Origin of the sequence: Pseudoxanthomonas fibrivorans (assembly GCF_041464125.1) — a bacterium.
In the GTDB taxonomy this organism is placed as follows: Bacteria; Pseudomonadota; Gammaproteobacteria; order Xanthomonadales; family Xanthomonadaceae; genus Pseudoxanthomonas.
The window spans coordinates 1,519,672-1,576,448 of sequence record NZ_JBGNUG010000001.1; the positions used below are offsets into that span (position 1 = coordinate 1,519,672).

Genomic DNA, 56,777 nt, shown 5'->3' on the forward strand with positions numbered 1-56,777 from the left:
CTGCCGGCATCGGCCTCGAGCTTCTCGACGCGGAGCGTTTCGCCCTGCGCCACGCGGTATTGCTTACCGCCGGTTACCAGAACTGCGTACATGACCAGGCATTCCTCTGTAGTTATTGTGGCCGCCGTACCGCCATCGAGGGCGGACAGGAGCGGGATTATAGGGATTTCAGTCGCTTAGGTGCAACCGCCCCGGGACCCGGCCCGGAGCGCGGCGTCGGCTCGTTCAGCTTTGATTCCCGGCCACGCCGCGCCCTGTGAACCGGCGGCCAGGGCCCCCGCAGGCGCATGAACGCATACAGCCAGGGTGAGGCCGGGCTGCCCCGCCTGGACTGGCAATCCGGCCGATTGCCCCCAAATCGGCAGGCCGGTAGGCTGACCGATTGGTCGTCCCCCGGCCCTCCCCCAGCCCCCAACGGACCCCCTGCCCGATGGCGATGGACACGATCCGCATCCGCGGCGCCCGTACCCACAACCTCAAGAACCTCGATCTCGACCTGCCGCGCGACAAGCTGATCGTGATCACCGGCCTGTCCGGCTCCGGCAAGTCATCGCTGGCCTTCGACACGATCTACGCCGAGGGCCAGCGCCGCTACGTGGAGTCGCTGTCGGCCTACGCCCGGCAGTTCCTGAGCGTGATGGAGAAGCCGGACGTCGACCACATCGAAGGCCTGTCGCCGGCGATCTCGATCGAGCAGAAGTCGACCTCGCACAACCCGCGCTCGACCGTCGGCACGATCACCGAGATCTACGACTACCTGCGCCTGCTCTACGCACGCGTGGGCACGCCGCGCTGCCCGGACCACGGCTATCCGCTCGAGGCGCAGACCGTCGGCCAGATGGTCGACCAGGTGCTGGCGCTGGACCCCGAGCAGCGCTGGATGCTGCTGGCGCCGGTGGTGCGCGACCGCAAGGGCGAGCATGCGCAGGTGTTCGAGCAGCTGCGCGCGCAGGGCTACGTGCGGGTGCGGGTCAACGGCGAACTGCACGAGATCGACGCGGTGCCGGCGCTGGCCCTGCGCCAGAAGCACACGATCGAGGCGGTGATCGACCGCTTCCGCCCGCGCGAGGACATCAAGCAGCGCCTGGCCGAGTCGTTCGAGACCGCGCTCAAGCTCGGCGACGGCATGGCCATGGTGATGTCGCTGGACGACCCGGCCGCGCCGCCGCAGCTGTTCTCCTCCAAGTACTCGTGCCCGGTCTGCGACTACTCGCTGCCCGAGCTCGAGCCCCGGCTGTTCTCGTTCAACGCGCCGATGGGCGCCTGCCCGTCCTGCGACGGCCTGGGCATGGCCGAGTTCTTCGACCCGGCGCGGGTGGTCGCGCACCCGGAGCTGTCGCTGGCCGCCGGCGCGGTGCGCGGCTGGGACCGGCGCAACGCCTACTACTTCCAGCTGATCAACTCGCTGGCCAAGCACTACCGCTTCGACACCGACACCGCCTGGCAGGACCTGCCCGAGGCCGTGCGCGAGGCGGTGCTGTACGGCAGCGGCGAGGAGGTCATCAGCTTCACCTACCTCACCGAAAGCGGTGGCCGGGCGCAGCGCAAGCACCGCTTCGAGGGCATCATCAACAACCTCGAGCGCCGCTACAAGGAAACCGAGTCGGCGGCGGTGCAGGAGGAGCTCGGCAAGTACATCAGCGAGCGCGCCTGCCCGGAATGCGGCGGCGCCCGCCTGAACCGCGCCGCGCGCAACGTCTTCGTCGCCGACAAGCCGCTGCCGTCGCTGGTGGTGCTGCCGATCGACGAGGCCCTGACCTTCTTCCGCTCGCTCAACCTCGCCGGCTGGCGTGGCGAGATCGCGACCAAGATCGTCAAGGAGATCAACGAGCGGCTCGGCTTCCTGGTCGATGTCGGCCTCGACTACCTGACCCTGGAGCGCAAGGCCGACACGCTGTCCGGCGGCGAGGCCCAGCGCATCCGGCTGGCCAGCCAGATCGGCGCCGGCCTGGTCGGGGTGATGTACGTGCTCGACGAGCCGTCGATCGGCCTGCACCAGCGGGACAACGAGCGCCTGCTCGGCACCCTCACCCGCCTGCGCGACCTGGGCAACACCGTGATCGTGGTCGAGCACGACGAGGACGCGATCCGCATGGCCGACCACATCCTCGACATCGGCCCGGGCGCCGGCGTGCACGGCGGCGAGATCGTCGGCGAGGGCACGCTCCAGGACATCCTCAAGTCGCCGCGTTCGATCACCGGCCAGTACCTGTCGGGCAAGCGCGAGATCGAGGTACCGGCCAAGCGGCACAAGCCGAACCCGAAGATGACCCTGCACCTGCGCGGGGCGACCGGCAACAACCTCAAGGACGTCGACCTCGACGTGCCGGCCGGGTTGATGACCTGCATCACCGGCGTATCCGGCTCGGGCAAGTCGACCCTGGTCAACGACACGCTGTACGCGCTGGCGGCCAACGAGATCAACGGCGCCTCGCACCAGCCGGCTCCGTACCGCGAGATCGAGGGCCTGGACCTGTTCGACAAGGTCGTGGACATCGACCAGTCGCCGATCGGCCGCACCCCGCGCTCCAACCCGGCGACCTACACCGGCCTGTTCACCCCGCTGCGCGAGCTCTACGCGCAGGTGCCGGAAGCGCGCGCGCGCGGCTATTCGCCGGGCCGCTTCAGCTTCAACGTGCGCGGCGGCCGCTGCGAGGCCTGCCAGGGCGATGGGCTGATCAAGGTCGAGATGCACTTCCTGCCGGACGTGTACGTCCCCTGCGACGTCTGCCACGGCAAGCGCTACAACCGCGAGACCCTGGACATCCTCTACAAGGGCCACAGCATCCACGACGTGCTGGAGATGACCGTCGAGGATGCGCTGAAGCTGTTCGAGCCGGTACCGGCGATCGCGCGCAAGCTCGAGACCCTGGTCGACGTGGGCCTGAGCTACGTCAAGCTCGGCCAGAGCGCGACCACGCTGTCCGGCGGCGAGGCGCAGCGCGTGAAGCTGTCCAAGGAGCTGTCGCGGCGCGATACCGGCCGCACCCTCTACATCCTGGACGAGCCGACCACCGGCCTGCATTTCCATGACATCGAGCACCTGCTCGGCGTGCTGCATCGCCTGCGCGACGAGGGCAACACGGTGGTGGTGATCGAGCACAACCTGGACGTGATCAAGACCGCCGACTGGGTGGTGGACCTGGGCCCGGAAGGCGGCCACCGCGGCGGCCAGATCATCGCCACCGGCACGCCGGAAGAGATCGCGGCCACGGGCGCTTCGCACACCGGCCGCTTCCTGGCCAAGCTGCTGCCCGCCGCCAAGGCGTCCAAGGGCAGCAAGCCGGCGGCGGTGGCCAAGCCCGCCGTGCTGCCGCCGCGCAAGTCCGCAACCAAGAAGAAGGCGACACGATGAGCGACACCCAGGCCGCCGCGGCCCCGAAACAGCTGGCGCGGATTCCGATGAGCGTGCGCTGGCGCGACATGGACGCGATGGGCCACGTCAACAACGCCAAGTACATCTCCTACCTGGAGGAGGCGCGCGTGCGCTGGATGCTGGGCGTCCCGGGCGTATCCATGACCGACCGCATCGCGCCGGTGGTGGCGGCGACCAACGTCAACTACCGCGCGCCGATCACCTGGCCGAACGACGTCGTGGTCGAGCTGTTCGTCGAGCGGCTGGGCAACAGCAGCGTGACCATCGGCCACCGGATCGTCGACCAGAAGGACGAGCGCGTGCTCTATTCGGACGGAAACGTCGTGGTGGTCTGGATGGACACCCAGACCGGCCGCAGCGCGCCGCTGCCGGAGGCGATCCGCGCCGCTTCGACCTGAGGCGGCGTACGGCCCGGCGCCAGCACGCGGCGGACGGCGGTGGCCTAGGGCGCGGTCTTGCGCACCGTCAGCACCGACGGCACTTCGCGGCCGTCGGCGAGCACGAGCACCAGCGGCACGCGTTCGCCTTCGGACAGCGCGGACGCCGGCTGCATCAGCATCAGGTGCAATCCGCCCGGCTGCAGCACCGCCTCGCCTTCCGCGGCCACCGGCAGGCGCTCGACCTCGCGCATCCGGCTGACGCCCTCGACCATCCGCGTCTCGTGCAGCGACACCCCGCCGAAGCGCGGACTGCGCACCGTGACGACCGCCTGTTCCGAGCCGCAGCGGTTGGTGATCCGGCCGAAGCCGGCCAGCATCGGGCGCGGCGCCGGTGGCATGCGGATCCAGCCCTCCTCCATGGACACGCAGGCCGCTGCGGGTGCGGCAGGTGCGGCCACGGCAGCCAGGGCGGGCGCGACCAGCAGCAGCGCGGCGGACAGGATCGGTCGGATATGCATGGCCCTATGATACCGGCACCGCCCAGGCGCTTTCCGGACCGCAGATGACTACCCACGTGCAGGCCTTCGACCACGGACGCATCCGCGAACTGCGCCTGGCGCGGCCGCCGGTGAACGCGCTCGACCCGGCGCTGTGCCGCGCCCTGATCGCCGCCCTCGATGCCGCCGTCGCGGGCGACGTCGATGCGGTGGTGCTGTCGGGTGCGCCGGGCATCTTCTCCGCCGGGCTGGACGTGCCGCACCTGTTGTCGCTGGGCGATGACCGCCACGCGCTGCGCGCGGCATGGGGCGCCTTCTTCGGCGCGGCGCGTGCGCTCGCGGGCCTGCGGGTGCCGGTGGTCGCGGCCATCGGCGGACACGCGCCCGCCGGCGGCTGCGTCCTGTCGCTGTGCTGCGACTACCGGGTGATGGCGCGCTCCAGCGATCCTTCCAGGCCGTACGCGATCGGCATGAACGAAACCCAGGTCGGCCTGGCCGTGCCCGATGGCGCCCAGCAGCTCATGCGCCGCGTGGTCGGCCGCCACCGCGCCGAACGCCTGCTGGTGGCCGGCGACATGGTGCCGGCCGAGGAGGCGCTGCGGATCGGCCTGGTCGACGAACTCGCGGAAGCCGAACACGTGGTGCCCCGCGCGATCGCCTGGCTGGAACCGCTGCTGCGCCTGCCGCGCGCGCCGATGCTGCACACCCGCGCCCTGGCCCGCGCCGACCTGGTGCAGGCGCTGGACCCGGACCACCTGCACCTGGACCGCTTCGTCGAGGGCTGGTACGAGCCGGACACCCAGGCAGGACTACGTGCGCTGATGGCCAGGCTGGGCAAGGGCTGACAGCCCGCGCGATCAGCGCGGCAGCGGCAGCAGGTGCGGCGACAGCAGCCGCGCCAGCCAGTCCATCACCTCGCGCACCCGCCGCGGCAGGTGCCGCTGTTGCGGGTACAGCAGCGTGACCGGCATCGGCTCGGCCGGCAGGTCGGCGAGCACCTCGACCAGGCGGCCATCGGCCAGCGCCTGCCCGACCCCCAGTCGCGGCACCTGGATCAGCCCCAGGCCTGCCAGGGCGGCGCCCACGTAGGCCTCGCCGCCGTCGACGGTCACCGCCCCGGCCATCGGCAGGTTCGCGTAGCCACCGCCGGGCAGCGGGTACTCCCAGCCGGTGGCGCGTTCGCCGAAACTGCCGGCGTAGTGCACCAGCCGGTGCGCGGACAGGTCATCCAGCGTGCGTGGCATGCCATGGCGACGCAGGTAGTCCGGGCTGGCGCAGTTGACCACCGCGGCCAGGCCCAGCGGGCGGGCGGCCAGGCTGTCGTCGACGACCACGCCGGTGCGGACCACGCAGTCGTAGCCTTCGCGGACCAGGTCGACCCGCCGCTCGCCGGCGCCCAGTTCGATCTCCAGCCCCGGGTGCCCCTGCAGGAACGCGCCGAGCTCCGGCAGCACCAGCCGCGCGGCCATGCTGCCCGACATGCCGATCCGCACGCGCCCCCGCAGCTGCTGTGGTGCCTCCCGGAACAGCGCCTCCAGCTCGTCGGCCTCGCCCAGCAGTCCCCGGCAGCGCTCGAGGAAGACCGCGCCCTCGCGGGTGAGCTGGACCCGGCGCGTGGTCCGGTGCAGCAGCTGCGCGCCCAGCGCCGCTTCCAGCCGCTGCACCGCGGCCGACACCGAGGCCTTCGGCAGGCCGAGGTCAGCGGCCGCGCGGGTGAACCCGCCGAGTTCGGCTACGCGCAGGAAGATCCGGTAGCGGTCCAGCTGGTCCATGCGCGGATTGTTCGCCATGTGCGAACGATGTTATCGGGGAAGGCAAGTTTATCCGCCTCATGGCGTCCAATACCCTGCTCGCACCCCGATACCGGAGCCCGTCATGTCTTCCCAGCCTCCCTCGTCCGCGGCCGCCCCGGCCGCCCCCATCGCCCTGGTCACCGGCGGCAGCCGTGGCCTGGGCCGCAACGCCGCGCTGCACCTGGCCCGACAGGGCAGCGAGCTGATCCTCACCTATCGCAGCGCGGTGACCGAGGCCGAGGCCGTGGCCACGGACATCCGCGGCCTGGGTCGCCGGGTCGCGGTCCTGCCACTGGACGTGGCCGACAGTGCGTCGTTTGCCGGCTTCGCGGACCGGGTGCGCGAGGTGCTGGCCGACTGGGGCCGCGACCGCTTCGACCACCTGGTCAACAACGCCGGCACCGGCGTGCACGCCCCGTTCGCCGCGACCACCGAAGCGCAGTTCGACGAACTGGCGAGGATCCACCTCAAGGGCCCGTTCTTCCTCACCCAGGCCTTGCTCCCGCTGATCGCCGACGGTGGCCGCATCCTCAACATATCCAGCGGCCTGGCCCGCTTCGCGCTGCCGGGCTACGCGGCCTACGCGACGATGAAGGGCGGCATCGAGGTCCTCACCCGCTACCTGGCCAGGGAACTGGGCGAGCGCGGGATCAGCGTCAACACGCTCGCCCCCGGCGCGATCGAAACCGATTTCGGCGGCGGCACGGTGCGCGACAACGCCGAGGTCAACGCGTTCGTCGCCTCGCAGACGGCACTGGGCCGGGTCGGGTTGCCCGACGACATCGGCGCGGTCGTCGCCGCGCTGCTGGCGCCGGGCACCGGCTGGATCAACGCGCAGCGGATCGAGGCGTCGGGGGGGATGATGCTGTGATCCCGGGACAGCCACGCGGTCCGGGCGCGGAGTCGCGTCCTAGGCGGGGCCCGTGGCGACCGGACGCGAGGGATCGGCGATCCAGCCGCTCCAGGAGCCGGCGTACACCTTCGCCCCCGGCAATCCGGCATGTTCCATCGCCAGCAGCAGGTGGCAGGCGGTGACGCCCGAGCCGCACATCAGCACCACGTCCGAAGGCGGGCGACCGTGCAGCACGGGTTCCAGCCCGGCGCGCAGCGTGGAGGCCTCGCGGAAGCGGCCCTCGAGCAGGTTCTGGGCGAACGGCCGGTTGAGCGCCCCGGGCACGTGCCCGGCGACCGGATCGATCGGCTCGACCTCGCCGCGGAAGCGTTCGCCGCCGCGTGCGTCGAGCAGCCAGCCAGGCGCGTCGTGCAGTCGCGCCAGCACTTCATCGGCGGTGGCGATGCGCGCGCGGTCGAAACCCGGCGACGGATACGGCGGCAGCGCCGGCGGCGCGCCGGCGGCGGCGGTCTCGGGCAGGCCGGCGGCGCGCCACGCGGCCAGCCCGCCATCGAGCACGGCCACGCGTTCGTGGCCCAGCAGCCTGAGCAGCCACCACGCGCGCGCCGCGGCCATGCTGCCGTCGCCGGCGTCGTAGACCACCACCTGGTGCCGCGGCCCGATGCCCCAGTCGCCGACCCGGCGCGCGAACGCGGCCGCGTCCGGCAACGGATGCCGCCCCTCGCCCGCGCGCGCGTGGTCGGACAGGTCGCGATCGAGGTCCGCGTGCACCGCACCGGGCAGGTGCGAGACGGCGAAGGCGGCGGCCCCCGCCTCCGGATCGGCCAGCACGGCCCGCGCATCGAGCAGGCGCAGGCCATCGTCGCCCAGCGCCGCTGCCAGTGCAGGCGCGGCCACCAGGGTGGCCCAGGGGCCGGCGGATCCGTTCATGCGCCCTCCTCCAGGCGTCGCCGCAGGTTGTACAGGATGGCCGCCGTCGCACCCCAGATGCGCTGGCCCGGCCAGTCGTATTCGAGCACGCTGCGGCGGCGGCCGGCGAACTCCATCTCGACCTGGTGCAGGTTCGCGGCCGACATCAGGAACTGGAAGGGTACCTCGAACACCTCCGCCACCTCGTCCGGATGCGGACGCGGCACGTAGTCCGGATCGATCGCCGCCACCACCGGGGTCACCCGGAAGCCGCTCACGGTCAGGAACGGATCGAGGTAGCCGAGCGGGGCCACCTGGCGATCCTCGAGCGCGATCTCCTCGTGGCTTTCCCGCAGCGCCGCCCCGAGCACGCCCGCGTCGTCGCGTTCCACCCGGCCACCGGGAAAGCTGACCTGGCCGCCGTGGTGGCGCAGCGCGTCGGTGCGGCGCGTCAGCAGCACCTGGGTGCCGGCATCGCGGCGCGGCACCAGGCCGACCAGCACCGCCGCTTCGGCGATGCCCGCCTGCGCGGGCAGCAGTCCTTCCAGCTCGGCGCGGTTCCAGCCCTCGCCCTGCGGCGGATGGCGCAACGGATGCAGCACGCGGCCGATCCGCTCGCGCTCGGCCAGCCCGTCGAGGAAGCGATAGCGTGCGCGTGCGCGACCGGCGAGCTCGGTATCCATCAGCCGCCGCCGCTCGTGTTCGTCCAGCCGCCCCCAGCGCGCGATCTCGTCGCCCGTGCGCAGGCAGCCGCGGCACAGCCCGTCGCCGTCGATGCGGCACACGCGCACGCAGGGCGTGGACGGCGAGGCGACGGCGCCTTCGGGCGCGCATGTCGGCGGGAAACGGATCGACAGCACCGGAACTCATGCATGTTGGGGAAAGCGTAGCGCGGATCGCGCCCCGCCAGAAACGACTGCGCCGGCATCGAGCCGGCGCAGAAGGACGACGCTGTGCGGGCCTGTTACTTGACCGCGACCAGCTTGATCTCGAACACCACCGCCACGTTCGGCGGGAAGCCGGTGCGCGGGTCGGCGCCGTAGGCCTTGTCCGGCGGCAGCGCCACTTCCCACTTGGAGCCGGCCGGCATCTGCAGCAGCACTTCGCGCATGGCGGCCATCTCGACTTCGCTCAGCTTGATGCCCGGGATCTGCTGCGGCGCGCGCGCCTGCTCCGGACGCTGGCCGAACGGGAACGGGCCGGCGACTTCCAGCTGCACGGTGCTGGCCTGGGTCGGCTTGGCACCGGTGCCGGTCTCGATCACGCGGTACTGCACGCCGCTGGGCAGGGTCTGGACGCCGGCCTTGGCCTTGTTCTGGGCCAGGAACTGGTCCGACTTGGTCTTGTTCTCGCCAGCGACCTTGTCGTACTGGGCCTTGGCCTGCTGGGCACGGGCCTGTTCGCGCTTCTGGAACGCCTCCAGCGCCGGCTTCAGCTGCTCGGCGGTGATCGCCGGCTGCTTCTTGGCCAGGGCATCCTGCACGCCCTTGACCACCGAGTTGACGTCGAGCTGCTCGCCGCGGCCCTGCAGTTCGGCGAGGTTGTTGCCGAAGTCATAGCCGAAGTAGTAGCTCAGCTTGCCCTTCTCGGACGTGGTGTCCTGGGCGAAAGCGCTGCCGGCCAGGGCCAGGGCCGCGATGGCGACAGCGATCGGACGCAACTTCATCAAAATCTTCTCCGGGAAGGGTGGCGCCGGGATGGGGTGCCGGCTGTAGCGGACGCGCTAGGATAGCCGCCGCACTGGCGGCCCGCCAGCACGGGTCGGGGCTTGGGACCGCCGCCCGGGCGGGAAGTTCCGCGCCCCAGCCTTCACATTCCCGACCAGGAGCCATCCCATGACGGACATGCCCGTCCTCCGCCGCGACGCCGACGGCGTCCGCATCCTCACCGTGGACCGCCCCGACAAGCTGAACGCGCTCGACCGGCAGACCCTGGCGGCGCTGGATGCGGCCTTCGCCGCGGCGGCCGAAGACGCCGCGGTACGGGCGATCGTGCTCACCGGCAGCGGCACGAAGGCCTTCGTGGCCGGCGCCGACATCGCCGAGATGAACGCGCTGACGGCGATCGAAGGCCGTGAATTCTCGCTGCTCGGGCAGCGCCTGATGCGGCGGATCGAGCGGATGCCCAAGCCGGTGCTGGCGATGGTGAACGGCTACGCACTGGGCGGCGGCCTGGAGCTGGCGATGGCCTGCCACCTGCGCATCGCCGCCGACAGCGCGCGCCTGGGACAACCGGAGGTCAACCTGGGCCTGGTCCCGGGATTCGGCGGCACCCAGCGCCTGCTGCGGCTGGCCGGGCGCGCGGCGGCGCTGGAGCTGTGCCTGCTGGGCACGCCCGTGGACGCCACCCGCGCGCAGCAGCTGGGCCTGGTCAACCGGGTGGTGCCGGCCGCGGACCTGGAAGCCGAGACCATGAAGCTTGCGGCCCAGCTGGCCGCGTCCGCGCCACTGGCGCTGCGCGGCGTGCTGGATGCAGTCGTCGTCGGCGGGGAATGCGGGCTGGAGGAAGGCCTGCAGTTCGAGACCGCGCAGTTCGCCCTGCTGTTCGCCAGCGAGGACATGCGCGAAGGCACCTCGGCGTTCGTCGAGAAGCGCAAGCCGCTGTTCCGCAACCGCTGAATCGCGGCCATGACCGGCTTCGTCGATGACACCCTCCGGCGCGCGATGCGGCGCGCACGCCTGCTCGCGCTGCTGCAGGCCGGGGACGTCGATGCCGCGCTGCAGGCCGGGCTGATGGACGACGACGCCGGTGGCGACGACGGCGTGATCGGCATGGCGCAGGCACAGCTGCGCGCGGCGTGGCAGGCGCGCGAACGCTTCCGGGCACGCGAGGCGCGGCTCGCGCACCGCGCCGCCGAGCGCGCCGGGCGCCGGCAGCAGGCCCAGGCCCCGGCCGCATCGCGCGCGGCCACCACCCCCCAGCCCACGGAGCCGGCTCCCGGCCTGCCCCCCGCCGCAGCCGCCGCGCTCGCCCGGGCGCGGGCCCGGGCCGCCGGACGCGACCCCGCATGAAGGCGCCGCCCGCGCGCGCCAAGGCCGGCAGCCCCGCCGGGAAGGCCCCGGCCGGAACGCCGTCCCCGCCCGCGCGGAAGGCTGCGCCGCGCCGGCCGCGCACGATGGCGCCGGGCGAGGTCCAGGAGATGTTCGAGCGACTGCGCGAGCTGAACCCGCATCCGACCACCGAGCTGGAATATTCGACGCCGTTCGAGCTGCTGGTGGCGGTGATCCTGTCGGCGCAGGCCACCGACGTCGGCGTCAACAAGGCCACCCGCCGGCTCTATCCGGTGGCGAACACGCCCGCCGCGATCCTCGCCCTCGGCGAGGAGGGCCTGAAGCGGCACATCTCGACGATCGGCCTGTTCAACGCCAAGGCGAAGAACGTGATCGCGACCTGCCGGCTCCTGCTCGAGCGTCACGACGGCGAGGTGCCGCGCGACCGCGCGGCCCTGGAAGCGCTGCCCGGGGTGGGCCGCAAGACCGCCAACGTGGTGCTCAACACCGCCTTCGGCGAGCCGGCCATGGCGGTGGACACGCACATCTTCCGCGTGTCGAACCGCACCGGCCTGGCGCCGGGCAAGGACGTGCGCGCGGTGGAAGATGCGCTGATGCGGCGCGTGCCGCCCGGATTCCTGCAGGACGCGCACCACTGGCTGATCCTCCACGGCCGCTACGTGTGCAAGGCGCGCAAGCCGGATTGCCCGCAGTGCGTGGTCCGCGACCTGTGCCACTACCCCGACAAGACGCCGGCCTGATCCGCGCGCGCTGTCATCGCCGCGTCATGCCGGCGAAATTAAGTCAGCGCTGTCACATTTACGCAAACTTCACGCCCTAGCCTGCGCGGCGTCTTCCCCGTCCGCCTCAGGCATCCACATGAAACTCTCCCGCTCCAAGCTCGGCCTCGCCCTGCTCGCCGCGCTGGCCGCCCCGGCCGCGCACGCCGAGATCGCCATCGACGTGATCGGTGGTTCCGAAGTGTCGTTCGAAGGCCTGGTCCAGGCCGACGGCAACTGGTTCGACAACGACGTCCAAGACCTCAACGCCGGCACCACCACCGCCAACGGCGGCGACGGCAAGGACAGCGAGTTCGACCTGCGCCGCGCCGAACTGATCCTCAAGGGCAAGGGCCCGGGCAACGTCGAATGGGTCGTCGGCTACGACGCCAAGGCCAACAAGTACCTGGACGTCAACGCCAGGTACAAGCTGGGCGGCAACAGCAACACCTACTTCCAGCTCGGCCAGTACAAGCAGCCCAACAGCCTGGAAGAGCTGTCCAGCACCAAGAACAACGACTTCATCTCCAAGGCGGCGGTCACCAACACCTTCGCCGTCGCCCGCCGCCTCGGCGGCGCGGTGGGCTGGGGCGACAGCGACTGGAGCGTGACCGGCAGCATCTTCGGCCGCGAGCTGACCCGCAACCTCGCCCACGGCAGCGGCTACGGCGTGCGCGGCACCTGGGCGCCGATCAACGAGAGCGGCAACGTGCTGCACCTGGGCCTGAGCTACGCCGACTACGACACCGACGCCGACACCCTGCGCCTGCGCGCGCGGCCGAACGCCGACCTCGCCACCGTGCGCCTGGTCGACACCGGCAACATGACCGACACCGACCGCGTCAGCACGCTGGGGCTGGAAAGCTTCTGGGTGACCGGCCCGTTCAAGGTCCAGGGCGAGTACTACAAGACCGACGTGAGCCGCTACCGCGCCGGCAGCAAGGACTTCACCGGCGACGGCTGGTATGTCAGCGGCGTGTGGAACATCACCGGCGAGAGCTGGGGCTACAAGTCGGGCGTGCCGACCACCGGCCTGCCGGACGAGCCGGCCAGCGGCCTGTGGCAGCTCGGCCTGCGCTTCGACAACATCGACCTGGACGACGGCAGCCTGCTGGCCCCGGCGGCCCCGGGCGGCGCGCCGCGCGTGGACGGCGTGCTCGGCGGCAAGCAGGACATCTGGACCGTCGGCGTGAACTGGTACTGGCGCTCCAACTTCAAGTTCGCGCTCAACTACGTGATGGTCGACAGCAGCCGCTACAGCAGCGCCGCGCGCGCGGTCGTCGACGACGATCCGAACATCCTCGAAGCCCGCGCCCAGTTCTACTGGTGAGGCACCCGCGGAGGGCGCGCCGGGCGCGCCCTCCGCCCCGTCATCCCGCTGTCACCGCGCCGACATCCCGGCGTCATCGCCCGGTTATGCAATGCAGGCCGGCGAACTTCCCGCACCCCTTCCCAGGAGTCCTTCCGTGATCCAGAAGCTCAAGACCCGCGTCGCGGCCGGCGTGCTCGCCGCCTCGTTCGCCTTCGTCGCCCAGGCCGCCGACGTGACCGGCGCCGGCGCGTCCTTCATCTACCCGGTGATGTCCAAGTGGTCGGCCGACTACAGCACCGCCACCGGCAAGAAGATCAACTACCAGTCGATCGGCTCGGGCGGCGGCATCGCCCAGATCAAGGCGGCCACGGTCGACTTCGGCTCGTCCGATGCCCCGCTCAAGCCGGAAGAGCTGGCCAAGCACGGCCTGGCCCAGTTCCCGTCGGTGATCGGCGGCGTGGTGCCGATCGTCAACCTGCAGGGCGTGGCCCCGGGCGCGCTCAAGCTGGACGGCCCGACCCTGGCCAACATCTTCCAGGGCAAGGTCGCCAAGTGGAACGACCCGGCGATCGCCGCGCTCAACCCGGGCCTGAAGCTGCCCGACCAGAAGATCACCGTCGTGCACCGCTCGGACGGCTCGGGCACCACCTTCAACTTCGTCAACTACCTGTCCAAGGTCAGCCCGGAGTGGAAGCAGAAGGTGGGCGAAGGCACCTCGGTGCAGTGGCCGGCCGGCATCGGCGGCAAGGGCAACGAAGGCGTGGCCGCCTACGTCAAGCAGATCAAGGGCGGCATCGGCTACGTCGAACTGTCGTACGCGCTGCAGAACAAGCTCGCCCACGCCTCGCTGAAGAACGCCGCCGGCAAGTTCGTGCAGCCCAGCGACGAGACCTTCGCCGCCGCCGCCGCCAGCGCCGACTGGGCCAGCGCCAAGGACTTCTACCTGGTGATGACCAACGCGCCCGGCGACAACGCCTGGCCGATCACCGCGACCAACTTCATCCTGATGTACAAGCAGCCGAAGAACGCGGCGGGCGCGAAGAACGCCAAGGCCTTCTTCCAGTGGGTCTACGCCAACGGCGACGAGCAGGCCCGCAAGCTGGACTACGTGCCGCTGCCGGACGCGCTGGTCAAGCAGATCGAGGCCTACTGGGCCCAGAACATGAAGTACTGAGCACGCGGGCGGCGAGCCTCTCTCCCCTTGTCGCCCCACCCCGGAGCGCGGACCCCACGGTCCGCGCTCTTTCTTTTTGGATCAACGGCTTGCCTCTTCCGCGAACCACGCCGACCGCCGTCATACGCCTGTCACAAAAACATCATTTCATATGCCCACCGCCGGCCCGACCGGCACGACGCCCGCCACGAGCCCATGAAGCCCTCCCCGGTCCGCCTCCTCGCCCTGTCCCTCGCCGCCGCCGTGGCGCTCGCCGCCTGCAAGCCCGCGGGCGATGCCAACAGCCCGGCCACGACCGGCGCGCCGCAGGCCGGTGGCGCCGCCTCTGCCGCCGACCCGGTGGCCGCGCAGATTTCCGGCGCCGGCGCGTCCTTCATCTACCCGCTGGTCTCGAAGTGGTCCGCCGACTACAACGCGGCCACCGGCAACAAGGTCAACTACCAGTCGATCGGCTCCGGCGGCGGCATCGCCCAGATCAAGGCCGGCACGGTCGACTTCGGCTCCTCCGACAAGCCGCTGCCCAGCGACGAGCTGGCCGCGGCCGGCCTGGGCCAGTTCCCCTCGGCCATCGGCGGCGTGGTCCCGGTGTTCAACCTCGAAGGCATCCAGCCCGGCCAGCTGCGCCTGACCGGGCCGCTGCTGGCGGACATCTTCCTGGGCAAGGTCGCGATGTGGAACGACCCGGCCATCGCCGCCGCCAACCCGGGCGTGTCGCTGCCGGCGGAGAAGATCACCCTGGTCCACCGCTCCGACGGTTCGGGCACCACCTTCAACTTCAGCAACTACCTGTCCAAGGTCAGCCCGGAGTGGAAGCAGAAGGTGGGCGAAGGCACCTCGCTGCAGTGGCCGGCCGGCGTCGGCGGCAAGGGCAACGAGGGCGTGGCCGCCTACGTCAAGCAGATCAAGGGCGGCATCGGCTACGTGGAGCTGGCCTACGCGCTGCAGAACGGCATGCCGTACGCCGCGCTGCGGAACGCGGCCGGGCAGTTCGTCCAGCCCAGCGCCGAGTCGTTCGCGGCGGCCGCGGCCAGCGCCGACTGGACCGGCAGCCAGGACTTCAACCTGGTGATCACCAACGCGCCCGGCGCCCAGGCGTGGCCGATCACCGCGACCAACTTCATGCTGATGCCCAAGCAGGCCAAGGACCCGGCGCGCAGCCAGGCCACCCTGGCGTTCTTCAAGTGGGCCTTCGAGCAGGGCCAGCCGCAGGCGCAGGCGCTGCACTACGTGCCGCTACCGCCGGAGCTGGTGCAGCAGATCGAGGCCTACTGGGCCGCCGAGTTCAAGTAAGCGCAAGGCTCACGGGCGCCGCCACGCGACGCCTCCCCGCGCCGCGGAGCCGGCGGTCCGACTCCCTCCCCCGGACCGCCGCGCTCCGCTGCCTTACACGGCCTGCCAAGGACCATGAACGCCATTCCCCTCGACGTACCCGCCGCCGGCGGCCACGACCTGCGCGACGCACGCAACGACCGCCTGTTCCGCTACGCGCTGGTGGCCTGCGTGGCGTTCGTGCTGGTGGCCCTGGCCAGCGCCGCGCTTTCGATGCTGTGGGGCGGCCGCCACGCCCTGGAAACCCAGGGCCTGAGCTTCTTCTATTCGGCCGAATGGAACCCGGTGGAGAACAAGTTCGGCGCGCTGGCGCCGATCTACGGCACCCTGGTCACCGCCTTGATCGCGATGCTGATCGCGGTCCCGGTCAGCTTCGGCATCGCCTTCTTCCTGACCGAGGTCGCGCCGCGCTGGCTGCGCGGCCCGGTCGGCACGGCGATCGAGCTGCTCGCCGGCATCCCCTCGATCATCTACGGCATGTGGGGCCTGTTCGTGCTGGTGCCGGTGATGACCGAGCACGTCACGCCGTGGCTCAACGACCACCTCGGGACCCTGCCGCTGGTCGGGCCGCTGTTCCAGGGCCCGCCGCTGGGCATCGGCATGCTCACCGCCGGCTTCGTGCTGGCGATCATGGTGATCCCGTTCATCTCCTCGGTGATGCGCGAAGTGTTCCTGACGGTGCCCACGCGGCTGAAGGAGTCGGCCTACGCGCTCGGCTCGACCCGCTGGGAAGTGAGCTGGGACATCGTCCTGCCCTACACCCGCTCGGCGGTGATCGGCGGAATCTTCCTCGGCCTGGGCCGGGCCCTGGGCGAAACCATGGCGGTGGCGTTCGTGATTGGCAACAGCGTGCGCCTGTCGCCGTCGCTGCTCGAGCCCGGCACCACCATCGCCGCGCTCATCGCCAACGACTTCGGCGAGGCGACCGAGACCTACCGCTCGGCGCTGCTGCTGCTCGGCTTCGTCCTGTTCATCGTCACCTTCGTCGTGCTGGCGATCGCCCGCCTGATGCTGCAGCGCCTGTCGCGCCGGGAGGGCAACTGATGTCCGCCACCGCTTCCACCGCGTCGTCCGGGCTGTACGCGCGGCGCCGCCTGGTCAACGTCGTCGCCCTGGTGCTGTCCTGCGCCACCGCGCTGTTCGGCCTGTTCTTCCTGGGCTGGATCCTGTGGACGCTGCTGGCCAAGGGCATCGCCGGCATCGACTGGAACCTGTTCACCCGGATGACCCCGCCGCCGATGGAAGAAGGCGGCCTGGCCAACGCGTTCTTCGGCAGCGCGGTGATGTGCGCGCTGGCGATCGCCATCGGCACCCCGCTCGGCATCGCCGCCGGCACCTGGCTGGCCGAGTACGGCAACGCGCGCAAGGCGGGCACCGTGGTCCGCTTCGTCAACGACATCCTGCTGTCGGCGCCTTCGATCGTGCTGGGCCTGTTCGTCTACACCCTCTACGTGATGCAGACCGGCGGCAACTTCTCCGCCTTCGCCGGCGCGCTGGCGCTGGCCTTCATCGTGCTGCCGGTGGTGGTGCGCACCACCGACGAGATGCTGCGGCTGGTGCCGGTGCAGATGCGGGAGGCGGCGCTTTCGCTGGGCATCCCGCAGTGGAAGGTGATCGTGCAGGTGCTCTACCGCAGCGCCAGCGCGGGCATCGTCACCGGCATCCTGCTCGCCCTGGCCCGCATCTCCGGCGAAACCGCGCCGCTGCTGTTCACCGCCTTCGGCAACCAGTACTGGAACAGCAACGTGTTCCAGCCGATGGCCTCGGTGCCGGTGGTGATGAACCAGTTCGCCGCCAGCCCCTACGAGTCCTGGCAGGTGCTGGCCTGGGCCGGCGCGCTGGTGCTGACCGTGTTCGTGCTGCTGGTGAGCCTGGCCGCCCGCGGCCTGCTCCTGCGCAACAAGATCTCCCATGACTGACCTTTCCCGGAACCCGGCCATGAACGACCTCCATTCCGCCGCGCCGCTGCAACGCATCCCGGTGTCCGCGCACGCCGCCGCCGTCGCCGCGCCCGCACCGGTCAAGCTCGCCGCGCGCGGGCTGGACTTCTACTACGACCGCTTCCACGCGCTGAAGGGCATCGACCTGGAGATCCCGGAGAAGCGGGTCACCGCGCTGATCGGACCCTCCGGCTGCGGCAAGTCCACCCTGCTGCGGATCTTCAACCGCATCTACGCGCTGTATCCCAAGCTGGAAGCGCGCGGCGAGGTGCTGCTGGACGGCGAGAACATCCTGTCACCGAAGTACCCGATGAACCGGCTGCGCAGCAAGGTCGGCATGGTGTTCCAGAAGCCGGTGCCGTTCCCGATGACGATCTTCGAGAACGTCGCCTACGGCATCCGCCACCACGAGAAGCTGTCCAGGGCCGAGATGGTGGTCCGGGTCGAGCAGGCCCTGCGCCAGGCGGCGCTGTGGGACGAGGTCAAGGACAAGCTCGGCCAGAGCGCGCTCGGGCTTTCCGGCGGCCAGCAGCAGCGGCTGTGCATCGCCCGCGCCGTGGCCCTGCGCCCGGACGTGCTGCTGCTCGACGAGCCGACCTCGGCCCTGGACCCGATCTCGACCAGCCGCATCGAGCAGCTGGTGGAGGAGCTCAAGCGGGACTACACGATCGTGATCGTGACCCACAACATGCAGCAGGCCGCGCGCGTGTCCGACTACACCGCCTTCATGTACCTGGGCGACCTGATCGAGCACGACCGTACCCAGACCATCTTCTCCAGCCCCTCGAAGCAGCAGACCGAGGACTACATCACCGGCCGGTTCGGGTGAGGCAGGCCGCTGCGCGGCCCTGCCGCGCGGCCTGCCACGCGGCCCGCGCCCGGTGGCCGGGCCGGGCGATCCGGAGCCGGCACGGTGACGCCAGTGTCGGCAACCACACACTTCAATGATGCGGGAACCACGATGACCACCCAGCCCCACGAACACATCGTCAAGAGCTACGACGAGGAGCAGCGCCACCTGGTCGAGGAGATCGTGCGCATGGGCCTGACCGCGGTGGCGCAGCTGGAGGCGGCGCTGGACGTGGTCGACCGCCGCGACGACAGCGCCGCGCGCCGGATCATCGCCAACGACGAATCCATCGACGCGGCCGAGCGCCGGATCAGCCACGACGTGATGCTGCTCGCGCTGCGCGGGCCGATGGCGCGCGACCTGCGCGAGATCCTCGCCGGCCTGCGCATCCCGGCCGACATCGAGCGCATCGGCGACTACGCCGCCAACGTCGCCAAGCGCTCGATCGCGCTCAACGCCGCGCCGCCGATGCCGCACATCTCCGGGCTGCGGGCGCTGGGCCTGCTGGCGGCCGGGCAGGTGCGCCAGGCGATGCGCGCCTACAAGGACGGCGACGGCGAGCTGGCCCTGCAGGTCCGCGAGAACGACGCGCAGCTGGACCGGCAGTACACGGCGCTGTTCCGCGAACTGCTGACCTACATGATGGAAGACCCGCGCAACATCACCCCGTGCACGCACCTGCTGTTCATGGCCAAGAACCTGGAGCGGATCGGCGACCACGCCACCAACATCGCCGAGAACGTCTGGTTCCTGCTGCACGGAGAACAGCCGCTGCCGCCGCGCGACAAGCGCGACGACACCAGCACCACCGGGGTGGCCTGAACAGGGCAGCCGGGGCAGCCGGGGCAGCCGGCCTGGGCACACCGGGATAACAGGCCGGGGGTAGACTGGCGTCCCCCCGGCGGCCGGCGCGCCGCTATCCGCGCCTCCCCTATCCCGGAGCATCCGTCATGTCCAAGCAGAAACCCGTCGCCATCGCGCTCGGCACCGCCCTCGCCGGACTGGGCCTGGCCGGCGCCGCCTTCGCCATGCAGCCGCTGGCCCAGGGCTACATGCTCGCCGCCGGCGAGTCCGCCAAGGCCGGGGAAGGCAAGTGCGGCGAAGGCAAGTGCGGCATCGAGAAGGTCGACGCGGACAAGGACGGCCGGGTGTCGCAGGCCGAATTCGTCGCCGCGCATCCCGACAAGGCCGACCAGTTCGGCAAGATCGACGCCAACCAGGACGGCTTCCTCGACGAGGCCGAGCGCAAGGCGCACCACGCCGCCAAGGATGCCGAAGGCGGCAAGAAGGCCGGCGAAGGCAAGTGCGGCGAGGGCAAGTGCGGTGAAGGCAAGTGCGGCGGGATGGCCTGACGGCGAGCCCGGCGGGGGCGCCCGCGCCATCGGCGCGGGCGTGCGGGATCGGCTCCCGCTAGCCCCCGTCCCCTCTCCATGACCCTGCCTCCCGCCAGCGCCGGCCTCGGCCTGCGGCGCGCGATGCTCGACGAGCTGCGCGCCGCACCCGGGGGTGCCTTCGATTTCCTCGAATGCGCCCCGGACAACTGGATCGGCGTCGGTGGCCGGTTCGGCGAGGCGCTGGACGAGCTCGCGGCCCGCCACCCCCTCAGCTGCCACGGCCTGTCGCTGTCGCTGGGCGGGACGCGGCCGCTGGACGAGGTGTTCCTGGCGCGCACCCGGCGCTTCCTCGACCGCCACCGCGTGGCCCTGTACAGCGAGCACCTGAGCAGCTGCACCGACGACGGCCACCTGTACGACCTGATGCCGATCCCGTTCACCGCCGAAGCGGTGCGCCACGTCGCCGCGCGCATCCGCCGGGTGCAGGACGTGCTCGGGCGGCGGATCGCGGTGGAGAACGTCTCCTACTACGCCGCGCACCCGCCGCTGGCGGGAACGGCGCCGATGGCGGAAGCCGAGTTCGTCGCGGCGGTGGTCGAGGAGGCGGACTGCGACCTCCTGCTGGACGTCAACAACGTCTACGTGAACGCGATCAACCACGGCTACGACCCGGCGGCCTTCCTCGCGCGGATGCCGACCCGGCGCATCGCCTCCTACCATGTCGCCGGCCATTACGACGAGGCCGCGGACCTGAAGGTCGACACCCACGGCGCGCCGGTGAAGGGCGACGTCTGGGCGCTGCTCGCCGACGCCTACCGCCTGCACGGCGTGCGCCCCACCCTGCTCGAGCGCGATTTCAACCTGCCGCCGCTGGCCGAGCTGCTCGGCGAGGTGGCGCGGATCCGCGAGCTGCAGGCGCAGGCCACCGGCCCCGTGGCCGCCACGGGCCGCGCGCATGAGTGACCTCCACGCGCAGCAGGCCGCCTTCGCCGCGCACCTGCGCGACCCGGCCGCGCACCCCGCGCCCGGGGGCATCGAGCCGCGGCGCATGGCCGTCTACCGCGACCTGTTCTTCAACAACATCGCCGGGCTGCTGGCCGGCAATTTCCCGGTGATCCGCCGCACCCTCGGCGAGGTGGCGTGGATCGCGCTGGTGCGCCGGTTCTATGCCGGCCACCGCTGCCAGACCCCGCTGTTCCCGGAGCTGGCGCGCGAGTTCATCCGCTTCCTGGAAGCGCGGCCCGACGACGGCGACCCGCCGTGGCTGGCCGAACTGGCCCACTACGAGTGGATCGAACTTGCGGTGCAGATCGACGACAGCCCGCTGCCGGCGCACGACCCGGCGGGCGACCTGCTCGACGGCATCCCGGTGGTCTCGCCCTGGATCCGTGCGCTGGCCTACCGCTGGCCGGTGCACACCATCGGGCCCGACCACCGCCCCGACGCCGCGCCAGAGGCGCCGACCCTGCTGCTGGTGCGGCGCGATGCCGCCGGCGCGGCGCGCTTCGCCGCGATCTCGCCGCTGGTGTACCGGCTGCTGGAGGGCCTCGGCGAGGGCGGCGCCAGCGGCGGTGCGCGCCTGCGGGCGCTGGCGGCCGAGGCGGGCGTGGCCGCCGATCCGGCGTTCCTGGCCGAAGGCGCGGCGATGCTCGGGCGCATGCGCGGGGAAGGCACCCTGCTGGGCGTGCAGCCGGCATAGGCAGCGCGCCGTGGAGGGGGCGCCACACCCGCTCTGCTAACCTGTGCGCATGAGCGAGAGCGAACTGGAAATCCCGTCCGAAGCCGAATTGCCGGCGGCCCCGCCCGGCGCGATGGCGCGCCGTTTCCGCGGGTTCCTGCCGGTGGTCGTGGACGTGGAGACCGGCGGCTTCGACTGGAACCGGCACGCGCTGCTGGAGATGGCCGCGGTGCCGATCGAGCTCGACGCGCAGGGCCTGTTCGTGCCGGGGCAGACCGCCAGCGCGCATTTCATCCCCGCGCCCGGCACCGAGATCGACCCCAAGTCGCTGGAGATCACCGGCATCGACCTGGACCATCCGTTCCGCCTGGCCAAGCCCGAGCGCGACGCACTCGGCCACGTGTTCAACCAGGTGCGCGCGGCGGTGCGCCGGCATGGCTGCCAGCGCGCGATCCTGGTCGGCCACAACGCCCACTTCGACCTCAACTTCGTCAACGCCGCGGTCGCGCGCAGCGGCCACAAGCGCAACCCGTTCCATCCCTTCAGCGTGTTCGACACCGTGACCCTGGCCGGGATCGCCTACGGCCAGACGGTGCTGGCCCGGGCGATGAACGCCGCCGGCTTCGACTGGAACGCCGAGGACGCGCACTCGGCCGTGTACGACGCCGAGCAGACGGCGAAGCTGTTCTGCCGCATCGCCAACGCCTGGCCCTCGCCGCTGCCCGGCTGAGCGGGGGCGCTCAGCCCGTTTCCAGGCGGTCGCGTCCGCCGTCCTTGGCCCGGTAGAGGGCCGCGTCGGCGCGCTCGAGCAGCGACTCGGGCGTGTCGCCGGGCCGCCAGGCCACCACGCCGCCGCTGAAGGTCACCTGCAGGTCGTCGATGGCCGCCCAGCCGCGGTGGTCGCGGAAATGCGCGTGCATCCGCTCGCACACCAGCTGCGCCTCTTCCAGCAGCGTGCCCGGCAACAGCAGCGCGAACTCCTCGCCGCCCAGGCGCGCGAGCAGGTCGGACGCGCGGCATTGCGATGCGAGCAGCTCGGCCGCCTCGCGCAGGACGGCATCGCCCACGCCGTGCGACCAGGTGTCGTTGATCCGCTTGAAGTGGTCGATGTCCAGCAGCGCCAGGCACAGCGGGTGGCCGCCGCGGCGCGCCAGGGCGACGTCGCGCGCCAGCACCTCGTCGAAATGGCGGCGGTTGGGCAGCCCGGTGAGCGCGTCCTCGCGCGCCTGCCGGCCGTACGCCTCGGCCTGCTCGCGCAACCGCTCGAGCAGCTGCGCGCGCTCGCGGTCGATCGCCACCAGCCGCTCGGCGTGGGCCTGCAGGTCGGCGGTGCGCTCGCGCACCAGGCGTTCCAGCCGGCGCTGGCGGGCGTGGTACCGGCGCGTGCGCCAGCGGTAGAAGGCGAACAGCCCGAGCAGCGCGACCAGGGCCGCCGCGATCCGCACGTCCAGGCGCTGCCACCACAGCGGGCGCACGCCGAAGCTCCAGCGCGCCGGCGCCCCCCACGCACCGTCGGGATGGGCCGCGGCCACCTCCAGCGTGTATTCGCCCGGCGGCAGGCCGATGAACTCGACGTTGCGCTGGGTGCCGCGTTCCACCCACGCCGCGTCCAGCCCCAGCAGGCGCGTGCGGTAGCGGATGCGCTCGGGCAGCAGGTAGCTCAGGCCGGCGTAGGCGACGGTGATCCGCCCGCCGCCGGCCAGCGACCCGGTGGCCGCCCAGTCGATCGGCTGGCCGTCGCGATGGACCGACTCGATCACCGCCGGTGGCGGTGCCCGGTCGACATAGCGCTGCAGCCGCGCCGGATCCGCGGCGGCGACGCCGCCGGCCGTGGCCAGCCAGACCGTCCCGTCGCGGCGCAGGATCGCCGGCGGCGAGGAACTGCCGTTGCCCTGCGCGCTGGGCATGCCGTCGATCTCGTCGTGGCGGCGGACCTGGACCAGGCGCGGCATGCGGCCATCGGCCACCGCCTCCAGTTCCGCGACCGGCACCCGCACCACGCCGCGGTTGCTGCTGATCCAGGCATCGCCATGGCGGTCGGGCACGAGCTGGAACACCGCATCGACCGGCAGGCCCTGCTCCAGGCCCACCCGCGACACCGCACCCCCGCGGTGGCGGTAGAGGCCGCGGTCGGTCGAAATCCACACCGCGTCGCCGAGCGCGCGGAAGCCGAAGACCGACCGGGCCCCGCCCCCCGGTGAATCCAGGTCGATCCGTTCGACGCGGTCGCCGCGCAGGACGCTGGCGCCCTCGACCGAGCCGATCCACAGGTCGCCGCCGATGCTGGCCAGCGCGGTGACCAGGCCCTGCGGCAGGCCGGGCACCTCCGGCGCGTGCACCCCGGCGTCGTCGATGCGGACCACGCCGCGCCGGCTGCCGACCCACACCGCTCCGTCGCCGGCCGCCGCGATCGCGCGGACGTGCCCGCTGGGCAGCCCTTCGGCCGGCCCGTAGCGACGCTGCAGCACGCCATCGCGCAGCCGGTACACGCCATCGGCGAAGGTCCCCACCCACAGGTCGCCGTCCACGCCCTGGTCGATGCTGAGCACGGAGGGCGCCTCGTCGCCGCCGCCGGGCAGCGCCACCGGATGGAACCGCCCGTCTTCGCCCTGCCGGTCCAGGCCGCCGCCGTCGCCGGCCCAGAGCACGCCGTCGCGGTCCTCGAACACGGCGCGGACGTAGTCGCTGGCCAGGCCGTCGCGCCGGGTGTAACCGGTGAACAGCGTTTCGCGCAGGCGGAACAGGCCACCGTTGGCACCGATCCAGATGCTGCCCTCGGCGTCTTCCAGCAGGCTGGCGATGCGGCCGCGCGGCAGCACGTCGCCGGGGGCCAGCCATTCGGTGCCGCGGGGCCCGATCCGGGCCACGCCACGGTTCTCGGTGCCGACCCACAGCGCGCCATGCCGGTCGACGAGCATGGTGGTGATGTGGCCGGCCCCGGGCAGCGCGTGCGCCGCCACGACCCGCTCGCCCTCGACCCGGAACAGGCGGCCGTCCGCGGCCAGCCAGACCGTCCCGTCGGGGGCGCGATACGGCCAGACCAGGCCCGGCGGAAGCCCGGCCTCGCCGCCGAAGCGGCGCCAGCGGCCCTGCGGGTCGCGCATCAGCAGGCCTTCCATCGTGCCCACCCAGATCCGACCGGCCGCGTCGACGGCCATGTGCGGGAAGCTGGCGCGCAGCGGGATCCCCTCGGGCGGCGGGAGGTATTCGAAGCGGCCGTCCGGGTGCATGCAGCCCAGGCCGTGGCCCTCGAACAGCAGCCACAGCCGGCCCCGTGCATCCATCGCCATGTCGTGGACCAGCGCCTGCGGCCATTGCGGGGTGCGCCCGGCGAACGTCCACCGGCCACCGGGGTCCAGCCAGCCGAGGTTGCCGCGCGAGTCGCTCAGCCACAGGCGTCCGCGCGGATCGGTGTACAGCGCGCCGATGCCGTTGTCGCGCAGGCCGGGCTCGCTGCCGCGGTCGAACACGGTGAAGGCCACGCCGTTGTAGCGGACCACGCCTTCCCAGGTGGCCAGCCACAGGTAGCCTTCGCGGGTCTGCGCGATGTCGCGCAGCGAGTTGTGCGGCAGCCCGTTGCGGGTGGTCCACGCATCGATGGCGTAGTCGCGCAGCGGCGGCGCATGCACGCCCTGCCCGCCGGCCGGGACCGCGCCGGCCAGGCCGGCCAGGCCGGCCAGCGACAGCAGCAGCGCGCCTGCGATCCGCCGGCCCGCCCTCCTCCATGACCGCAGCGCCGTCCGCGACCGCGACTGCGCCTCCACGTTCGACATCACCCCGCCCCCTGTTGCGTGCCCGTCGCGCCGGCGCGGCCTCAGGCCCGCTGGCGCACCGCCTCGAACAGGCACACGCCCGCGGCCACCGAGACGTTCAGGCTCTCGATGTCGCCCGGCATCGGGATGCGCACCAGCCCGTCGCAGTGTTCGCGGGTGAGCCGGCGCAGGCCCTCGGCCTCGCCGCCCAGCACCAGCGCGACATTGCCCTTCAGGTCCAGCGAATACAGCGACGGCCCGGCCTCGCCGGCCAGGCCGTAGATCCACACGCCCAGCTTCTGCAGCTCGCGCAGGGTGCGCGACAGGTTGGTCACCGACACCACCGGCAGCCGGTCGGCCGCGCCGGCCGAGGTCTTGCGCACCGTGGCGTTCACCGGCGCCGACTTGTCCTTGGGGATCACCACCGCGGTGGCGCCGGCGGCGGCGGCGCTGCGCAGGCAGGCGCCGAGGTTGTGCGGGTCCTGCACGCCGTCCAGCACCAGCACCAGCGCCTTGCCTCCGGCGGCTTCGACCAGGCCGGCCAGCTCGTGCTCGTCCCAGGTCCGGGCCGCGGCGTAGCGCGCGGCCACGCCCTGGTGGCGGACGCTGCCGCCGATGCCGTCCAGCGCCTGGGTGGCGACCTTGCGCACCTCGATGCCGCGCCGGCGCGCCTGTTCCTCGATCTCGACCAGGCGCGGGTTGCGCGCGCCGGACTCCACCAGCACCTCGCGCACGTGCTCGGCGTCGTTCTCGACGGCCGAGGCCACCGCGTTGACGCCGACGATCCACTGGGTCTGCTTGCTGCTCATGCACGGTGCCGCGGAGGGGAAGCGGCCATTATCGCATCGGTCGCCGTGGACGTCGGGTGGCGCGCATGACGGCGTGCCACGCAGGGCCACGCGGCCGCGCGCCGCGCGTGCGGCGGAGCGCGGCGAACCGTACGGATGGCCGGCACGCGCGGCCCCGCATCGGCAGGACCCGAGGGGCCCGCCAGACCCGGGACACCGGTCGCGCGGCTGCCGCACTCCGGCGGCGAAGGAGATGTGCGGGCTACGCGCCAGGCCCAGGCCGCCGGCCAAGCTTCCATGACTGGCTGCAGGGGCGTCCTGGCGCGCAGGCGGAGCTTCCGGGCATCGGCGCCGGGGCTTCCTGACTCGCGGGCGGGGCTCCGGAGCATCGGCGTCGGGGCTTTTCGCCTCGCGGGCGGGGCTCCGGGGCATCGGCGTCGGGGCTTTTTGCCTCGCGGACGGGGCTCCGGGGCATCGGCGTCGGGACTTTTCGCCTCGCGGGCGGGGCTCGGGGGCATCGACGCCGGGGCTTTCTGCCGCGCGGGCGGGGCTGCGGGGCATCGGCGTCGGGGCTTTCTGCCTCGCGGGCGGGGCTCCGGGGCATCGGCGCCGGGGCTTTTCGCCTCGCGCGTGGGGCTCCGGGGCATCGGCGTCGGGGCTTTTCGCCTCGCGCTCGGGGCTCCGGAGCATCGGCGTCGGGGCTTTTCGCCTCGCGCGCAAGGCCTGGACGCTTGCGCGCAAGGCTCCCAGGCTTGCGCGCAGGGCTCCGGCGCTTGCGCACGGGGGCGGCGGCCTCGGGGGGGCGACCGGCGACCGGCGCCCGCCCGGTCAGGCGGGGGGCGGCGCGTCGGGGGTGTCGTGGTCCGGGTGCTGGAAGGAGACGATCCGCGCCAGGAACTCGGACGATTCGCTGTCCACGGTGGTCCGCGCCGGCAGCGCGGACAGGCCGTCGACGTAGGGCAGCCGGCCCTCGATGCCGTACTGGATCACCGGGACCAGGGTGGACGGGTCGTCGAACGCGCCGGCCGCGACCGACACGCCGTTGGGCGATTCGTAGGTCAGCGGCGTGCCGCACGCTTCGCAGAAGCCCCGACGGACCAGGTTGGAGGACTGGAAGTGGCGCGGCGCGCCGCGGATCCACTCCAGGTGCCCGTCCGGCACGGTGACCAGGGGCGCGTAGTAGGCGCCGAAGGCCTTCTGGCACATCCGGCAGTGGCAGATCGACACGTCATCGAGCGTGCCGGTGGCGCGGAAGCGCACCGCCCCGCACTGGCACCCTCCCGTATGCACCGCCGGTCCGCTGGCCATGGCGACTCAGTACTTCTGCTTGGTCCGCTTCGCCGGCTGCCCGCGCGGCGGCAGCGGCGGCAGGCCGGTGTCGCGCTCCTTGTCCTCGACCAGGCGGAAGTCGATCTTGCGCTCCTCCAGGCTGGCCTTGAGCACGATGATCCGGACCCGGTCGCCGAGCCGGAACTGCAGCCCGCGGCGTTCGCCCGACAGTGTCTTCCGCACCGGATCGAAGTGGTAGTAGTCGTGCGGCAGCTGGGTGACGTGGACCAGGCCGTTGACCTTGGACTGGTCCAGCTCGACGAACAGGCCGAAGCTGGTCACGCCGCTGATCACGCCGTCGAACTGGCCGCCGACGTGCTGCTCCATCCACGCGGCGCGGTAGCGCTCGTCGACCTCGCGCTCGGCCTCGTCGGCGCGGCGCTCGCGCTCGGAGCACTGCAGCGCCAGCGCGGCCATGTCGCGCGGCGAGTAGGTGAACGCCTCGGGCTTCTGCCTGGACAGCGCGTGCTTGATCGCGCGGTGCACCAGCAGGTCGGGGTAGCGGCGGATCGGCGAGGTGAAGTGCGCGTACGCCTCCAGCGCCAGGCCGAAGTGGCCGGCGTTGTCCGGCGAGTACACCGCCAGGCTCTGGCTGCGCAGCAGCACCGACTCCAGCAGCGCCGCGTCGGGCCGCTCGCGCACCTTCTTCAGCAGGCGGGTGTAGTCGCCCGGCTGGACCTTGGCCCACGCCGGCAGGCTCAGCTTGAACTCCTTGAGGAACTCGAGCAGGTCGGCGTACTTGCCCTCCGGCGGCTTCTCGTGGATCCGGTACGGCGCCGGCACGTGCGACTTCAGCAGGTAGCGCGCCGCCTCGACGTTGGCGGCGATCATGCATTCCTCGATCAGCTTGTGCGCGTCGTTGCGCACCAGCATCCCGGCCTGGGTGACCTCGCCGCGGTTGTCCAGGACGAAGCGGACCTCGGAGGTCTCGAATTCGATCGCGCCGCGCTTCTCGCGCGCCTTGGCCAGCACCTGGTAGAGCTGGTGCAGGCGCTCGACGTGCGGCAGCACCGGCGCGATCTCGGCGCGGGCGTCGGCGTCGTCCTCGCCCACCGCCTTCCACACCTGGGTGTAGGTCAGTCGCGCGTGCGAGTTCATCACCGCCTCGTAGAACTTCGAGCGCGTGACCTGGCCGTCGTGGTCGACCTGCATGTCGCAGACGAAGCACATCCGGTCGACCTTCGGGTTCAGCGAGCAGATGCCGTTGGACAGCGTCTCCGGCAGCATCGGCACGACGAAGCCGGGGAAGTACACCGAGGTGGCGCGCTTCTGCGCCTCGTCGTCCAGCGGCGTGCCGGGCCGCACGTAGTGCGACACGTCGGCGATGGCCACGACCAGGCGGAAGCCGGCCTTGTTGACCTCGCAGTAGACCGCGTCGTCGAAGTCCTTGGCGTCCTCGCCGTCGATGGTCACCAGCGGGGTGGCGCGCAGGTCGACGCGGTCGCCGACCATCGACGGCTCGACCGTCAGCGGTACCGCGGTCGCCTCGTCGAGCACCGCGGCCGGGAATTCGTGCGGCAGGTCGTGGCCGTGGATCGCGGCCTCGACCACCAGCGACGGGGTCAGGCTGTCGCCGAGCACGGCGATCACCTTGCCGATCGGCGGACGCCGCGCATCCGGCGCCTGGACCAGTTCGCAGACCACGAGCTGCCCTTCGCGCGCGCCGCCGGTGCCGTCCGGCGGCACCTGCACGTTGCGCTGGATGCGCTTGTCGTCGGGCACGACGAAGCTGATCCCGGCCTCGGTGCCGAAGCGGCCGATCAGGCGCGTGACCCCGCGCTCGAGCACGCGGGCGATGCTGCCCTCGCGCCGGCCGCTGCGGTCGATGCCGGTGACGTTGGCCAGCACGCGGTCGCCGTGCATGGCCTTGCGCATCTCGTAGGGCGGCAGGAACAGGTCGTCCCCGCCACCCGCATCCGGGCGCAGGAAGCCGAAGCCGTTGGGATTGGCGATCACCGTGCCGGAGATCAGGTTGGTGTGCTCGACCGGCGCGAAGCCGCCGCGGCGGTTCTGCACCAGCTGGCCGTCGCGGACCATCGCGCCCAGCCGCTTGCCCAGCGCGTCGAAGCGGTCCTCGGCGGTCAGGCCGAGGGCCTGCGCCAGTTCCTCGGCGGTGCGGGGACCGCCGGCCTCTTCCAGCGTGGCCAGGATCGCCTCGCGGCTGGCGATCGGATTGGCGTAGCGGTCGGCCTCGCGCGCGGCATGGGGATCATGGAATGCGCCGCGCGGCGCGGCGGCCGGGCGCGGAGCGCGCGCCGGCGGCCGGGATCCGCGACCGCCGGCGGGCGGCGGCGGCGGTTCCGGCATCCAGGGTGGCCGCTTCGGCGCCGCCTGGCGCTTGCCGCCGCTCTTCTCCGTCCGTGTCGTGCCCTGCCCCGCCTTGTCGCCGGAGCCCTTGCGGCCTGCGCCGCCCGCGGCCTTCCCGCCGCGATTGCCTGAGTTTTTCATGCGCGGATCGTACACCCCGGCCCGTTCACGGCCGCGTGCAGGCGAACGGGCGCAACGGGGCGTTGACAAGATTTCGGACACCCCCCAAAATGCGCGGCCTCACCTGCCCAGGTGGCGGAATTGGTAGACGCACTAGTTTCAGGTACTAGCGGGTAAAACCGTGGAGGTTCGAGTCCTCTCCTGGGCACCATGACGAAGGCCGCAAGGCCGACGAAGATCCCCGCTCCGGCGGGGTTTTTTGTTTTCCGGGCCTGGAAAACGCCGCCGCGGCGCGCGGGTCGGCGCGGGCCGCGCGGGTAGAATCGCAGTCCTCCGCACCATCAGGCTGCCTCCGCGCCCCATGACCGAAACCATCCGCCCGACCTTCCACGGCTTCGAACAGATCCCGCTGCGCGAATACGCAGAACGCGCCTACCTGGACTATTCGATGTACGTGGTCCTGGACCGCGCCCTGCCCTTCGTCGGCGACGGGCTCAAGCCGGTGCAGCGCCGCATCGTCTATTCGATGAGCGAGCTGGGGCTCAACGCCGCGTCCAAGCCGAAGAAGTCCGCGCGCACCGTCGGCGACGTGATCGGCAAGTACCACCCGCATGGCGACAGCGCCTGCTACGAGGCGCTGGTGCTGATGGCCCAGCCGTTCTCCTACCGCTATCCGCTGATCGAGGGCCAGGGCAACTTCGGCTCCACCGACGACCCGAAGTCGTTCGCGGCGATGCGCTACACCGAGTCCAAGCTGACCCCGATCGCCGAGGTCCTGCTGGGCGAACTGGGCCAGGGCACGGTCGATTGGGTGCCCAACTTCGACGGCACCCTGGAGGAGCCGAGCTGGATGCCGGCGCGGCTGCCGCACCTGCTGCTCAACGGCACCACCGGCATTGCCGTGGGCATGGCCACCGACGTCCCGCCGCACAACCTCAACGAGGTGGTCAGCGCCTGCGTGCGCCTGCTGGACGATCCGGACGCCACCGTCGCCGACCTGTGCGAGCACGTGCGCGGCCCCGACTACCCGACCACCGCCGAGATCATCACCGGTGCGGCCGACCTGCGCACGATGTACGAGACCGGCAACGGCAGCGTGCGCGCCCGCGCGACCTGGACCAGGGAAGCGACCGGCAACTTCGTGGTCACCGCCCTGCCCTACCAGGTCTCCCCGTCCAAGGTGATCGAGCAGATCGCCGCGCAGATGCGCGCCAAGAAGCTGCCGTGGCTGGAGGACATCCGCGACGAGTCCGACCACGCCAACCCGGTGCGGGTGGTGCTGGTACCGCGCTCCAACCGGGTCGACGCCGAGCAGCTGATGGGCCACCTGTTCGCCACCACCGACCTGGAGCGCAGCTACCGGGTCAACCTCAACGTCATCGGCCTGGACGGCAAGCCGCAGGTCAAGAACCTCAAGACCCTGCTCGACGAGTGGCTGGCCTTCCGCACCGACACGGTGGCGCGGCGCCTGAAGCACCGCCAGGAGAAGGTCGAGCGCCGCCTGCACCTGCTCGAGGGCCTGCTGGTCGCCTTCCTCAACCTGGACGAGGTGATCCGCATCATCCGCACCGAGGACGAGCCCAAGGCCGCGCTGATCGCGCGCTTCGGCCTGTCCGAGGACCAGGCCGAATACATCCTCGAAACCCGGCTGAGGCAGCTGGCGCGCCTGGAGGAGATGAAGATCCGCGGCGAGCAGGACGAGCTGGCGACGGAACTCGAGCGCATCGTCGCCATCCTCGGCAGCAGGACCAAGCTGAAGAAGCTGGTCAAGGACGAGCTGCTGGCCGACGCGAAGAAGTTCGGCGACGAACGCCGCTCGCCGCTGGTCCAGCGCGGCGCCGCCCAGGCGATCGACGAGACCGAACTGGTCCCGAGCGAGCCGATGACCGTGGTGCTGTCGGAGAAGGGCTGGATCCGCGCGGCCAAGGGCCACGACGTCGATGCCGCCGGCCTGTCCTACCGCGAAGGCGACGGCCTGCTGGGCGCGGTGCGAAGCCGCAGCACCCAGCAGGTGGCGTTCCTCGATTCGACCGGGCGCAGCTATTCGACCGCGGTCCACACCCTGCCGTCGGCGCGCGGCAACGGCGAGCCGCTGACCGGACGCTTCTCGCCGGCCGCAGGCGCGTCGTTCCAGGCGCTGGCCAGCGGCGACAACGATGCGCGCTTCGTCCTCGCCTCCTCGCACGGCTACGGCTTCGTCACCCGCTTCGAGAACCTCACCGGCCGCAACAAGGCCGGCAAGGCCATGCTCAACCTGACCCCGAACGCGCGCGTGCTGCAGCCGGCCGCGGTCGCCAATGTGGCGAGCGACCGGATCGTGGCGGTCACCAGCGCCGGCCACCTGCTCGCGATCCCGGCGAGCGAGCTGCCCGAGCTGGACAAGGGCAAGGGCAACAAGCTGATCGACATCCCCAAGGCCAAGCTCGGCACCGAGCGCGTCGTGGCCGTGGCCGCGCTCGCGCCGGGGCAGAAGCTGCAGGTGCTCAGCGGCCAGCGGACGATGACGCTGTCGTTCAAGGAACTGGACGAGTACCTGGGCGCGCGTGCCACGCGTGGCGGCCTGCTGCCGCGTGGCTGGCAGAAGGTCGACGGACTGGCGGTCGAATAACAGCACCATGCCCGGCGGGCGGCGCGATCGACGCGGCCGCACGCCTGCGTGCACGCGCGCGGCAGTTCCGGGCCGCGGCGGCGAACCGGTCGCCGCCGCGATCGCCTCGATCGAGCAGGCCTGGCCGGCAATGCCGCCGGCGGGCCGGGACCGGCACCGGGCAGCCCCCCTGCCCACTGGAGACGACATGGACGCGGAATTCTGGTTGCAGCGCTGGCACGAGGGCCAGATCGGATTCCATCGCGGCGAGGTGATGCCGCTGCTGGAGCAGTACTGGCCGACCCTGGACGTGGCGGCCGGCGGCCGGGTGTTCGTGCCGCTGGCCGGCAAGACCCTGGACATGCACTGGCTGGCCGCGCAGGGGCTGCAGGTGCTGGGCTGCGAACTGGCGCCACTGGCGGTGGACGCGTTCTTCGCCGAAGCCGGCATCGAGCCGGAGACCGGGCGCGATGCCGATGGCGTGCACCACCGTGCCGGCGCCATCGACCTGGTCCAGGGTGACGTCTTCGCCCTGACCGCCGGCACGCTGGCCACCATGGATGCGGTCTACGACCGCGCGGCGCTGATCGCGCTGCCGCCGGCGATGCGCCGGCGCTACGTGGACGAGGTGTATGGCCGCCTGCCGCAGGGCTGCCGCGGCTTGCTGATCACGCTGGAGTATCCGCAGGCGGAAAAAGCCGGGCCGCCGTTCCCGGTCCCGGAAGACGAGGTGCAGGCGCTGTTCTCGCCGCGGTGGGACATCGAGCGGCTGGTCCGTCGCGACATCCTCGCCGGGGAGCCGCGCTTCATCGCCGAAGGCGTCACCGCGCTGTCGACCGCGGTCTACCGGCTCACGCGGCGCTGAGCGGCTCCGGTCGCGGTCGCGACCGCCGTCGAGGAACGTGCCCCGCCCGCGCCGCGCGGCGCGTCCACGGACGGGCGCGCGGCATGCGGCGCCCGGTCAGCCGTGCGACGGAGCGCCGTCGCCACCGAGCTTGGACAGCTGGTAGTTCTCGAGCCCGATGCGCCTGATCAGGCCCAGCTGCTGCTCCAGCCACCAGGCATGGTCTTCCTCGGTGTCCTTGAGCTGGGCCAGCAGCATGTCGCGGCTGACGTAGTCCTGCTTCTGTTCGCACAGCTTCATCGCCGCGGCCAGGTTGGCGCGCACCTGGTACTCGACCTGCAGGTCCGCTTCGAGCATTTCGACCACGGTGCGTCCGGGCGTGAAGGCATGCGGCCGCATGTCCGGGTCGCCCTCCAGGAACAGGATCCGGCGCAGGATCGCGTCCGCGTGCTCGGTCTCCTCCTGCATCTCGTGGCTGATCCGCTCGTACAGCGCCTTCAGCCCCTGGTCCTCGTAGCGACGCGAATGCAGGAAATACTGGTCGCGCGCCGCCAGCTCGCCGCGCAGCAGCTCTTTCAGGCAGTCGATGACTTCGGGATGGCCTTTCATGGTCGGTGCTCCGGCGAACTGGCGGGCGCAGTGTGCCGCAACCGGCGTCATGGTGTTCCAATCGGAATCAGTCGCATCGGGGTGTCCCCACGGCCGGTCCGGCCGCGTTCCCTGGCCGTGGAATAATCCGCCGCAGCGGCCGACATCCGGCCGCCCACGCAAGGGGAACGCATGCTCCGCTGGATCCGACGCCTGCTGGCGCTGACGCTGCTGCTCGCCCTGTGCCTGCTCGGACTCGCCTGGTGGCTGATGCGGGGCAGCCTGCCGGCGCTCGAGGGCGAGGCCACCCCGGCGCTGGCCGGCCTGGCCGCGCCGGTGACGATCCAGCGCGACGCGCTGGGGGTGGTGACGATCGACGCGGGCAGCGAGGCCGATGCCGTGCGGGCCCTGGGATTCGTGCACGCCCAGGAGCGCTTTTTCGAGATGGACCTCATGCGCCGGAGTTCGGCCGGCGAGCTGGCCGCGCTGTTCGGGCCGGTCGCGGTCGAGGTCGACCGGGAGCGGCGCGTGCACCGCATCCGCGCGCGCGTGACCGCGCACCTCGACGCGTTCGCCGGCGATCGCATGCCGCAGCTGCAGGCCTATGCCGATGGGGTGAACGCGGGACTGGGCGCGCTGCGGGTGCGGCCATGGCCGTACCTGCTGCTGCGCCAGCAGCCCCGGCGCTGGGACGTGGTCGATTCCGCGCTGACCGGCTACGCGATGTACTTCGACCTGCAGGATGCGGGGAACGCACGCGAGCTCGACATGTGGCGCCTGCACCGGCACCTGCCGCCGGCGCTGTTCGCGCTGCTGGCGCACGACGGCAGCGAGTGGGACGCGCCGCTGTCCGGCGCGGCGCGCGGCAACGCCGTGCTGCCGGGCGCGGGCGAGGTCGACCTGCGCACGCTGCCCATGCCCGACTCGGCGCGGCCGCGGCGCCTGGCCGACAAGGGCACGCCCGGCAGCAACAACTGGGCGGTGGCCGGCGCGCTGACCGCCGACGGCCGCGCGATCGTCGCCGACGACATGCACCTGGGCCTGCGCGCCCCCAACATCTGGTTCCGGGTACGGCTGCGCTACCCGGACCCGCGCGCAGCGGGCGGCCGGGTCGACATCGCCGGCTTCAGCCTGCCAGGCCTGCCGGCGGTGATCGTCGGCAGCAACGGCCACGTGGCCTGGGGCTTCACCAACAGCTACATCGACACGGCCGACTGGTCGCTGCTGCCCGCGGGTGATCCGGCGTGGAAACAGGTCCGCGACGTGCGCGAACGGATCGAGGTCGCGGGTGCGGACCCGGTGGTGCTGGCGGTGGCGGAAAGCGCGTGGGGCCCGCTGGTCCACCGCCTGCCCGATGGCGGTGCGCTGGCGCTGCGCTGGGTCGCGCACCTGCCCGGTGCCGTCTCGATCGGCTTCGCCGACATGGCGCGCGCCGGCGATGTCGGCGCGGCCTTCGCGGTGGCGGACCGCTCGGGCATTCCGGCGCAGAACCTGGTCGTGGCCGACCGCAGCGGAACGATCGCCTGGCGCCTGATCGGCCAGCGTCCGGACCGCCGTGACTGCGCCCCGGCGGAAGCGGCGGCCGATGGCGTGCTGACCGGCCCGCCCGCGATGGACGCGCCGCAACCGGGGCATGTCGGCCCGGCCGGCGCATGCCCCTGGGACATACGCGCCGACGCGGCGCCGCAGCAGGTCGCCCCTGCGACGCACCGGCTCTGGACCGCGAACGCGCGCACGCTCGATGGCGAGGCGCTGGCCGTCGCCGGCGACGGCGGCTACGCGCTCGGAGCGCGTGCCGCGCAGATCCGCGACGCGCTGATGGCCCAGGATCGCTTCGGGGAAGCGGACCTGCTCGCCCTGCAGCTCGACGACCGCGCCCTGTTCCTGCAGCGCTGGTGGCGCCTGCTCCAGGATGAAGCGAAGGACGCGCCGGCCGGATCGGCACGGCGTGCGCTGGCCGATGCCGGCAGCACCTGGGACGGCCACGCCTCGGCCGGGTCGGTCGCGTACCGGGTCGTCCGCGCCTGGCGGCTGGCCGTGCACGCGCGCATCGCCGACGGACTCACCGCCCCGGCGCAGGCCGCGCTCGGCGACGACTTCCGGATGCCGGATCTTCCGCAGCTGGAAGGCGTGGCATGGCCACTGCTGGAGCAGCGCCCCGCACACCTGCTGCCGCGGCGCTACGACAGCTGGGCCGCGCTGCTGGAAGACGCAGCGCGCGAGGTACGCGACGAACTGGCGGAGAAGGGGCCGCTCGGCGAACGCACCTGGGGCGAACGCAACACCGCCAGGATCTGCCACCCGCTGGCCAACGCCGTCCCGGGCTTCCTCAAGCCCCGCCTGTGCATGCCGGCCGACCCGCTGCCGGGCGACGGGTCGATGCCGCGCGTGCAGGGGCCGGCGTTCGGCGCCTCCGAACGCATGGTCGTGTCCCCCGGCCACGAGGCCGACGGCATCGTGCACATGCCCGGCGGCCAGAGCGGGCATCCGCTGTCGCCGTTCTGGGGCGCCGGCCACGACGACTGGGTCGAGGGACGCGCCACGCCATTCCTGCCCGGCTCCGCCCGGCACACGCTGGTCCTGCGGCCTGCCGGCCCGCGGTGACGTGGGACCATCGGCCAGCGCACGAGCGCCCGCGCGTGGCGCACAATCGACCCAGCCCAACGGAGAACCGCCGCGATGCACGCACGCCACGCCGTCCTTCCCGCCGTCCTGGCCACGATCCTGCTGGCAGCCTGCGCCTCGGTGCAGCCCGACGCCGGCGCGCCCGGCCAGTTCGGCAGCGCCGCCGGTGCCTGCCGGGCCGAGCCGGTCGCCTGGGCCGTCGGCAAGCAGGCCGAACAGGACGTCATGCGCCGGGTCTGGCACGAAAGCGGCGCCGGCCTGATCCGCCCGATCGGTCCGGACACCGCGGTGACCCGCGACCACCGCCCGGACCGGGTCAACGTCGAGATCGACCGCAACAACACGATCACCCGCGTCACCTGCGGCTGACCGGGCGGCGCGGCGCGGCCACGCCGCGCCGGCTCCGACCGGCTACGGGGCCAGCGCCTGTTCGTGCACGCCGGCCACGGCGCGCCCGGACGGGTCGGCCATCTTCGCGAAGCTCGCGTCCCAGGCAATCGCCGCCGGCGACGAGCAGGCGATGGACTTGCCGCCCGGCACGGTCTCGGCCGCGGCCGGCGTCGGGTAGAAGCGTTCGAACACCGAACGGTAGAAGTACGCTTCCTTGGTCTGCGGCGGATTGACCGGGAAGCGCTTGTCGGCCGCGGCCAGCTCGCGGTCGCTGACCTGCGCCTCGGCGTGCGCCTTCAGCCCGTCGATCCAGCCGTAACCGACGCCGTCGCTGAACTGCTCCTTCTGCCGCCACAGGATCTGTTCGGGCAGGTAGCCGTCGAAGGCCTGGCGCAGCACCCCCTTCTCCATCCGCTGCGGCCCGGCCTCGCCCTTGCGCACCATCTTGTGGCTCGCATCCATGCGCATGGCCACGTCGAGGAACTCGCGGTCCAGGAACGGCACGCGCGGCTCCACGCCCCAGGCCATCATCGACTTGTTCGCGCGCAGGCAGTCGAAGTTGTTGAGCGCGTCGAGCTTGCGCACCAGTTCCTCGTGGAACTCGCGCGCGTTGGGCGCCTTGTGGAAATACAGGTAGCCGCCGAACACCTCGTCGCTGCCCTCGCCCGACAGCACCATCTTGACGCCCATCGCCTTGATCCGGCGCGCCAGCAGGAACATCGGCGTCGAGGCGCGGATGGTGGTGACGTCGTAGGTCTCGATGTGGCGGATCACCTCCGGCAGCGCGTCCAGGCCTTCCTCGAAGGTGTACTCGAAGCCGTGGTGCACGGTGCCCAGCGCCTCGGCGGCGATCTTGGCCGCGGCCAGGTCGGGCGAACCCTTCAGGCCGATGGCGAACGAATGCAGGCGCGGCCACCAGGCCTCGGTCCTGTCGCCGTCCTCGATGCGGTGGCGGGCATAGCGCGCCGCGACCGCGGCGACCAGCGAGGAGTCCAGTCCGCCGGACAGCAGCACGCCGTAGGGCACGTCGGTCATCAGCTGGCGGTGCACGGCCGCTTCGAACGCTTCGCGCAGCTCGGCCGGCGACACCTCGACGCCTTCGACCGCGGCGTAGTCGCGCCACGGACGCCCGTAGTACTTCGCCAGCGTGCCGGTCGCCGTGTCGTACCAGTGGCCGGGCGGGAACTGGGCGACGTCGGCGCAGTCCTCGACCAGCGACTTCATTTCCGAGGCCACGCGCAGGCGGCCTTCGCGGTCATGCCCCCAGTACAGTGGCACCACGCCGATCGGGTCCCGGGCGATGATCGCCCGGCCCCTGGCCTTGTCCCACAGGGCGAAGGCGAAGATGCCGTTGAGCCGGTTGAGGAACGAGGCGGGTTCGCCCTCGAGTCCCTCGCCTTCCAGGTACAGCGCATTGATCACTTCGCAGTCCGACGCGGTCTGGAAGGCGTACGCCTGCTTCAGCTCGCCCTTCAGCGGTACGTGGTTGTAGATCTCGCCGTTGACCGCCAGCGCCAGGCGACCGTCCTCCGACAGCAGCGGCTGGGAGCCGCCGGCCGGGTCGACGATGGCCAGGCGCTCATGGACCAGGATCGCGCCGTCGTCGACGTAGACCCCGCTCCAGTCCGGGCCACGGTGGCGTTGCCGTTGCGACAGGTCCAGGGACTGCCGGCGCAGCGCCTGCAGGTCGTCGCCCGGTTGCAGGCCGAAGATGCCGAAGATCGAACACATGGGAAAGCTCCTGGGTCTGGTGGGGTGTTACGGATTCGGACCTGCGGGGCGGCCATCGGCGGGAACGCCCGGGCACAAAAAAACCCGCATCGGCCGATGCGGGTTTCGTGGTGACCGGGCTGTCCTGCTCTATGCCTGGTCGCGATCCCGCATCGGCCGCGCACGGTTATTCGCCGCGTTGTTGCTGCGGTTGCGATTGACCGGGTTGGCGCGGAGGGCGGAACGCATGGGCCGACACTAACCCGCCCTTCCGCGGCCCCGCAACCGTTGCTTGGGCAACTGACAAACCGCTCACGCACGCCGGCCAATACTCGCGTCGCCCCGCGCGGCCCGCCGCGCACCCGACGTCACCGGGAGACCGCCTTGCCCGATACCACCCAACGCCTCACCCGCACCGCGCAGGTCGTGGCCCGCCTGGCCCGTCACCGGCGGGTGCTGACCGGCCTGGACTGGAGCCATGCGCCGCCCGCCGAGTCGACCATCGCCGACGGGTCGGGGATCGCCGAGGCGCAGGCCTTCGCCGCCGAACTGGAATCGCTGGGCCCGGCCTTCATCAAGCTCGGGCAGTCGCTGTCCACGCGCCCCGACCTGGTTCCGCCGGCCTACATCGACGCCCTGGACCGGATCCAGGACGAGGTGGCGCCGGTGGAGACGCCGGTGATCGAGAAGATCATCGAGGACGAACTCGGCGCCCGCATCAGCCGGTTGTTCGAATCGTTCGACCCGGTGCCGCTGGCGGCCGCATCGCTGGCGCAGGTGCATCGGGCCGTGCTGCGCGACGGACGCGAGGTGGCGGTCAAGGTGCAGCGCCCGGGCATGGATGCGGCGATCCGCCTGGACCTGGAAGTGCTCTCCGGACTGGCCGGCACCGCCGACGCGCTGACCGAAACCGGCCGGCGCATGCACTTCGCCGGCTGGATCGCCGAGTTCCGCAAGATCCTGCTGCTGGAGCTGGACTACCGGCGCGAGGCCGAGAACCTCGAACGCTTCCGCGAGCGCCTGGCCGACTACCCGCAGCTGTACGTGCCGGCGCCGGTGTGGGGCCTGTGCACGCAACGGGTCCTGACCATGGAACTGGTCCATGGCGCCAAGGTGACCACCGTGACCGGCCTGCGCCGCACCGAAACCGACCTGGCCACGCCGGCGGGCGAGCTCATGCGCGCCTACCTGGACCAGGTGTTCGTGCACGGCGACATCCATGCCGACCCGCACCCGGGCAACGTCCTGCTCTGCCGCGACGGGCGGCTGGCGCTGATCGACCTGGGCATGGTCGCGCAGGTCCCGCCGCGCATGCGCGAGCGGCTGCTGAAACTGCTGTTCGCCGCGGTCGACGCGCGCGGCGAAGACGTGGCCCGGGAACTGGTCGCGATCGGCACGCGGCTGGAGCAGTTCGACGATGCCGCGTTCAACCGCGACACCGGCCAGCTGGTGGCGCGCTACGCCACCGGCGGGCGCCGCACCTCGGAAGGACGCCTGCTGCTGGAGCTGGTCGGCTGCTCGGCCGAGCACGGGCTGCGCGTGCCGGCGGAAATCAGCCTGCTGGGCAAGACCCTGCTCAACCTGGAACGGGTCGCCAACGCGCTCGACCCGGACATGGACGTGCGCTCGCTGGTCGAGTCGCACCTGCAGTCGATCATGCGCGCGCAGCTGCGGCGTTCGTTCACCAGCGCCAACCTGGCCAGCGAGGCGCTGGAGGTGCAGGCGCTGCTGCGCGACGCGCCGCGCAAGATCTCCGACACCCTGTCGCTGCTGGCCGAGAACCGGCTGCAGGTGCGACTGGACGGGCTGGAGAACTCGCGCCTGATGGAGAACATGCAGAAGATCGCCAACCGGATCGCCGCCTCGGTGGTCACCGCCGCGCTGCTGCTGTCGTCGGCGATGCTGATGCGCATCGAGACGCCGACCCGGCTGTTCGGCTATCCGGTGCTGGCGGTGATCCTGTTCCTGATCGCCACCGTGCTCGGCCTGGCGATCGCCGTCAGCGCGCTGCTGCGCGACCGCAAGGCCCGGCCGAACGAGCAGCACGGACCGCATTGAGCCGGCGCTGCGGCGCGGGCCACGTCGCCGCCTGGCGCGCGGGGGGAGCGCTCCGGCCCGGACGGCGCACCGATGCCGCGCGACATGGCGCAGCCACGGCAGGCCAACCCGGCCACGACCGGCCTGTCCGGCGTCAGTCGAGCAGCAGGCGCTCGATCAGCCGCAGGTACAGCGCCGGCAGGGCCTCCAGGTCGGCGACCGCCACGTGCTCGTCGACCTGGTGGATGCTGGCATTGACCGGACCGACCTCGATGCACTGCGCACCGAGCGGTGCGATGAAGCGCGCGTCGGACGTGCCGCCGCCGGTGCTTTCCTCGGGCGGCGCGCCGGCGAAGCCGGCCAGCACCTCGCGCGCGACCGCGCGCAGCCGGCCCTCGGGCGTGTAGAAGGGTTCGCCGCTGCGGTGCCAGCGCAGCTCGTAGTCCAGGCCATGGCGGTCGAGCAGCGCGGAGACTTCGGACTCAAGCCGCGGCGCGTCCCAGTGCGGGTTGTAGCGCAGGTTGAACAGCACCTGCAGCTCGCCGGGAATGACGTTGTTGGCGCCGGTCCCGGCATGGATGTTGGAAACCTGCAGCGAGGTCGGTGGAAAGCTTTCGTAACCGTCGTCCCAGACGCGCGCAGCCAGTTCGGCCAGCGCCGGCGCGGCCTGGTGGATCGGGTTGCGGGCCTTGTGCGGATAGGCCACGTGGCCCTGGACGCCCCTGACTTGCAGCGTGCCGGACAGGCTGCCGCGGCGACCGACGCGCAGCAGGTCACCCAGCCGGGCGGTGGACGAGGGCTCGCCGGTGATGCACCAGTCGATGCGCTGGCCGCGCGCGCGGAACGTATCGGCGACCTTGCGCACGCCCTCGATCGCATCGCCTTCCTCGTCCGAGGTCAGCAGCACGGCGAGCGTGCCGGGGTGATCCGGATGCGCGGTGGCGAAGCGCTCTGCGGCGATCGCGAAGGCGGCGACGCTGCCCTTCATGTCCGCCGCCCCGCGGCCGTAGAGCACGCCGTCGCGGACCTCCGGCACGAACGGATCGCTGGCCCATGCTTCGCGCGGACCCGGCGGCACCACGTCGGTATGTCCGAGCAGGACCAGCACCGGCGCGCCGCGGCCGTGCGTGGCCCACAGGTTGTCGACGTCGCCGTAGCGCAGCGACTCGCAGGTGAAGCCGGCACGCTGGAGGCGCAGGGCGAGCGTCGCCTGGCAGCCGGCGTCGTCCGGGGTCACCGAAGCGCGCGCGATGAGGTCGCGGGTCAGGTCGAGCACGTCGCTCATGGTCGTCCGTCGTCTCGTGTGCGGAAGGTGGTTGCGCCGCGGAAGCGACGCTGCGGCGGCGTGGATCAGCCGACGCCGAACAGCTTCTTGAAGCCGTTGTCCGAGAACCCCTGGCCGAAGCCGCCGTCGTCCTTCACCACCAGCGGGCGCCGGACCAGCTGCGGATGCTCGCGCAGCAGCAGCTTCCACTCCGCCTCGCTGCCCGGCGACTTGCGGCTGTCGGGCAGCTGCCGCCAGGTGGTCGAGGACTTGTTGACCAGCGCGTCGAATCCGCCGGCCTTGCCGGCCCATTCGACCAGCGTCTCGGGCGAAGGCTTGCTGTCGCGGTAATCGACGAAGGTGTACGCCACGCCGAAGCGGTCCAGCCACTTCGTCGCCTTCTTGCAGGTGTCGCAGTTCCTGAGTCCGTAGATCGTCGTCGTCATGTCCGTGCTTCCAGGCCGATGGCTGCCATCCATGGCGCGATGCCGCCAGCTCCGGCGGCCGGCCCGGTCCTCCATGGCCGGGCGTTCACCGCCCTGGCGACGGTCGACAGGACCGTCGCCAGGCGAGGGGGCTTACCCGCGCAGCAGTTCGTTGATGCTGGTCTTGGCGCGGGTCTTGGCGTCGACCTGCTTGACGATCACCGCGCAATACAGCGAGTGGCTGCCGTCGGCGGCCGGCAGCGACCCGGACACCACCACGCTGCCCGGCGGCACGTAGCCGTAGGAAACCTCGCCGGTGGCGCGGTTGTAGATGCGGGTCGACTGGCCGATGAACACGCCCATCCCGATCACGCTGTGGTGGCCGACGACCACGCCTTCCACCACTTCCGAGCGCGCGCCGATGAAGCAGTGGTCTTCCACGATCGTCGGGCTGGCCTGCAGCGGTTCGAGCACGCCGCCGATGCCGGCGCCGCCGGAAATGTGGCAGTGCTTGCCGACCTGCGCGCAGGAGCCGACCGTGGCCCAGGTGTCGACCATGGTGCCCTCGCCCACGTGCGCGCCGATGTTGATGAAGCTCGGCATCAGCACCACGTCCTTGCCGAAGTACGCGCCGCGGCGGGCGACGGTGCCCGGCACCACGCGCACGCCGAGCTTGCGGAACTCGGCCTCGCCATAGCCGTCGAAGCGGGTCGGCACCTTGTCCCAGAACGGGCCGGGCGCGCCTTCCATCACCACCATGTCGTTGACCCGGAAGTACAGCAGCACGGCCTTCTTCAGCCATTCGTTGACCTGCCAGCCACCCTGGCCGTCCGGCTCGGCGACGCGGAACTCGCCCGATTCCAGGCCCCCGATCACGCGCTCGACCAGCGGCCGGGTGGAGCCGTCGATCTCGTCCAGGGTCAGCGCCGCGCGGCGCGCGAACGCGCTCTCGATCGAGAACTTCAGCTCCTCCAGTCCCGGCCCGGCGGGCGCGGCGGGGCGCTTGCGCACGGTCTTGCGGGCGGCGGTCTTCTTCGGCGTGGTGGCCATCAGCGGGGGGCTCCGGGGTTGGGGCTGTCGGGGTCGAGCCGCTCGCTCAGCGCCGCGCGCAGGCAGGCCTGCGCGGTCGCGTCCAGCGGCTGGTCGTGTTCGTCGGTGATCTGGAACAGGTCCTCGGCGCGCTCGCCGAAGGTGGCGATGCGGGCGTCGTGCACGCGCAGCCTGCAGCCGCGCAGTGCCTGGGCCACGTCGGCCAGCAGGCCGGGGCGGTCGGGGCAGACCAGGCCGAGCAGGCTGCGCCGGCCGTCGGCGGTGGCGCTGAAGTCGACCTGCGCCGGGAAGCGGAAATGGCGCAGCTGGCGCGGCGCCGCCCGACGCGGGGCGCGCACGTTCTCCAGGGTGCCGGCCAGGGCCTGGCGCAGCGCGTTCTCGAGCTGGGCCGGGTCGCCGCTGGCGAAGGTATCGGCCGGCAGCACCTCGAAGGTGTCGAACACGGTGCCGTGCGGCCCCATCAGGATGCGCGCCTGGTGCACCGCGTAGCCGTGCCGGTCGAGGGTGGCGACGATCGCGGCGAACAGGCCGTCGCGGTCGGGCGAGTGGACGAAGACCTCCAGCGCGCCGCCCTGGCCGCCGCCCTGCCCGCCGACCGGCCGGACCGCCACCTGGGTCTCGCCCATCCGCACCTCGACCAGCGCCGCGGCCTGCCAGGCCAGCTGCTCGGGACGGAAGCGCAGGAAACTCTCGTCCGGCATCTCCGCGAACTGCCGCTCGATGGTGGCATCGTCATGGCCCAGCGCGCGCATGCACTCGCGGGTCGCGTCGCGCCCCTCGGCCACCCGCGCCTCGGCGTCGACCGGCGTTTCCAGGCCCTCGCGCAGCACCCGGCGCGTGGCCAGGTAGAGGTCGGCCAGCAGCCGGTCCTTCCACGCATTCCACAGCTTGGGGCTGGTGCCGGCGATGTCCGCGCAGGTCAGCAGGTAGAGGTAGTCCAGGCGCTCGCGGTCGCCGACCAGGGTCGCGAACGCGCGGACCACGTCGGGATCCGAGATGTCCTGCTTCTGCGCGGTCACCGACATGCGCAGGTGCTGTTCCACCAGCCACACCACCAGGCCGGTGTCGGCCTCGCTGAGGCCGTGCGCGGCGCAGAACTCGCGCGCGTCGACCGCACCCAGTTCGGAATGGTCGCCGCCGCGGCCCTTGGCGATGTCATGGAACAGGCCGGCGAGCAGCAGCAGTTCCGGCTTGCGCAGGCGCGGCCAGACCTCGTGCGCGATCGAGAAGCGCTCGTCGGCGACGCCGCTGGCGAAACCGGCCAGGTTGCGCAGCACCATCAGCGTGTGCTGGTCGACGGTGTAGACGTGGAACAGGTCGAACTGCATGCGCCCGGAGACCAGCGCGAACGCGGGCAGGTACTGGCCGAGCACGCCCAGGCGGGCCATCCGGGTCAGCGTCTCCACCGGCCGCGGGCCGCGCAGCAGGGCGAGGAAGCGCGCGCGCGCGGCCGGCCCGGCATCGGTGTACGCCGGCAGCCGGCGCAGCGATTCGGCCAGCGCGCGCGCGGTCTGCGAGTGCAGGCCGCGCACCTCGGGGTGCGCCGCCCAGGTCGAGAACAGCGCCAGCACTTCGCGCAGGTCGCTTTCGGGCCAGTAGGTGGCCGCGGCGGCGAGGTAGCCGCGGCGCAGGACGAAATCGGGATTGAGCGGCTCGGGCGCCGCCTCGCCGTCGAAGGTTTCCTCGAAGCGCTGCAGCAGCCGGTCGCTGATCCGGCGCACGATCGCCGCGCTGCGGTAGAAGCCCTGCATCATCTTCTCGACGCCGAGGCTGTGCTCGTCGTCGTCGTAGCCCAGGCGCTGCGCCAGCGCCTTCTGGTAGTCGAAGCGCAGGCGCTCCTCGGGCCGGCCGGCGACCAGGTGCAGGCCGAAGCGCAGGCGGCCGAGCGAACGCCGTTCGCGCGCCAGCGCCGCCGCTTCGTCGGGCCCCAGGTGGCCCAGCCCGACCACCGCCTCCAGGTCGCGCACGCCGAACGCACGCTGCGACATCCAGCCCAGCGTGTGCAGGTCGCGCAACCCGCCCGGCCCGTCCTTGATGTTCGGTTCGAGGTTGTCGGAGGTGTCGCCGTGGCGGCGATGCCGCGCCTGCAGCTCCTCGCGCTTGGCCAGGAAGAACTCGCGCGGCGGCCAGATCCGGCGCGGCGAGATCGCCTCGGCCAGCGACGCCATCGCCGCGTCGCCGGCCACGACCGGGCGCGCTTCCAGCAGCGCGGTCATCACCGTCTGGTCGGCCGCCGCCGCCGTGCATTCGGCGGCCGAGCGCACCGCATGCCCGACCGGCAGGCCGGTGTCCCACAGCAGGGCGAAGAAGCGCGACAGCGCGGCCTGGTGCGCCTGTTGCGCGTCGGGCTCGCCCAGCACCAGCAGGTCGATGTCGGAACGCGGGAACAGTTCGCCGCGGCCGTAGCCGCCCACCGCGATCAGGGCGAGCGCGGCGTCGTCGGCCATGCAGTGGTGCCACGCGCGCCGCAGCAGGTCATCCACCAGCCGCGCGCGCAGCGCCAGCAGGCGGTCGATGTCGACGTCGCGGCCGTAACGCTTGAGCAGGCGCGCGTCGCCGTGGGCCAGCAGTTCGCGGGCGCGCACTGCCCAGCCGACGTCGTCCGCGGGTGCCGGTCCATCGTCGACGCCCGTGGCGTGCGGTCCGGCGCCCATGCCTGGACTCACGCGTGGGGTGGCTGGCCGGGGGCCAGCAGGGGGACGTCGCCGGCACCCAGGGTCAGCACGTCGACGCCGTCCTCGGTCACCGCGACCATGTGTTCCCACTGCGCCGAGAGCTTGCGGTCCTTGGTCACCACGGTCCAGCCGTCGGGCAGCACCTTGGTGTAGCGCGTGCCCTCGTTGATCATCGGCTCGATGGTGAAGGTCATGCCCGGCTTGAGCACCAGGCCTTCGCCCGGGCGGCCGTAATGCAGGACCTGCGGCTCGTCGTGATAGACCTTGCCGATGCCGTGGCCGCAGTACTCGCGCACCACCGCGAAGCGCTCGCCCTCGGCGTAGCTCTGGATCGCGTGGCCGACGTCGCCCAGCGTCGCGCCGGGCTTCACCGCGCGGATGCCGCGCCACATCGCCTCGAACGTGGTCTCCACCAGGCGCCGGGCCATGATCGAGGGCGTGCCGACGTAATACATGCGGCTGGTGTCGCCGTGCCAGCCATCCTTGATGACGGTCACGTCGATGTTGAGGATGTCGCCGTCCTTGAGGACCTTGCCCGGGCTCGGGATACCGTGGCAGATCACGTTGTTGACGGACGTGCACAGCGTCTTCGGGTAGCCGCGGTAGCCGACATTGGCGGGGATCGCGCCCTGGACCCGGACGATGTGGTCGTGGCAGATCCGGTCCAGTTCCTCCGTGGTCACGCCGGGGCGGACATGGGCGCCGATCATTTCCAGCACCTCGGCGGCCAGGCGGCCGGCGACGCGCATCTTCTCGATTTCTTCCGGGGTCTTCAGGTGCAGGCTCATGCCCGGATTATCGCCGATCCGCCCGCTTCCTGAACGCGCCGCATCGGCGCCCCCGCTCACGCCGGGAATTTGACCGTGATCAAGGCCCCGCCCGGCGGGCGGGCCGAAACTGTGACGCAGAACCTGAATGAACGGCGCCAGCCGATTGACGCACTGGGTCACTTTTTGCTGAATAGGCCCACCTTGGGACGTTAAATACGTCACAATATGCGTATTCAGCTTGCGCGTCGTCGGCCACCGGCCCTGAACGGCCGGGCGTCAGGGAGTTGGCACGATTGGTGCTTCAACCTCCGCAGCAGGTCAACCGTCACATTTCAGCCAAGTCCCGGAGTCCACGATGAACATGTTCAAGAGCACCCTGATCGCCGCCGCCCTCGTCGCGACCGGCTTCGCCGGGACCGCCAGCGCGGCCACCGCCAACACCAACTTCCAGGTCCGCATCAACATCACCGAGTCGTGCGCCTTCAGCACCACCGGCGCGTCGGATGTCGACTTCGGCGACAAGGCCCGTTCCTCGGCCGGCAACGCCGACACCACCGGCACCCTGGTGGTCAACTGCACCCAGGGCACCCCGTTCAACATCGGCCTGAACGCCGGCACCTACGTCGGCGCCACGGTCAGCACCCGCCGCATGAGCAACGGCTCCAACAGCATTCCGTACAACCTGTACCGCGACAGCAACCGCTCGCAGAACTGGGGCAACACCATCTCCAACGACACCCAGGCGGGCACCGGCACCGGCGCCAACCAGAACATCACCGTGTACGGCCGCGTGGCCGGCGGCGCCGCGGTGAACGTGCCGGCCGGCGTGTATACCGATACCATCCAGGCGACGATCACCTACTGATCGACTTGGCGAGGTCGGGATGCTCCCGATGACATGGCGGGGGCGGTCGCGCGGCACCACGGCGCGCGGCCGCAGGATGGGCCACTGGTTCGTCATGGCGGCGCTGGCACTGGCCGCCACGGTTGCACAGGCGGCGGACCTGCAGGTGAACCCGATCATGGTCGAGTTCACCGCCGGCGAGCAGTCGCAGGCGATCTGGCTGACCAACACCGGCACGCAGCCGCTCAAGGCCCAGGTTCGGGTGTCCCGCTGGACCCAGGCCGACGGCCAGGACCAGCTGGCGCCGTCCCGCGACCTGGTGGCGAGCCCGGCGATCCTGGAGGTCGCCGCGGGCGAACAGCAGCTGGTCCGGCTGATCCGTCCGAACCCTGCCCCGGCCACCGCCGAAATGGCGTACCGCCTGGCCATCGACGAGCTGCCGGCGGATGCCTCCGCGCCGCGGGAGCCGGGCCTGCAGTTCCTGCTGCGCTACTCGGTGCCGGTGTTCGTGCTCGCCGAGGGAAACCAGCCGCTGAGCCCGTCGCGCCGCAGCGCGACCACGCCCGGCCAGGCCGGCGTCCCGGCCGGCGTGTCCGCCAGCCTGGAACCGCAGGGGGAAACCAGCCTGCTCAGCGTGGCCAACCCGGGCGGCCAGCGGATCCGGCTCAGCAACCTGGCCTGGATAGACGGTGGCGGGCAGCGGACCGAAGTGGTGCCGGGCCTGGTGGGGTACGTGCTCGCGGGACAGCGGATGCAGTGGGCCATTCCCCTCGCGCCGCCACTGCGGGCGAACGGAGGCAGCCTGAAGGTCAGGTTCAATGACGATCCGAACGACCAGACATTGCCGCTGGAAACTGCTCGCCGCTAGCGTCGCCGCGGCGTGCACGCCCTGCACGCTGTCCGCCGCGCCTTCCCCCGCTCCCGCTCCGTCCGGTTTCGCCGCGCCCGGCAACCTGGACCTCCTCGCCACCGGCGAGGTCGACGCCGAACCCGCCGGCGACGCCGAGGAGCTGTACCTCGAAGTCTCGCTCAACGAATTCGCCACCGGCCGCCTGGCGCGTTTCGTCATGGACGGCGGGCGCCTGCGTGCCAGCGCCGCGACGCTGCGCGAACTGGGCCTGCGCTGGCCCGGCAGCGATGGCGCCGAGGGCCTGGTGGCGCTCGACGACATCCCCGGGCTCCAGGCGCGCTACGACGCCGGCAACCAGCAGCTGGCGCTGACCGCGCCGCTGGACCTGCTCTCCGGCGAGCGGGAGCGTTTCACCGAAACCGGGCCACCCACCCCGCGCGTCGATCCGGCCACGCGCGCGCCGGGCCTGCTGCTGAACTACGACGTGTACGCCCAGGGCGATGGCGACTACCGCTCGGTCAGCGGCTGGACCGAACTGCGCCTGTTCGGCGTCGGCCCCGGGGTCTGGAGCAACAGCACGGTCAGCCGCCTGGACAGCCTCCCGGGCCGCGGGGACCGCCATGACATGGTCCGGCTCGACACCTCCTGGCAGCTGGACCTGCAGGACAGCATGGTCTCGGTCGTCGCCGGCGACACGTTCAGCGGCGCGCTCGGCTGGACCCGCACCACCCGCATCGGCGGCATCCGCGCCGCGACCAACTTCGGCCTGCAGCCCTACCGGGTGACCACCCCGCTGGCCTCGTTCGCCGGCGACGCGGTGCTGCCGTCCACCGTCGACCTGTATATCAACGGCATCCGCCAGTCGAGCCAGCAGGTCAGGCCCGGCCAGTTCCAGATCGACAGCATCCCCACGGTCAATGGCGTCGGCCAGGCGCAGATGGTGATCACCGACATCAACGGCCAGGCCCGGGTGGTGAACTTCTCCCTGTACAACACCGGCCAGCTGCTGCAGCGCGGACTGACCGACTGGTCGGTGGAAGCGGGCAAGGTGCGGCGCGACTACGGCCTGCGTTCGTTCTCCTACGCCGACGAGGCGATGGGCAGCGCAACGGTGAGGCACGGCCTCAGCGACCGGAGCACGCTGGAAGTCCACGCGGAAGCGACCCCCGGGCTGCAGATGGCCGGCACCGGCGGGGTCTGGCTGCTGGGCGACCGCGGCGGCGTGCTCGATGCCTCGGTGGCCGGCAGCCGCCACCGCGGCGAGAGCGGCCACCAGTACGGCATGGGCTACCAGTGGAACTCGTCGCTGTTCAACGTCGCCTTCGCCACCCTGCGTCGCAGCGCGGACTTCGCCGACGTCGCCAGCCTCGAGGACGCGGTGCTCCCGCGGCGCATGGACAGCGCCTTCGTCGGCCTGAACTGGGGCGTGGCCCAGGTCGGGGCGAGCTACGTGCGCCAGGACGTCTTCGAGCAGCCGTCGGCCCGCTACGCCAGCCTGACCTGGTCGCGGCAGCTGCCGCTCAACGGCTACCTGAGCCTGAGCCTGAGCCGTGACCTCAACAACCGCCGCGCCGACAGCGCGGTCCTGTACTGGTCCATGCCGCTGGACCGGCGCACGTCGGTTTCGGCTTCGGCGCGCCACAGCCGCAGTGCCGACACCGTGGCGCTGGAAGCGAACCGCCCGGTCGACAGCGACCTCGGCGGCGTGGGCTGGCGGGTGCAGACCACGCTCGGGGACCGCCCCGGTGCCCAGGCCCAGGTCGCCGGGCTCGGCCGCTATGGCGGCTGGAACGCGGGCCTGCTGCACCAGCGTGGCGACGGCGGCGTCCCCGACAGCACCACAGGATTCGCCAGCGCCAATGGCAGCGTGCTGTGGATGGAGAAGCACCTGTTCGCCATGCGCCGCGTCGAGGACGCGTTCGCCATGGTGTCCACCGACGGCGTGCCCAACGTGCCGATCCTGCAGGAAAACCGGCTGGTCGGCTTCACCGATGCCGATGGCCTGCTGCTGGTCAACCGTCTCAACGCCTGGCAGAACAACCGCCTGTCGATCGATCCGCTGCAGGCCCCGGCCGACGTCCGCCTGGGCCGCACCGACACCTTCGCGGTCCCCGCCAGCCGCAGCGGCATGCTGGTGCGCTTCCCGATGCAGCCGGTGCTGTCGGTCCAGACCACGGTCACCGGCACCGACGGCCAGCCGCTCGCCGCCGGCAGCCCGGTCTGGCTCTCGGGCGCCGACCCGGCGACGACCCCGGCATTGACGGTGGTCGGCTACGACGGGCTGCTGTACCTCGAGGCGCTGCCGCCCGGCGCCGGCCTGAGGATCCGCCAGAATGGCGGCTACTGCGACGTGGTCCTGCCCGAACTCCCGAAGCCCAGCGGCTTCATCGAACTGGATGGAGTGGTCTGCCGATGAACAGCAACGCCCCGTTCGCCGGCAACCGGCGCCCCTGGACCCGCGTGGCGTGGCTGGCCTGCGTCCTCGCCTGCGCCTGGCTGCTGCCCGGGCGGGCGATGGCCGACAACGAGTGCAACATCGACGGATCCAACCCGATCGCGTTCGGCACGGTGGGCGGTGGCGGCGCGACCACGACCGGGTCGATCCGCTACTACTGCCAGAACGACGGCCCGGCCGTGCGCAGCTTCCGGGTCTGCCTGTACATGAACCCGATCCTGCCGGGCGGCCTGGACCCGCGCCGGATGATCCAGTGGTGGCCGCTGGACTACCTCGACTACAACCTCTACGCCGACCCCGCCATGACCCAGGTGATCGGCTCGACCACCAGCGGCCATGCCGTCTACAGCTTCACCGTGACCATGACCGCCACCGGGCGCACCTACGGCACCATCCCCGTGTATGCGCGCATCCCGCCGCAGACGGTCACGGCGGGGGGCTACGTCTCGCAGGTCACCGACTACCTGCGCAGCACCTCGCTGGCCGGCAGCAGCGCGCCCTCCGCCGCCCAGTGCGCCACCGCGCCCATCACCGGCCAGAACTACACCGAAGTCAGCGCGACCTTCGCCAACACCTGCTACATCAGCACCGCCACGGACCTGGACTTCGGCTCGGTGGTCAACCTGGCCAGCGCCCGCGACCAGACCTCCACGATCAGCGTGCGCTGCCCGGCCGGCACCAACTACCGGATCGGCCTCAACTACGGCGTCAACAGCACCGGCGGCACGGTGCGGCGGCTGCTCGGGCCCGGCGGCAACTACCTGACCTACCTGCTTTACCGCAATTCCTCCCGCAGCCAGCTCTGGGGCAACGCCACCAGCAACGACGTCACCCAGACCGGCGACAACACGGTCCAGAACTTCACCGTCTATGGCCGGGTACCGGCCCAGGCCATCGGCGCACCGGGCGCGTACTCGGACACCGTCACCGTCACCCTGACCTACTGACCCCACCTCCGGGCGCCGGCGCTGGCCGGCGACCGCCGCCGTTTCCGTGATCCACCCCACAGATCACGCTCGAGCAACACCGGAATCGGCAGGATCGGCTCAACTTCCTCTCCCATCCGCCGAAAGCGTGGCAGATGGCCGGTCCCCCGACCGGCAAGGAGCCGCCGATGCGCGCCTGCAAAGCATTCCTGGCCACCCTGGGTCTGGTCCTGGCGATCGGTGCGGTCCAGGCCTCCAGCCGGCAGGACACGCTGCGGATCTCGCTGACCATCGTCGACCGCTGCGACGTCCGCGACGTCCGGCAGGTGCCCGCCGTCGACTGCTCGGCCGGAGTGCCGTGGATGGTGGCCCAGCCCCTCGCCCCGCACCTGCAGGTCACCGGGAACAGCCTTCTTTCGCACCTCCCCGTGCCCGCCGGCCGACCGGCCGACGGCGTGCAGGTCACCACGATCGTGTTCTGATGCGGGCGGGCAAGGCCAGCGCGTGGCTAATCGCCGCGGCCGCGTGGCTGGGCCCGGCCTCGCCCGCCCATCCCGGCGACCTGCGCCTGGAACCGATCAGCCTGACCCTGGCAGCGGGCGAAGATTCGACCACCCTGTGGCTCAGCAATACCGGGCCCGACCCCCTGCAGGCCCAGGTCCGCCTGTTCGCCTGGAACCAGGGCGAAGGAGGCGAACTGCTCACGCCGACCCGCGAGCTGGCGGTCAGCCCCCCCTTGATTGAAGTCCCGCCGCAAGGCCGGCAGCGGGTGCGCGTGGTCCGCCTGGCCGCCGGCGCGCCCGCCGGCGAGACCGCCTATCGCCTGATCGTCGACGAGTTGCCGGGCGGCGCTCCCATGGGATCGCGCGGGGAATCACTGCTCCGCTATTCGATCCCGGTGTTCGCCTCGGCGGGGAGCCAGGCCGAGGGCGCGCATCTCAGCGCCCGCATCGAGCGGGACGCGGCGGGCGTACGGAGGCTGCGCCTGGAGAACAGCGGTGGCCGCCATGCGCGGGTGGCCCGGCTGACGTTCGTCGCCGCCGGCGGCCGGCGCCACGTCCTGGCCCCCAACCTGGCCGGCTACGTGCTGGCCGGCCGCTACAAGGTGTGGCCGCTGCCCGGGGACCTCGACGACACGGTGCCCGGCCGCTTCGAGGCCGACGTGAACGGCGACGCGGTAGTCCTGGTGCCGGAACCGGCCCTGTTCAGCGGCCGCTGACCGGTTTGCCCCGGACCCGGCACCGCCGGTATACTCCCGCGGCTGTCTTCCGCCTCCTGCCTGGGGGCCGCCCACGCCGGGCGGGACGCGCCGGCCACGCCGGCCCCGGCGAATACACACCTGACGCCAACCTCCGTGCCGGGGTGCCCGCCTTGCGGGTTCGGACACGGAAGCGCCAGGGAGGCCCAACCCCGGAACCGCCGCTGCGCGCCGCCATGGCCGCAGTCCTGCACAGCGCCGAACGAAACGGCCGCAGGCGAGGTTCCACTGCCAGGAGTCACACGCAATGCCCCAGATCACCATGCGCCAGATGCTCGAAGCGGGCGTCCACTTCGGCCACCAGACCCGTTACTGGAACCCGAAGATGGCCCCGTACATCTTCGGCGCGCGCGGCAAGATCCACATCATCAACCTCGAGAAGACCGTCCCGCTCTTCTCCGACGCGATGAACTTCATCTCGGCCATCGCCCAGAAGCGCGGCACCATCCTGTTCGTGGGCACCAAGCGCAGCGCGCGCGAGGCGATCAAGGAAGAGGCCGTGCGCTCGGGCCAGCCGTACATGACCCAGCGCTGGCTGGGCGGCACCCTGACCAACTTCCGCACCGTGAAGCAGTCGGTGGCGCGCCTGAAGGAGCTGGAAGCCGGCGAGACCGACGGCACCTTCGAGAAGCTGGTCAAGCACGAAGTGCTGGGCCTGCGCCGCGAGCGCGAGAAGCTGGAAGCCTCGCTGGGCGGCATCAAGGACATGAACCGCCTGCCGGACGCGCTGTTCGTGATCGACATCGGCCATGAAGACATCGCGATCAAGGAAGCCAAGAAGCTCGGCATCCCGGTGATCGCGGTGGTCGACACCAACTACGATCCGGCCCTGGTCGACTACGCCATCCCGGGCAACGACGACGCCATCCGCGCCGTGCAGCTGTACGCCCGCGCCGCCGCCGACGCCGTGCTGGAAGGCAAGGCCGCCGCCCCGCATGCGGCCAACGTCAGCGAGAACGACTTCGCCGAGGCCGATGGCGACAAGCCGGCCCGCCGCGCCCCGGCCAAGAAGGGCCCGGCCCGCAAGGACAAGGCCGACGGCGCCGAAGCCGCCCCGGCCGAGTGATCCATCCCGGCGGCCGCCCGCGGCCGCCACCCGCCGGATGGCCATCGCGCCATCCGCGCGGACCCGGGCCGGACGCCCGCGCCCCCGGCGCGACGCGGCCGGCCCCGCTCCGCCCCGCGGAGCCACATTCACCCAATAACGAGGTATCCCGTGGAAATCACTGCTTCCCTGGTCAAGGAACTGCGCGAGCGCACCGGCGCCGGCATGATGGAATGCAAGAAGGCGCTGACCGAGAACGCCGGCGACATCGACACCGCCGCCGAATGGCTGCGCAAGTCGGGCCTGGCCAAGGCTGACAAGAAGGCCGGCCGCGTGGCCGCCGAAGGCCGCATCGCGGTGGCCCAGGACGGCGGCAAGGCCGTGCTGGTCGAGATCAACTCCGAGACCGACTTCGTCGCCAAGGACGTGAACTTCATCGCCTTCACCGACGCCGTCGCCGCTGCCGCGCTGGCCGCCGGCGCCACCGACGCCGAGTCGCTGAAGTCGGCCAGGCTGCCGTCGGGCGAGACCGTCGAGGAATCGCGCGCCGCCGCCATCTCCAAGCTCGGCGAGAACATCCAGGTCCGCCGCGTGGCCGTCGCTTCCAGCGCGGGCAACAACATCGCCGCCTACGTGCACGGCGGCAAGATCGGCGTGCTGGTCGAGGTCGCCGGTGGCGACGCCGAGCTGGCGCGCGGCATCGCCATGCACGTGGCCGCGATGAACCCGCCGCACAACAAGGCCGCCGACGTCCCGGCCGAGTTCGTGGCCAAGGAGAAGGAGATCGAGCTGGCCAAGATGTCCGAGAAGGACAAGGCCAAGCCGGCCGAGATCCTGGAGAAGATCATCTCCGGCAAGATCAACAAGATCGTCAACGAGGTGACCCTGTACGGCCAGCCGTACGTGCTGGACGGCGACAAGACCGTCGAGCAGGTGGTCAAGGCCGCCGGCGCCGACGTGGTCGGCTTCCAGCGCCTGGTGGTGGGCGAAGGCATCGAGAAGGTGGTCGAGGACTACGCCGCCGAAGTCGCCAAGGCGATGCAGGTCTGACCGACCCCTGCTGCAGGTAGCCATATGGAGGCCGCGGATTCCCGCGGCCTTCTTCTTTGGGGCGGCCGATGCGCGCCGGATGCGTGCCCGAACGCCGAAATTGCTGACTGCGACACGGTTTTGCCGGCATACTTCGATGCAGCCGACCGACTCGCGCAGTGATGCATCCGGAACTCGAAGCCCAACTCCTGCACTGCCGCACCCTGCCAACGCCGCCGGCGGTGGCATTGCGCATCATCGAGCTGGCGCAGGACCCGATGGCGGACCTCAACGCCACCGCGCGGGTGATCGGCACCGACCCGGCATTGAGCGCGCGCATGCTGCGCGTGGCCAACTCCCCGCTTTACGCCGGCCGGCGCCGGGTCGAGAACCTGGGCCAGGCTCTCACCCTGCTCGGCCTCAACGCCACGCTGAGCCTGGCGCTCGGCTTTTCCCTGGCCCAGGGCCTGCGCGGCGCGGCCGGTACCGCGAGCGACCAGGAGCAGATCTGGCGGCGCAGCGTGCTCGCCGCGCTGGCCGCGCGCCTGCTGGGCGGACACGCGCGCCTGAAGCGCCTGGAAGACCTGATGCTGGCCGGGCTGCTGCAGGACATCGGCGCGCTCGCGCTGCTGCAGGCGATGCCCGATGCCTATGGCCCGGTCCGCGCCGCGGCGACGGACAGCACCGACCTGCTCGCACGCGAACGGGCCGCGTTCGGCGCCGATCATGCGGAGATCGGTGCGTGGCTGGCCCGGCACTGGCAACTTCCCGGCTACCTCGCCGACGCGATCGGCGCGAGCGAATCCGACGCGCCGGCCGATCCGTTCCAGGCCTGCGTCGCCGCCTCGGGGGCGGTCGCCGGCCTCTGGCTCGACGACCGGCAGACCGCCGACCAGCGCGAGCTGGCGCGCGCCCGCGTCCAGGCCTGCATCGCCGACGGCACCACGCTCGACGACCTGCTCGTGCAGCTGGCCGCCGCGCTGCCCGAGATGGGCGCGATGTTCGACGTGCACATCTCCCGGCCCGAGCACCTGGCCTCGATCGCCGACCACGCCAAGGAACTGCTGATCCTGCGCAACCTGCGCGAGATCCAGGACGCCGCGCGCGCGCGCACCGAGGCCCGTGCGTCGGAGGACCAGGTACGTCGATTGACCGAGCAGTCGCGGCGCGATCCGCTGACCGGCGTCTACAACCGCCTGCAGATGGAAGAGGTGCTCGAGCGCGAGTTCGCCACCGCCGTGGCGTTGCAGCAGCCGTTGTCCATCGCCTTCATCGACCTGGACGACTTCAAGCACATCAACGACCGCTACGGCCACCTGGTCGGCGACCGCGTGCTGTACCAGTTCGCGCAGAACCTGCAGCGCCTGCTGCGCAGCACCGATCTGGTCGCGCGCTACGGCGGCGAGGAGTTCCTGGTCGTGCTGAGCCACTCCAACGAAGCGTCGGCCGCGCGCGTGCTGCGCCGCATCCTGGAGGAAACCGCGCGCGTGCCGATGGCCGAGGTCGACGGCAAGCCGCTGTACGTGACGTTCTCCGCCGGACTGGCCACGCACGGCACCACCCGCCAGTTCGCCGACGCTCGCAGCCTGTTGCAGGCCGCCGACGACGCCCTTTACGGGGCCAAGCGCGAAGGCCGCAACCGGGTCAGCCAGCACGGGCAATGAACGGCGCGGACCGCGCAGGGTGCCCGCGCGATCCGCCGGCCGGGGCTTTCCGCTAGAATCCGCGCGTTTGCCACTCCCCCGGTGCCCCCATGTCCGACCTCGCCTATCGCCGCGTCCTGCTGAAACTGTCCGGTGAGGCGCTGATGGGGACCGAGGACTATGGCATCGATCCGGTGGTGATCGGCCGCATCGCGCGCGAGATCATGGAAGTGCGCGAGGCCGGCGCGGAGATCGGCCTGGTGATCGGCGGC

Annotated in this window: 50 protein-coding genes and 1 tRNA gene (2 of these 51 only partly in view); 34 read left to right on the forward strand and 17 right to left on the reverse strand. The window is 71.7% G+C overall.

The window, feature by feature from the left end; translation table 11 throughout:
- Window positions 1-92, reverse strand: the beginning of a protein-coding gene (rplU, locus tag ACA089_RS07135; RefSeq protein WP_372015021.1) for a 50S ribosomal protein L21. 217 nt of this gene lie to the left of the window's left edge; 92 of the gene's 309 nt are visible here — the first part of the coding sequence; it begins with the start codon at window positions 90-92; its stop codon lies beyond the left edge, outside the window.
- 338 nt (window positions 93-430) lie between these two features.
- Here rplU and uvrA point away from each other — a divergent pair, with 338 nt between their 5' ends.
- Both uvrA and ACA089_RS07145 read left to right on the forward strand, forming a co-directional pair.
- Window positions 431-3,355 (forward strand): excinuclease ABC subunit UvrA, encoded by a 2,925-nt coding sequence (gene uvrA / locus ACA089_RS07140; protein ID WP_372015023.1) that lies wholly within the window; start codon window positions 431-433, stop codon window positions 3,353-3,355.
- Entirely contained in the window at window positions 3,352-3,774 is a 423-nt protein-coding gene (locus tag ACA089_RS07145) for an acyl-CoA thioesterase (protein ID WP_372015026.1), read from the forward strand. Before uvrA ends, ACA089_RS07145 begins: the two co-directional genes overlap by 4 nt.
- Window positions 3,775-3,818: 44 nt before the next feature.
- On the opposite strand, the gene ACA089_RS07150 is transcribed toward ACA089_RS07145, so the two are convergent.
- Window positions 3,819-4,274 carry a copper chaperone PCu(A)C gene (locus ACA089_RS07150; protein WP_372015029.1) on the reverse strand — a complete coding sequence of 152 codons (456 nt, stop codon included), beginning with the start codon at window positions 4,272-4,274 and terminating at the stop codon, window positions 3,819-3,821.
- Between the two features lie 44 nt (window positions 4,275-4,318).
- Here ACA089_RS07150 and ACA089_RS07155 point away from each other — a divergent pair, with 44 nt between their 5' ends.
- Entirely contained in the window at window positions 4,319-5,098 is a 780-nt protein-coding gene (locus ACA089_RS07155) for an enoyl-CoA hydratase/isomerase family protein (RefSeq protein WP_372015032.1), read from the forward strand.
- Between the two features lie 12 nt (window positions 5,099-5,110).
- On the opposite strand, the gene ACA089_RS07160 is transcribed toward ACA089_RS07155, so the two are convergent.
- Entirely contained in the window at window positions 5,111-6,025 is a 915-nt protein-coding gene (locus ACA089_RS07160) for a LysR substrate-binding domain-containing protein (RefSeq protein WP_372015035.1), read from the reverse strand.
- Window positions 6,026-6,128: 103 nt separating this feature from the next.
- Between ACA089_RS07160 and ACA089_RS07165 the strand changes: the two genes are divergently transcribed.
- Window positions 6,129-6,917: an SDR family NAD(P)-dependent oxidoreductase gene (locus ACA089_RS07165; RefSeq protein WP_372015038.1), complete on the forward strand. Its 789-nt coding sequence runs from the start codon at window positions 6,129-6,131 to the stop codon at window positions 6,915-6,917.
- A gap of 39 nt (window positions 6,918-6,956) precedes the next feature.
- Here the strand turns inward: ACA089_RS07165 and ACA089_RS07170 are convergent, their stop codons facing one another.
- The 3 genes from ACA089_RS07170 to ACA089_RS07180 form a co-directional block, all read right to left on the reverse strand.
- Window positions 6,957-7,829: a sulfurtransferase gene (locus ACA089_RS07170; RefSeq protein WP_372015040.1), complete on the reverse strand. Its 873-nt coding sequence runs from the start codon at window positions 7,827-7,829 to the stop codon at window positions 6,957-6,959.
- A complete protein-coding gene (locus ACA089_RS07175; protein WP_372015043.1) occupies window positions 7,826-8,668 on the reverse strand; it encodes a CoA pyrophosphatase in 843 nt (280 codons plus the stop codon). Before ACA089_RS07175 ends, ACA089_RS07170 begins: the two co-directional genes overlap by 4 nt.
- A gap of 104 nt (window positions 8,669-8,772) precedes the next feature.
- A complete protein-coding gene (locus tag ACA089_RS07180; RefSeq protein WP_372015046.1) occupies window positions 8,773-9,474 on the reverse strand; it encodes an FKBP-type peptidyl-prolyl cis-trans isomerase N-terminal domain-containing protein in 702 nt (233 codons plus the stop codon).
- Between the two features lie 169 nt (window positions 9,475-9,643).
- Between ACA089_RS07180 and ACA089_RS07185 the strand changes: the two genes are divergently transcribed.
- The 14 genes from ACA089_RS07185 (at window position 9,644) to rnt (ending at window position 21,924) form a co-directional block, all read left to right on the forward strand.
- Window positions 9,644-10,426 carry an enoyl-CoA hydratase/isomerase family protein gene (locus ACA089_RS07185; RefSeq protein ID WP_372015048.1) on the forward strand — a complete coding sequence of 261 codons (783 nt, stop codon included), beginning with the start codon at window positions 9,644-9,646 and terminating at the stop codon, window positions 10,424-10,426.
- A gap of 9 nt (window positions 10,427-10,435) precedes the next feature.
- On the forward strand, window positions 10,436-10,819 hold the full coding sequence (locus ACA089_RS07190; RefSeq protein WP_372015050.1) for a hypothetical protein: 384 nt from the start codon (window positions 10,436-10,438) through the stop codon (window positions 10,817-10,819).
- A gap of 104 nt (window positions 10,820-10,923) precedes the next feature.
- Window positions 10,924-11,559: an endonuclease III gene (nth, locus tag ACA089_RS07195; RefSeq protein ID WP_372015053.1), complete on the forward strand. Its 636-nt coding sequence runs from the start codon at window positions 10,924-10,926 to the stop codon at window positions 11,557-11,559.
- Window positions 11,560-11,677: 118 nt separating this feature from the next.
- Complete coding sequence (locus ACA089_RS07200; RefSeq protein ID WP_372015056.1) at window positions 11,678-12,907, forward strand: OprO/OprP family phosphate-selective porin; 1,230 nt, start codon at window positions 11,678-11,680, stop codon at window positions 12,905-12,907.
- 136 nt (window positions 12,908-13,043) lie between these two features.
- Window positions 13,044-14,063, forward strand: coding sequence for a phosphate ABC transporter substrate-binding protein PstS (pstS, locus tag ACA089_RS07205; protein WP_372015058.1), 1,020 nt, complete (start codon window positions 13,044-13,046; stop codon window positions 14,061-14,063).
- A 195-nt stretch (window positions 14,064-14,258) separates the two neighbouring features.
- Entirely contained in the window at window positions 14,259-15,353 is a 1,095-nt protein-coding gene (pstS, locus tag ACA089_RS07210; protein ID WP_372015060.1) for a phosphate ABC transporter substrate-binding protein PstS, read from the forward strand.
- Window positions 15,354-15,467: 114 nt separating this feature from the next.
- Complete coding sequence (gene pstC, locus ACA089_RS07215; RefSeq protein WP_372015063.1) at window positions 15,468-16,436, forward strand: phosphate ABC transporter permease subunit PstC; 969 nt, start codon at window positions 15,468-15,470, stop codon at window positions 16,434-16,436.
- Window positions 16,436-17,311, forward strand: coding sequence for a phosphate ABC transporter permease PstA (gene pstA, locus ACA089_RS07220; protein ID WP_372015066.1), 876 nt, complete (start codon window positions 16,436-16,438; stop codon window positions 17,309-17,311). Before pstC ends, pstA begins: the two co-directional genes overlap by 1 nt.
- Window positions 17,312-17,330: 19 nt before the next feature.
- Window positions 17,331-18,161: a phosphate ABC transporter ATP-binding protein PstB gene (pstB, locus tag ACA089_RS07225; RefSeq protein WP_372015068.1), complete on the forward strand. Its 831-nt coding sequence runs from the start codon at window positions 17,331-17,333 to the stop codon at window positions 18,159-18,161.
- A 132-nt stretch (window positions 18,162-18,293) separates the two neighbouring features.
- On the forward strand, window positions 18,294-19,004 hold the full coding sequence (phoU, locus tag ACA089_RS07230) for a phosphate signaling complex protein PhoU (RefSeq protein WP_372015071.1): 711 nt from the start codon (window positions 18,294-18,296) through the stop codon (window positions 19,002-19,004).
- 128 nt (window positions 19,005-19,132) lie between these two features.
- Window positions 19,133-19,534: an HvfA family oxazolone/thioamide-modified RiPP metallophore gene (locus ACA089_RS07235; protein WP_372015073.1), complete on the forward strand. Its 402-nt coding sequence runs from the start codon at window positions 19,133-19,135 to the stop codon at window positions 19,532-19,534.
- 78 nt (window positions 19,535-19,612) lie between these two features.
- A complete protein-coding gene (locus tag ACA089_RS07240; protein WP_372015076.1) occupies window positions 19,613-20,479 on the forward strand; it encodes an HvfB family MNIO-type RiPP peptide maturase in 867 nt (288 codons plus the stop codon).
- Window positions 20,472-21,215: an HvfC family RiPP maturation protein gene (locus tag ACA089_RS07245; RefSeq protein WP_372015078.1), complete on the forward strand. Its 744-nt coding sequence runs from the start codon at window positions 20,472-20,474 to the stop codon at window positions 21,213-21,215. The genes ACA089_RS07240 and ACA089_RS07245 overlap by 8 nt, the downstream gene beginning before the upstream one ends.
- Window positions 21,216-21,258: 43 nt before the next feature.
- Window positions 21,259-21,924 (forward strand): ribonuclease T, encoded by a 666-nt coding sequence (gene rnt, locus ACA089_RS07250; protein WP_372015081.1) that lies wholly within the window; start codon window positions 21,259-21,261, stop codon window positions 21,922-21,924.
- A 10-nt stretch (window positions 21,925-21,934) separates the two neighbouring features.
- Here the strand turns inward: rnt and ACA089_RS07255 are convergent, their stop codons facing one another.
- The 4 genes from ACA089_RS07255 to rnr form a co-directional block, all read right to left on the reverse strand.
- Window positions 21,935-24,967 carry a diguanylate cyclase gene (locus tag ACA089_RS07255; protein WP_372015084.1) on the reverse strand — a complete coding sequence of 1,011 codons (3,033 nt, stop codon included), beginning with the start codon at window positions 24,965-24,967 and terminating at the stop codon, window positions 21,935-21,937.
- Between the two features lie 41 nt (window positions 24,968-25,008).
- Entirely contained in the window at window positions 25,009-25,755 is a 747-nt protein-coding gene (gene rlmB, locus ACA089_RS07260) for a 23S rRNA (guanosine(2251)-2'-O)-methyltransferase RlmB (protein WP_372015086.1), read from the reverse strand.
- Window positions 25,756-26,562: 807 nt separating this feature from the next.
- Window positions 26,563-27,042, reverse strand: coding sequence for a GFA family protein (locus ACA089_RS07265; RefSeq protein WP_372015088.1), 480 nt, complete (start codon window positions 27,040-27,042; stop codon window positions 26,563-26,565).
- 6 nt (window positions 27,043-27,048) lie between these two features.
- Window positions 27,049-29,511, reverse strand: a complete 2,463-nt coding sequence (gene rnr / locus ACA089_RS07270) for a ribonuclease R (RefSeq protein ID WP_372015089.1) — start codon at window positions 29,509-29,511, stop codon at window positions 27,049-27,051.
- A gap of 105 nt (window positions 29,512-29,616) precedes the next feature.
- Here rnr and ACA089_RS07275 point away from each other — a divergent pair.
- From ACA089_RS07275 to ACA089_RS07285, 3 genes are all read left to right on the forward strand, one after another.
- Window positions 29,617-29,701 (forward strand) — tRNA-Leu (locus ACA089_RS07275).
- Between the two features lie 150 nt (window positions 29,702-29,851).
- Window positions 29,852-32,098, forward strand: coding sequence for a DNA topoisomerase IV subunit A (gene parC / locus ACA089_RS07280; protein WP_372015092.1), 2,247 nt, complete (start codon window positions 29,852-29,854; stop codon window positions 32,096-32,098).
- 187 nt (window positions 32,099-32,285) lie between these two features.
- On the forward strand, window positions 32,286-32,942 hold the full coding sequence (locus ACA089_RS07285) for a thiopurine S-methyltransferase (protein WP_372015094.1): 657 nt from the start codon (window positions 32,286-32,288) through the stop codon (window positions 32,940-32,942).
- A 96-nt stretch (window positions 32,943-33,038) separates the two neighbouring features.
- On the opposite strand, the gene bfr is transcribed toward ACA089_RS07285, so the two are convergent.
- Window positions 33,039-33,530: a bacterioferritin gene (gene bfr / locus ACA089_RS07290; protein ID WP_372015097.1), complete on the reverse strand. Its 492-nt coding sequence runs from the start codon at window positions 33,528-33,530 to the stop codon at window positions 33,039-33,041.
- Between the two features lie 171 nt (window positions 33,531-33,701).
- On the opposite strand from bfr, the gene ACA089_RS07295 reads away from it, so the two are divergent.
- Together ACA089_RS07295 and ACA089_RS07300 are read left to right on the forward strand one after the other, a co-directional pair.
- Complete coding sequence (locus tag ACA089_RS07295; protein WP_372015100.1) at window positions 33,702-36,113, forward strand: penicillin acylase family protein; 2,412 nt, start codon at window positions 33,702-33,704, stop codon at window positions 36,111-36,113.
- Window positions 36,114-36,188: 75 nt separating this feature from the next.
- Complete coding sequence (locus tag ACA089_RS07300; protein WP_372015103.1) at window positions 36,189-36,503, forward strand: I78 family peptidase inhibitor; 315 nt, start codon at window positions 36,189-36,191, stop codon at window positions 36,501-36,503.
- A gap of 42 nt (window positions 36,504-36,545) precedes the next feature.
- Here ACA089_RS07300 and asnB read toward each other — a convergent pair whose 3' ends face one another.
- Window positions 36,546-38,255: an asparagine synthase B gene (gene asnB / locus ACA089_RS07305; protein ID WP_372015105.1), complete on the reverse strand. Its 1,710-nt coding sequence runs from the start codon at window positions 38,253-38,255 to the stop codon at window positions 36,546-36,548.
- A 363-nt stretch (window positions 38,256-38,618) separates the two neighbouring features.
- On the opposite strand from asnB, the gene ACA089_RS07310 reads away from it, so the two are divergent.
- The gene (locus ACA089_RS07310; RefSeq protein WP_372015108.1) at window positions 38,619-40,292 is read left to right on the forward strand and encodes an ABC1 kinase family protein; all 1,674 of its coding nucleotides are present in this window, start codon (window positions 38,619-38,621) and stop codon (window positions 40,290-40,292) included.
- 133 nt (window positions 40,293-40,425) lie between these two features.
- On the opposite strand, the gene dapE is transcribed toward ACA089_RS07310, so the two are convergent.
- From dapE to map, 5 genes are all read right to left on the reverse strand, one after another.
- Window positions 40,426-41,556, reverse strand: a complete 1,131-nt coding sequence (gene dapE / locus ACA089_RS07315) for a succinyl-diaminopimelate desuccinylase (RefSeq protein WP_372015111.1) — start codon at window positions 41,554-41,556, stop codon at window positions 40,426-40,428.
- 65 nt (window positions 41,557-41,621) lie between these two features.
- Complete coding sequence (locus ACA089_RS07320) at window positions 41,622-41,981, reverse strand: Spx/MgsR family RNA polymerase-binding regulatory protein (protein WP_372015114.1); 360 nt, start codon at window positions 41,979-41,981, stop codon at window positions 41,622-41,624.
- 132 nt (window positions 41,982-42,113) lie between these two features.
- Window positions 42,114-43,010, reverse strand: a complete 897-nt coding sequence (dapD, locus tag ACA089_RS07325; RefSeq protein ID WP_372015116.1) for a 2,3,4,5-tetrahydropyridine-2,6-dicarboxylate N-succinyltransferase — start codon at window positions 43,008-43,010, stop codon at window positions 42,114-42,116.
- Window positions 43,010-45,664 (reverse strand): [protein-PII] uridylyltransferase, encoded by a 2,655-nt coding sequence (gene glnD / locus ACA089_RS07330; RefSeq protein WP_372015118.1) that lies wholly within the window; start codon window positions 45,662-45,664, stop codon window positions 43,010-43,012. Before glnD ends, dapD begins: the two co-directional genes overlap by 1 nt.
- Window positions 45,665-45,672: 8 nt before the next feature.
- Window positions 45,673-46,473: a type I methionyl aminopeptidase gene (gene map / locus ACA089_RS07335; RefSeq protein WP_372015121.1), complete on the reverse strand. Its 801-nt coding sequence runs from the start codon at window positions 46,471-46,473 to the stop codon at window positions 45,673-45,675.
- A 337-nt stretch (window positions 46,474-46,810) separates the two neighbouring features.
- On the opposite strand from map, the gene ACA089_RS07340 reads away from it, so the two are divergent.
- From ACA089_RS07340 to pyrH, 10 genes are all read left to right on the forward strand, one after another.
- Window positions 46,811-47,320, forward strand: coding sequence for a Csu type fimbrial protein (locus ACA089_RS07340; RefSeq protein WP_372015123.1), 510 nt, complete (start codon window positions 46,811-46,813; stop codon window positions 47,318-47,320).
- 76 nt (window positions 47,321-47,396) lie between these two features.
- Entirely contained in the window at window positions 47,397-48,167 is a 771-nt protein-coding gene (locus tag ACA089_RS07345; RefSeq protein ID WP_372015126.1) for a fimbrial biogenesis chaperone, read from the forward strand.
- Window positions 48,118-50,565 (forward strand): fimbria/pilus outer membrane usher protein, encoded by a 2,448-nt coding sequence (locus ACA089_RS07350; RefSeq protein ID WP_372015128.1) that lies wholly within the window; start codon window positions 48,118-48,120, stop codon window positions 50,563-50,565. Before ACA089_RS07345 ends, ACA089_RS07350 begins: the two co-directional genes overlap by 50 nt.
- On the forward strand, window positions 50,562-51,551 hold the full coding sequence (locus ACA089_RS07355) for a Csu type fimbrial protein (protein WP_372015131.1): 990 nt from the start codon (window positions 50,562-50,564) through the stop codon (window positions 51,549-51,551). The genes ACA089_RS07350 and ACA089_RS07355 overlap by 4 nt, the downstream gene beginning before the upstream one ends.
- A 167-nt stretch (window positions 51,552-51,718) precedes the next feature.
- Window positions 51,719-52,012, forward strand: a complete 294-nt coding sequence (locus ACA089_RS07360; protein WP_372015134.1) for a hypothetical protein — start codon at window positions 51,719-51,721, stop codon at window positions 52,010-52,012.
- The gene (locus ACA089_RS07365) at window positions 52,012-52,749 is read left to right on the forward strand and encodes a fimbrial biogenesis chaperone (RefSeq protein WP_372015136.1); all 738 of its coding nucleotides are present in this window, start codon (window positions 52,012-52,014) and stop codon (window positions 52,747-52,749) included. Before ACA089_RS07360 ends, ACA089_RS07365 begins: the two co-directional genes overlap by 1 nt.
- A 286-nt stretch (window positions 52,750-53,035) precedes the next feature.
- A complete protein-coding gene (gene rpsB / locus ACA089_RS07370) occupies window positions 53,036-53,854 on the forward strand; it encodes a 30S ribosomal protein S2 (protein ID WP_372015139.1) in 819 nt (272 codons plus the stop codon).
- A gap of 150 nt (window positions 53,855-54,004) precedes the next feature.
- Window positions 54,005-54,883 carry a translation elongation factor Ts gene (gene tsf, locus ACA089_RS07375; RefSeq protein ID WP_372015142.1) on the forward strand — a complete coding sequence of 293 codons (879 nt, stop codon included), beginning with the start codon at window positions 54,005-54,007 and terminating at the stop codon, window positions 54,881-54,883.
- A 161-nt stretch (window positions 54,884-55,044) separates the two neighbouring features.
- Window positions 55,045-56,526 carry a GGDEF domain-containing protein gene (locus ACA089_RS07380; protein ID WP_372015145.1) on the forward strand — a complete coding sequence of 494 codons (1,482 nt, stop codon included), beginning with the start codon at window positions 55,045-55,047 and terminating at the stop codon, window positions 56,524-56,526.
- A gap of 89 nt (window positions 56,527-56,615) precedes the next feature.
- Window positions 56,616-56,777, forward strand: the beginning of a protein-coding gene (gene pyrH / locus ACA089_RS07385; protein ID WP_372015148.1) for a UMP kinase. It continues 561 nt past the right edge of the window; 162 of the gene's 723 nt are visible here — the first part of the coding sequence; its start codon is at window positions 56,616-56,618; the stop codon falls past the right edge of the window.

Bases quoted from the DNA above. Each gene is read 5' to 3' on its own strand.
- nth (WP_372015053.1), top strand. From the start codon at position 10,924: ATGGCGCCGGGCGAGGTCCAGGAGATGTTCGAGCGACTGCGCGAGCTG.
- ACA089_RS07155 (WP_372015032.1), top strand. From the start codon at position 4,319: ATGACTACCCACGTGCAGGCCTTCGACCACGGACGCATCCGCGAACTG.
- ACA089_RS07240 (WP_372015076.1), top strand. From the start codon at position 19,613: ATGACCCTGCCTCCCGCCAGCGCCGGCCTCGGCCTGCGGCGCGCGATG.
- asnB (WP_372015105.1), bottom strand. From the start codon at position 38,255: ATGTGTTCGATCTTCGGCATCTTCGGCCTGCAACCGGGCGACGACCTG.
- ACA089_RS07300 (WP_372015103.1), top strand. From the start codon at position 36,189: ATGCACGCACGCCACGCCGTCCTTCCCGCCGTCCTGGCCACGATCCTG.
- ACA089_RS07235 (WP_372015073.1), top strand. From the start codon at position 19,133: ATGTCCAAGCAGAAACCCGTCGCCATCGCGCTCGGCACCGCCCTCGCC.
- ACA089_RS07380 (WP_372015145.1), top strand. From the start codon at position 55,045: ATGCATCCGGAACTCGAAGCCCAACTCCTGCACTGCCGCACCCTGCCA.
- ACA089_RS07245 (WP_372015078.1), top strand. From the start codon at position 20,472: ATGAGTGACCTCCACGCGCAGCAGGCCGCCTTCGCCGCGCACCTGCGC.
- ACA089_RS07365 (WP_372015136.1), top strand. From the start codon at position 52,012: ATGCGGGCGGGCAAGGCCAGCGCGTGGCTAATCGCCGCGGCCGCGTGG.
- ACA089_RS07265 (WP_372015088.1), bottom strand. From the start codon at position 27,042: ATGGCCAGCGGACCGGCGGTGCATACGGGAGGGTGCCAGTGCGGGGCG.
- ACA089_RS07150 (WP_372015029.1), bottom strand. From the start codon at position 4,274: ATGCATATCCGACCGATCCTGTCCGCCGCGCTGCTGCTGGTCGCGCCC.
- ACA089_RS07145 (WP_372015026.1), top strand. From the start codon at position 3,352: ATGAGCGACACCCAGGCCGCCGCGGCCCCGAAACAGCTGGCGCGGATT.
- pstC (WP_372015063.1), top strand. From the start codon at position 15,468: ATGAACGCCATTCCCCTCGACGTACCCGCCGCCGGCGGCCACGACCTG.
- dapD (WP_372015116.1), bottom strand. From the start codon at position 43,010: ATGGCCACCACGCCGAAGAAGACCGCCGCCCGCAAGACCGTGCGCAAG.
- ACA089_RS07345 (WP_372015126.1), top strand. From the start codon at position 47,397: ATGGGCCACTGGTTCGTCATGGCGGCGCTGGCACTGGCCGCCACGGTT.
- ACA089_RS07350 (WP_372015128.1), top strand. From the start codon at position 48,118: ATGACGATCCGAACGACCAGACATTGCCGCTGGAAACTGCTCGCCGCT.
- rlmB (WP_372015086.1), bottom strand. From the start codon at position 25,755: ATGAGCAGCAAGCAGACCCAGTGGATCGTCGGCGTCAACGCGGTGGCC.
- parC (WP_372015092.1), top strand. From the start codon at position 29,852: ATGACCGAAACCATCCGCCCGACCTTCCACGGCTTCGAACAGATCCCG.
- ACA089_RS07170 (WP_372015040.1), bottom strand. From the start codon at position 7,829: ATGAACGGATCCGCCGGCCCCTGGGCCACCCTGGTGGCCGCGCCTGCA.
- ACA089_RS07295 (WP_372015100.1), top strand. From the start codon at position 33,702: ATGCTCCGCTGGATCCGACGCCTGCTGGCGCTGACGCTGCTGCTCGCC.
- ACA089_RS07185 (WP_372015048.1), top strand. From the start codon at position 9,644: ATGACGGACATGCCCGTCCTCCGCCGCGACGCCGACGGCGTCCGCATC.
- phoU (WP_372015071.1), top strand. From the start codon at position 18,294: ATGACCACCCAGCCCCACGAACACATCGTCAAGAGCTACGACGAGGAG.
- ACA089_RS07180 (WP_372015046.1), bottom strand. From the start codon at position 9,474: ATGAAGTTGCGTCCGATCGCTGTCGCCATCGCGGCCCTGGCCCTGGCC.
- ACA089_RS07360 (WP_372015134.1), top strand. From the start codon at position 51,719: ATGCGCGCCTGCAAAGCATTCCTGGCCACCCTGGGTCTGGTCCTGGCG.
- pstA (WP_372015066.1), top strand. From the start codon at position 16,436: ATGTCCGCCACCGCTTCCACCGCGTCGTCCGGGCTGTACGCGCGGCGC.
- ACA089_RS07255 (WP_372015084.1), bottom strand. From the start codon at position 24,967: ATGTCGAACGTGGAGGCGCAGTCGCGGTCGCGGACGGCGCTGCGGTCA.
- ACA089_RS07340 (WP_372015123.1), top strand. From the start codon at position 46,811: ATGAACATGTTCAAGAGCACCCTGATCGCCGCCGCCCTCGTCGCGACC.
- bfr (WP_372015097.1), bottom strand. From the start codon at position 33,530: ATGAAAGGCCATCCCGAAGTCATCGACTGCCTGAAAGAGCTGCTGCGC.
- pstB (WP_372015068.1), top strand. From the start codon at position 17,331: ATGAACGACCTCCATTCCGCCGCGCCGCTGCAACGCATCCCGGTGTCC.
- ACA089_RS07285 (WP_372015094.1), top strand. From the start codon at position 32,286: ATGGACGCGGAATTCTGGTTGCAGCGCTGGCACGAGGGCCAGATCGGA.
- pstS (WP_372015060.1), top strand. From the start codon at position 14,259: ATGAAGCCCTCCCCGGTCCGCCTCCTCGCCCTGTCCCTCGCCGCCGCC.
- glnD (WP_372015118.1), bottom strand. From the start codon at position 45,664: ATGGGCGCCGGACCGCACGCCACGGGCGTCGACGATGGACCGGCACCC.
- ACA089_RS07320 (WP_372015114.1), bottom strand. From the start codon at position 41,981: ATGACGACGACGATCTACGGACTCAGGAACTGCGACACCTGCAAGAAG.
- rnr (WP_372015089.1), bottom strand. From the start codon at position 29,511: ATGAAAAACTCAGGCAATCGCGGCGGGAAGGCCGCGGGCGGCGCAGGC.
- ACA089_RS07190 (WP_372015050.1), top strand. From the start codon at position 10,436: ATGACCGGCTTCGTCGATGACACCCTCCGGCGCGCGATGCGGCGCGCA.
- ACA089_RS07165 (WP_372015038.1), top strand. From the start codon at position 6,129: ATGTCTTCCCAGCCTCCCTCGTCCGCGGCCGCCCCGGCCGCCCCCATC.
- uvrA (WP_372015023.1), top strand. From the start codon at position 431: ATGGCGATGGACACGATCCGCATCCGCGGCGCCCGTACCCACAACCTC.
- ACA089_RS07355 (WP_372015131.1), top strand. From the start codon at position 50,562: ATGAACAGCAACGCCCCGTTCGCCGGCAACCGGCGCCCCTGGACCCGC.
- dapE (WP_372015111.1), bottom strand. From the start codon at position 41,556: ATGAGCGACGTGCTCGACCTGACCCGCGACCTCATCGCGCGCGCTTCG.
- map (WP_372015121.1), bottom strand. From the start codon at position 46,473: ATGAGCCTGCACCTGAAGACCCCGGAAGAAATCGAGAAGATGCGCGTC.
- ACA089_RS07200 (WP_372015056.1), top strand. From the start codon at position 11,678: ATGAAACTCTCCCGCTCCAAGCTCGGCCTCGCCCTGCTCGCCGCGCTG.
- ACA089_RS07160 (WP_372015035.1), bottom strand. From the start codon at position 6,025: ATGGACCAGCTGGACCGCTACCGGATCTTCCTGCGCGTAGCCGAACTC.
- rpsB (WP_372015139.1), top strand. From the start codon at position 53,036: ATGCCCCAGATCACCATGCGCCAGATGCTCGAAGCGGGCGTCCACTTC.